General features: G+C 66.7%; 50 protein-coding genes (2 of these 50 running past the window's edge). 16 read left to right on the top strand and 34 right to left on the bottom strand.

Annotation, left to right across the window (positions count from 1 at the left end; genetic code table 11):
* From SOM18_RS05895 to SOM18_RS05835, 13 genes are all read right to left on the bottom strand, one after another.
* Nucleotides 1–1,032, bottom strand: partial view of a GH39 family glycosyl hydrolase gene (locus tag SOM18_RS05895; RefSeq protein WP_320481448.1) — the 5' portion only. Its footprint begins 519 nt before the window's first position; the window shows 1,032 of its 1,551 coding nt (coding positions 1–1,032); its start codon is at nt 1,030–1,032; the stop codon falls past the left edge of the window.
* 159 nt (nt 1,033–1,191) lie between these two features.
* Nucleotides 1,192–2,727, bottom strand: a complete 1,536-nt coding sequence (locus SOM18_RS05890) for a tryptophan halogenase family protein (protein ID WP_031440642.1) — start codon at nt 2,725–2,727, stop codon at nt 1,192–1,194.
* A complete protein-coding gene (locus SOM18_RS05885) occupies nt 2,724–4,274 on the bottom strand; it encodes a tryptophan halogenase family protein (RefSeq protein WP_192008422.1) in 1,551 nt (516 codons plus the stop codon). Before SOM18_RS05885 ends, SOM18_RS05890 begins: the two co-directional genes overlap by 4 nt.
* Nucleotides 4,275–4,329: 55 nt before the next feature.
* Nucleotides 4,330–7,488: a TonB-dependent receptor gene (locus SOM18_RS05880; RefSeq protein ID WP_031440641.1), complete on the bottom strand. Its 3,159-nt coding sequence runs from the start codon at nt 7,486–7,488 to the stop codon at nt 4,330–4,332.
* Nucleotides 7,489–7,894: 406 nt separating this feature from the next.
* On the bottom strand, nt 7,895–9,940 hold the full coding sequence (locus SOM18_RS05875; RefSeq protein ID WP_031440640.1) for a M13 family metallopeptidase: 2,046 nt from the start codon (nt 9,938–9,940) through the stop codon (nt 7,895–7,897).
* Between the two features lie 60 nt (nt 9,941–10,000).
* Complete coding sequence (locus SOM18_RS05870) at nt 10,001–11,500, bottom strand: ABC transporter permease (protein WP_052380921.1); 1,500 nt, start codon at nt 11,498–11,500, stop codon at nt 10,001–10,003.
* A complete protein-coding gene (locus SOM18_RS05865; protein ID WP_042467059.1) occupies nt 11,497–12,444 on the bottom strand; it encodes an ABC transporter ATP-binding protein in 948 nt (315 codons plus the stop codon). Before SOM18_RS05865 ends, SOM18_RS05870 begins: the two co-directional genes overlap by 4 nt.
* Nucleotides 12,445–12,461: 17 nt before the next feature.
* Complete coding sequence (locus SOM18_RS05860; protein ID WP_031393448.1) at nt 12,462–12,692, bottom strand: helix-turn-helix domain-containing protein; 231 nt, start codon at nt 12,690–12,692, stop codon at nt 12,462–12,464.
* Entirely contained in the window at nt 12,692–13,165 is a 474-nt protein-coding gene (locus SOM18_RS05855) for a DUF2975 domain-containing protein (RefSeq protein ID WP_320481447.1), read from the bottom strand. Before SOM18_RS05855 ends, SOM18_RS05860 begins: the two co-directional genes overlap by 1 nt.
* Before the next feature lie 249 nt (nt 13,166–13,414).
* On the bottom strand, nt 13,415–14,809 hold the full coding sequence (lpdA, locus tag SOM18_RS05850; RefSeq protein ID WP_031439453.1) for a dihydrolipoyl dehydrogenase: 1,395 nt from the start codon (nt 14,807–14,809) through the stop codon (nt 13,415–13,417).
* 21 nt (nt 14,810–14,830) lie between these two features.
* Nucleotides 14,831–15,172: an acyl-CoA thioesterase gene (locus SOM18_RS05845; RefSeq protein WP_042466532.1), complete on the bottom strand. Its 342-nt coding sequence runs from the start codon at nt 15,170–15,172 to the stop codon at nt 14,831–14,833.
* Nucleotides 15,173–15,216: 44 nt separating this feature from the next.
* Nucleotides 15,217–15,429 (bottom strand): hypothetical protein, encoded by a 213-nt coding sequence (locus SOM18_RS05840; RefSeq protein WP_031439454.1) that lies wholly within the window; start codon nt 15,427–15,429, stop codon nt 15,217–15,219.
* A 123-nt stretch (nt 15,430–15,552) separates the two neighbouring features.
* Nucleotides 15,553–16,920 (bottom strand): pyruvate dehydrogenase complex dihydrolipoamide acetyltransferase, encoded by a 1,368-nt coding sequence (locus SOM18_RS05835; protein WP_031439455.1) that lies wholly within the window; start codon nt 16,918–16,920, stop codon nt 15,553–15,555.
* A gap of 134 nt (nt 16,921–17,054) precedes the next feature.
* Here SOM18_RS05835 and SOM18_RS05830 point away from each other — a divergent pair, with 134 nt between their 5' ends.
* Together SOM18_RS05830 and SOM18_RS05825 are read left to right on the top strand one after the other, a co-directional pair.
* Nucleotides 17,055–17,510 (top strand): universal stress protein, encoded by a 456-nt coding sequence (locus SOM18_RS05830; RefSeq protein WP_031394497.1) that lies wholly within the window; start codon nt 17,055–17,057, stop codon nt 17,508–17,510.
* Between the two features lie 94 nt (nt 17,511–17,604).
* Nucleotides 17,605–18,888 (top strand): M20/M25/M40 family metallo-hydrolase, encoded by a 1,284-nt coding sequence (locus SOM18_RS05825; RefSeq protein ID WP_031439456.1) that lies wholly within the window; start codon nt 17,605–17,607, stop codon nt 18,886–18,888.
* A gap of 3 nt (nt 18,889–18,891) precedes the next feature.
* Here the strand turns inward: SOM18_RS05825 and SOM18_RS05820 are convergent, their stop codons facing one another.
* The 4 genes from SOM18_RS05820 to SOM18_RS05805 form a co-directional block, all read right to left on the bottom strand.
* Nucleotides 18,892–19,749: an RcnB family protein gene (locus SOM18_RS05820; protein WP_052149108.1), complete on the bottom strand. Its 858-nt coding sequence runs from the start codon at nt 19,747–19,749 to the stop codon at nt 18,892–18,894.
* A 130-nt stretch (nt 19,750–19,879) separates the two neighbouring features.
* Nucleotides 19,880–20,362, bottom strand: a complete 483-nt coding sequence (locus SOM18_RS05815) for a GAF domain-containing protein (protein WP_031439458.1) — start codon at nt 20,360–20,362, stop codon at nt 19,880–19,882.
* A gap of 19 nt (nt 20,363–20,381) precedes the next feature.
* Nucleotides 20,382–20,795: an alternative ribosome rescue aminoacyl-tRNA hydrolase ArfB gene (arfB, locus tag SOM18_RS05810; protein WP_031394492.1), complete on the bottom strand. Its 414-nt coding sequence runs from the start codon at nt 20,793–20,795 to the stop codon at nt 20,382–20,384.
* On the bottom strand, nt 20,788–21,513 hold the full coding sequence (locus SOM18_RS05805; RefSeq protein ID WP_042466529.1) for an RluA family pseudouridine synthase: 726 nt from the start codon (nt 21,511–21,513) through the stop codon (nt 20,788–20,790). Before SOM18_RS05805 ends, arfB begins: the two co-directional genes overlap by 8 nt.
* A gap of 46 nt (nt 21,514–21,559) precedes the next feature.
* Between SOM18_RS05805 and SOM18_RS05800 the strand changes: the two genes are divergently transcribed.
* Entirely contained in the window at nt 21,560–22,315 is a 756-nt protein-coding gene (locus tag SOM18_RS05800; protein ID WP_052380833.1) for a M15 family metallopeptidase, read from the top strand.
* A 32-nt stretch (nt 22,316–22,347) separates the two neighbouring features.
* Here SOM18_RS05800 and wrbA read toward each other — a convergent pair whose 3' ends face one another.
* Nucleotides 22,348–22,947, bottom strand: a complete 600-nt coding sequence (gene wrbA, locus SOM18_RS05795; RefSeq protein ID WP_031439461.1) for an NAD(P)H:quinone oxidoreductase — start codon at nt 22,945–22,947, stop codon at nt 22,348–22,350.
* Nucleotides 22,948–23,012: 65 nt separating this feature from the next.
* Nucleotides 23,013–23,732 carry a pirin family protein gene (locus tag SOM18_RS05790; RefSeq protein ID WP_031439462.1) on the bottom strand — a complete coding sequence of 240 codons (720 nt, stop codon included), beginning with the start codon at nt 23,730–23,732 and terminating at the stop codon, nt 23,013–23,015.
* A gap of 115 nt (nt 23,733–23,847) precedes the next feature.
* Between SOM18_RS05790 and SOM18_RS05785 the strand changes: the two genes are divergently transcribed.
* The 4 genes from SOM18_RS05785 to SOM18_RS05770 all read left to right on the top strand — a co-directional run bounded on the left by SOM18_RS05785 (nt 23,848) and on the right by SOM18_RS05770 (nt 27,703).
* The gene (locus tag SOM18_RS05785) at nt 23,848–24,741 is read left to right on the top strand and encodes a LysR family transcriptional regulator (protein WP_031396651.1); all 894 of its coding nucleotides are present in this window, start codon (nt 23,848–23,850) and stop codon (nt 24,739–24,741) included.
* Between the two features lie 124 nt (nt 24,742–24,865).
* Nucleotides 24,866–26,359, top strand: coding sequence for a glucose-6-phosphate dehydrogenase (gene zwf, locus SOM18_RS05780; protein ID WP_320481446.1), 1,494 nt, complete (start codon nt 24,866–24,868; stop codon nt 26,357–26,359).
* 185 nt (nt 26,360–26,544) lie between these two features.
* Complete coding sequence (ctrA, locus tag SOM18_RS05775; protein ID WP_031396653.1) at nt 26,545–27,246, top strand: response regulator transcription factor CtrA; 702 nt, start codon at nt 26,545–26,547, stop codon at nt 27,244–27,246.
* A gap of 109 nt (nt 27,247–27,355) precedes the next feature.
* Nucleotides 27,356–27,703, top strand: coding sequence for a hypothetical protein (locus tag SOM18_RS05770; protein WP_320481445.1), 348 nt, complete (start codon nt 27,356–27,358; stop codon nt 27,701–27,703).
* Nucleotides 27,704–27,716: 13 nt separating this feature from the next.
* Here SOM18_RS05770 and SOM18_RS05765 read toward each other — a convergent pair whose 3' ends face one another.
* On the bottom strand, nt 27,717–29,402 hold the full coding sequence (locus tag SOM18_RS05765) for an amidohydrolase (RefSeq protein ID WP_152555374.1): 1,686 nt from the start codon (nt 29,400–29,402) through the stop codon (nt 27,717–27,719).
* On the bottom strand, nt 29,399–30,253 hold the full coding sequence (locus SOM18_RS05760; protein ID WP_031439465.1) for an NAD(P)-dependent oxidoreductase: 855 nt from the start codon (nt 30,251–30,253) through the stop codon (nt 29,399–29,401). The genes SOM18_RS05765 and SOM18_RS05760 overlap by 4 nt, the downstream gene beginning before the upstream one ends.
* Before the next feature lie 57 nt (nt 30,254–30,310).
* Here SOM18_RS05760 and SOM18_RS05755 point away from each other — a divergent pair, with 57 nt between their 5' ends.
* Together SOM18_RS05755 and SOM18_RS05750 are read left to right on the top strand one after the other, a co-directional pair.
* Entirely contained in the window at nt 30,311–31,567 is a 1,257-nt protein-coding gene (locus SOM18_RS05755) for a threonine ammonia-lyase (protein WP_031439466.1), read from the top strand.
* A gap of 139 nt (nt 31,568–31,706) precedes the next feature.
* Nucleotides 31,707–32,492 (top strand): arginyltransferase, encoded by a 786-nt coding sequence (locus SOM18_RS05750; RefSeq protein ID WP_031439467.1) that lies wholly within the window; start codon nt 31,707–31,709, stop codon nt 32,490–32,492.
* Between the two features lie 10 nt (nt 32,493–32,502).
* On the opposite strand, the gene SOM18_RS05745 is transcribed toward SOM18_RS05750, so the two are convergent.
* The 4 genes from SOM18_RS05745 to SOM18_RS05730 form a co-directional block, all read right to left on the bottom strand.
* Nucleotides 32,503–33,315 (bottom strand): transglutaminase family protein, encoded by an 813-nt coding sequence (locus SOM18_RS05745; protein WP_031439468.1) that lies wholly within the window; start codon nt 33,313–33,315, stop codon nt 32,503–32,505.
* Nucleotides 33,315–34,250: an alpha-E domain-containing protein gene (locus tag SOM18_RS05740; RefSeq protein ID WP_031439469.1), complete on the bottom strand. Its 936-nt coding sequence runs from the start codon at nt 34,248–34,250 to the stop codon at nt 33,315–33,317. The genes SOM18_RS05745 and SOM18_RS05740 overlap by 1 nt, the downstream gene beginning before the upstream one ends.
* Entirely contained in the window at nt 34,250–35,773 is a 1,524-nt protein-coding gene (locus SOM18_RS05735; protein ID WP_192008431.1) for a circularly permuted type 2 ATP-grasp protein, read from the bottom strand. The genes SOM18_RS05740 and SOM18_RS05735 overlap by 1 nt, the downstream gene beginning before the upstream one ends.
* Nucleotides 35,774–35,844: 71 nt before the next feature.
* The gene (locus SOM18_RS05730; protein ID WP_320481443.1) at nt 35,845–37,878 is read right to left on the bottom strand and encodes a protein-disulfide reductase DsbD family protein; all 2,034 of its coding nucleotides are present in this window, start codon (nt 37,876–37,878) and stop codon (nt 35,845–35,847) included.
* A 70-nt stretch (nt 37,879–37,948) separates the two neighbouring features.
* Here SOM18_RS05730 and SOM18_RS05725 point away from each other — a divergent pair, with 70 nt between their 5' ends.
* Entirely contained in the window at nt 37,949–39,631 is a 1,683-nt protein-coding gene (locus SOM18_RS05725) for an alkaline phosphatase family protein (RefSeq protein WP_042466531.1), read from the top strand.
* A 119-nt stretch (nt 39,632–39,750) separates the two neighbouring features.
* Here the strand turns inward: SOM18_RS05725 and SOM18_RS05720 are convergent, their stop codons facing one another.
* A complete protein-coding gene (locus tag SOM18_RS05720; RefSeq protein ID WP_031439473.1) occupies nt 39,751–40,683 on the bottom strand; it encodes a hypothetical protein in 933 nt (310 codons plus the stop codon).
* Between the two features lie 237 nt (nt 40,684–40,920).
* Between SOM18_RS05720 and SOM18_RS05715 the strand changes: the two genes are divergently transcribed.
* Complete coding sequence (locus SOM18_RS05715) at nt 40,921–42,129, top strand: cation:proton antiporter (RefSeq protein ID WP_031439474.1); 1,209 nt, start codon at nt 40,921–40,923, stop codon at nt 42,127–42,129.
* Between the two features lie 57 nt (nt 42,130–42,186).
* Here SOM18_RS05715 and metH read toward each other — a convergent pair whose 3' ends face one another.
* The 4 genes from metH to SOM18_RS05695 form a co-directional block, all read right to left on the bottom strand.
* Entirely contained in the window at nt 42,187–44,814 is a 2,628-nt protein-coding gene (gene metH / locus SOM18_RS05710; protein ID WP_320481442.1) for a methionine synthase, read from the bottom strand.
* Nucleotides 44,815–44,948: 134 nt separating this feature from the next.
* Nucleotides 44,949–46,007 (bottom strand): homocysteine S-methyltransferase family protein, encoded by a 1,059-nt coding sequence (locus SOM18_RS05705; protein WP_320481441.1) that lies wholly within the window; start codon nt 46,005–46,007, stop codon nt 44,949–44,951.
* A gap of 41 nt (nt 46,008–46,048) precedes the next feature.
* A complete protein-coding gene (gene metF / locus SOM18_RS05700) occupies nt 46,049–46,993 on the bottom strand; it encodes a methylenetetrahydrofolate reductase [NAD(P)H] (protein WP_031441609.1) in 945 nt (314 codons plus the stop codon).
* Complete coding sequence (locus SOM18_RS05695) at nt 46,990–47,943, bottom strand: ArsR/SmtB family transcription factor (protein ID WP_031441608.1); 954 nt, start codon at nt 47,941–47,943, stop codon at nt 46,990–46,992. The genes metF and SOM18_RS05695 overlap by 4 nt, the downstream gene beginning before the upstream one ends.
* A 207-nt stretch (nt 47,944–48,150) precedes the next feature.
* On the opposite strand from SOM18_RS05695, the gene SOM18_RS05690 reads away from it, so the two are divergent.
* Both SOM18_RS05690 and SOM18_RS05685 read left to right on the top strand, forming a co-directional pair.
* Nucleotides 48,151–48,522 carry a hypothetical protein gene (locus tag SOM18_RS05690; protein ID WP_031396521.1) on the top strand — a complete coding sequence of 124 codons (372 nt, stop codon included), beginning with the start codon at nt 48,151–48,153 and terminating at the stop codon, nt 48,520–48,522.
* 334 nt (nt 48,523–48,856) lie between these two features.
* The gene (locus SOM18_RS05685) at nt 48,857–49,804 is read left to right on the top strand and encodes an aldo/keto reductase (RefSeq protein WP_320481440.1); all 948 of its coding nucleotides are present in this window, start codon (nt 48,857–48,859) and stop codon (nt 49,802–49,804) included.
* A gap of 38 nt (nt 49,805–49,842) precedes the next feature.
* On the opposite strand, the gene SOM18_RS05680 is transcribed toward SOM18_RS05685, so the two are convergent.
* Together SOM18_RS05680 and SOM18_RS05675 are read right to left on the bottom strand one after the other, a co-directional pair.
* A complete protein-coding gene (locus tag SOM18_RS05680) occupies nt 49,843–50,229 on the bottom strand; it encodes a response regulator (protein WP_042467600.1) in 387 nt (128 codons plus the stop codon).
* Between the two features lie 171 nt (nt 50,230–50,400).
* Nucleotides 50,401–51,786 (bottom strand): helix-turn-helix domain-containing protein, encoded by a 1,386-nt coding sequence (locus tag SOM18_RS05675; RefSeq protein WP_031441605.1) that lies wholly within the window; start codon nt 51,784–51,786, stop codon nt 50,401–50,403.
* Nucleotides 51,787–51,977: 191 nt separating this feature from the next.
* Here SOM18_RS05675 and SOM18_RS05670 point away from each other — a divergent pair, with 191 nt between their 5' ends.
* Both SOM18_RS05670 and SOM18_RS05665 read left to right on the top strand, forming a co-directional pair.
* A complete protein-coding gene (locus SOM18_RS05670; protein WP_166746134.1) occupies nt 51,978–52,136 on the top strand; it encodes a hypothetical protein in 159 nt (52 codons plus the stop codon).
* A 146-nt stretch (nt 52,137–52,282) separates the two neighbouring features.
* Nucleotides 52,283–53,245: a cation diffusion facilitator family transporter gene (locus SOM18_RS05665; protein WP_031441604.1), complete on the top strand. Its 963-nt coding sequence runs from the start codon at nt 52,283–52,285 to the stop codon at nt 53,243–53,245.
* Here SOM18_RS05665 and SOM18_RS05660 read toward each other — a convergent pair.
* Complete coding sequence (locus SOM18_RS05660) at nt 53,239–54,774, bottom strand: aminoacyl--tRNA ligase-related protein (RefSeq protein WP_031441603.1); 1,536 nt, start codon at nt 54,772–54,774, stop codon at nt 53,239–53,241. The two genes, SOM18_RS05665 and SOM18_RS05660, sit on opposite strands and share 7 nt — an antisense overlap.
* A gap of 194 nt (nt 54,775–54,968) precedes the next feature.
* Here SOM18_RS05660 and SOM18_RS05655 point away from each other — a divergent pair, with 194 nt between their 5' ends.
* On the top strand, nt 54,969–55,865 hold the full coding sequence (locus SOM18_RS05655; protein WP_031441602.1) for a DMT family transporter: 897 nt from the start codon (nt 54,969–54,971) through the stop codon (nt 55,863–55,865).
* A 180-nt stretch (nt 55,866–56,045) separates the two neighbouring features.
* Here the strand turns inward: SOM18_RS05655 and gcvPB are convergent, their stop codons facing one another.
* Nucleotides 56,046–57,001 carry the 3' portion of an aminomethyl-transferring glycine dehydrogenase subunit GcvPB gene (gene gcvPB / locus SOM18_RS05650; protein ID WP_192008437.1) on the bottom strand. 625 nt of this gene lie beyond the right edge of the window, so the window shows 956 of its 1,581 coding nt (coding positions 626–1,581); its start codon lies beyond the right edge, outside the window — the gene reads right to left on this strand; the stop codon is at nt 56,046–56,048.

Below are 57,001 nucleotides of genomic sequence, written 5' to 3'. Positions count from 1 at the left end.
GCCATGAAAGGGCGTCGGGGGCGGCCCCGGCTCCTCGAACAGGTCGGTATAGGTCCAGTAGCTCATACCCTGCGCATAGGCCCGCGACTGCTTCAGCTTGGTCAGGATGTACGGCGCGCTGATATAGCTGTCGTGGACGAAGTCGCGCGGCGTGTAGCTCGTGCTCCATTCGGTGAAGTAGAGCGGCAGCCCCGGATAGGCCGACGCCTCGATCTGCTCGCGAACGCGGCGCACGTCGCCGACCACCGCGTCGGGCGACGCCGACAGCTTGGTGTCCTGCTTGCCCTCCTCGTCGAGGAATCCGCCCTCGACGCCATAGGTGTGTGTCGTCACGAAATCGATCGGCACGGCGTTCCGCTTTGTAAAGGCGAGCAGCTCGGGCACCCAGGCCGCGCCCGCGGTCGATGGCCCGCCGACCCGCAACGCCGGATCGATCGCCTTGATCGTCCGCGCGGTGTCCGCATAGAGATCGAAATAGGCTTTCTGATCGGCCTTTTCCCAGAACCCGTCGAGATTGGGCTCGTTCCAGACCTCGAAATACCAGCGGCGAACCTCGTCGGCGCCATAACGCTGCCGAACATGGCGGACATAGGCATCGATCAGCCCGCGCCACAAAGCCGGATCGGGATGCGAGGTATTGCCCTTCCAGTAGAAGATCGTCTGCTCCGACGTCCGCATCGCATTGGGCGTGAAGCCGAGCTCGACGAAAGGCCGGATCTTCTTCGCCAGCAGCGCATCATAGAGCTGGTCGATCTTCGTCCAGTCATAGACGATCCCCGCATCCGTCTTGCGCACCGTGCCGAGGACATCGTGGAAGATGTCGTGGAAGCGGATGTAGCGGAAGCCGAGCTCGTCGACCGCGGTCTTGAGCTGCGCCTGGCTGTCGCTGCGGATCAGCGTGCCCGGGAAATCCGAGCCGATCGACAGGTCGAAGGATCGATCGACCGGATCTGCGGCCTTGGCGGCATCGATGACGACGCGGCGTTCGCCCCCACGGGCAACGGGTGCCGCTGCAGCCGGCAGAGTGCTCAACGCTACGACTATTGACGCAGCCATTCCCGCGCTCGACGCCCACCGCATACCCGCTCCCGTTCTTATACGAATTGCCATCATGGTAGCCCGATCAGGCGGAAGGGCAAGCTTTGTCCGACAAATAAGCTTTTTAGCGATCGCGGCGACGTGTAGCTCGGATCAGGCCGCGGTCCGCAGCGGTGCCGCACAATGCCGGGCGATGAAGTCGGCGTGGCGCGGCATCGCCTCGGCGGTCTTAGCGACCATCTCCCGCACATGGTCGAGGAACAGGGCGCTCTCCGCCACCGGCAGCCCTGCGGTCAGCGGATCGACCGACGCCGGCCGGATACCCTGCCCGAGCAGGACCGCGATCCAGCTGTCGGGCGTGAACAATTCGCCCTGTTCGCGGAAGATCCGCGCCCGTCCCGCCCAGAGATCGAGCTTGGCCTGCAGCGACGGCGGCAGCGTCGTGCTCTGGCAATGACGCCAGAACGCCGAATCCGTCCGCGTCGTCGCATGGTAGTGAAGGATGATGAAGTCGCGGACCTGATCATACTCCCGGAGCATCTGCCGGTTATATTCGGCGATCTCGACCGCGCTGAACCCGGTATCGGGGAACAGGCTCATCAGCCGCGCGATACCCGACTGGATCAGATGGATGCTCGTCGATTCGAGCGGCTCGAGAAAGCCGCCGGCCAGCCCGATCGCGACGCAATTCCGGTCCCACAGCCGGTCGCGCCGCCCCGCGACGAACCGCAACTGGCGCGGATCGGCGAGCGGCGGGCCGTCCAGTCCGTCCAGCAGCACCCGCAGCGCGGTCTCGTCGTCGACATGGTCGCTCGCATAAACATGGCCGTTGCCGACGCGGTGCTGGAGCGGGATCCGCCAGCGCCAGCCGGCCGCTTCCGCGGTCGCGCGCGTATGCGGGGCCGGCGCATCGCGGGGTGCACTCGGCACCGCCCAGGCGCGATCGCACGGCAACCAGTGCTGCCAGCTCGTGAACCCGACGTCCATCGCGTCGCCGAGCAGCAGCGATCGAAACCCACTGCAATCGATGAACAGGTCTCCGTTGATCGCACGCCCGTCCGCGAGCCGGACCGCTTCGATGAAGCCAGTCCCGGCCTGCCGATCGACCGCCGCCACGCGCCCCTCGATCCGCACCACACCCGCCGCCTCGGCAAGGTCGCGCAGATATCTGGCATAGAGCGCGGCATCGAAGTGGAAGGCATAGGACAGCGTCGACAGGACCGATTGCGGATTGGCCGATGGTCGCGTGAAACGCCCATTGCGCGCCGCGACCGTGGACAGGCAATAGTCGCCGATAGGCCCCGGAATACCGGGTTGCGCGAGGCCGGCCTGACGCAGCCAGAGCTGATGGAAGGCCACCCCCTCGACGTCGCGGCCATGCGTGCCGAACGGGTGGAAATACGCGTCGCCCAGCCGCCCCCAGTCGCTAAACTCGATGCCCAGCTTGAACGTCGCCCCCGTCGCGCGGACGAAGTCGTCCTCGTCGATGCCGAGCATCCGGTTATAGTCGAGCAGCGAAGGGATCGTCGCCTCGCCCACCCCGACCGTGCCGATCTCCTCAGATTCAACCAGCGTCACCGCGACGCCGCTCTCGACCAGCCGCGTCATCGCGGCGGCGGTCATCCACCCCGCCGTCCCCCCGCCGACGATGACGATCCGGGTGATGCGGGCCGGGCCGGGATCCGTCACGCCGCCGCTCGCGCACCGAAATGATGGTGCTGCGCATAGGTGAGCAGATCGCGGTTCGACGGCAGGTTGCGGACCGCATAGTCGGCCTGACGCCGGACCTCGGCAAACGCACGCCGCGCATCCTCGGCATAGCGCAGCGCGCCGGCCTTTGCGCTCAGGTCGGTTTTCCAGCCCATGCCGTACAGGACATATTGCCAGCTGGCGTCGGTGAAGATGTCGACCTGCCCGTCGATGTCGAGCTCGTTGGGTGGCCGGAACCGCCACCGGTCGAGCAGCTCGAGCAGGCTGTCGGGGACCGAGGCGTCGGCCACATTGTCGCGCCAGAACGCCGTGTCGCGCCGTTCCGAGATGCAGTAATGCAGCTTGATGAAATCGAGCGCGCGCTCGTAGCGGCGTAGCATGTTGGCGTTGAACTGGCGCGCCGACGTCTCGTAGTCGCTGCCCCAGGGAAAGAGGTTCGCGATCATCCCCGCCGAGACCTCGGCAAAGGCGATCCCCGTCGCCTCGAGCGGCTCGAAAAACCCGCTCGACAGCCCGACCGCAACGCAATTCTTGACCCAGTTGACCTCGCGGTACCCCGCATCGAACTTGAAATGGCGCACCTCGGCCTCGTCGCCGCCCGCGCCGAGATAGCCGCGCAACACGCGCTCGGCAGTCTCGTCGTCGCTATGGTCGGACGAATAGACATGCCCGATGCCACGCCTGCGATCGAGCCCGATGTCCCAGATCCAGCCCGACTCCTGCGCGGTGGAAATCGTATAGGATGCGATCGGATCGCCGGGTTTTGCATAAGGCAGCTGCGCGGCGATCGCGCGGTTGCAGAACAGCACGTCGCGGCAGGACCGGAACGGCACCTTCATCGCCTTGCCGATCAGTTCGGCACGAAAGCCCGTGCAATCAATATAGAGATCGGCGTCGAGCATCCCGTTCCGCTCGGTGCGCACCCCGCTGATCGCACCATCTTCCGCAAGCAGCACCTCGGACACGGTGTCGGTCAGATGCCAGACACCGTTCCTGACCGCATGCTCGCGCAACAGCCCGGCGAGCGCCACCGCATCGAAATGATACGCGTAGTTGAGCGGCCCGACATAATCGGGGTTGGTCGCGAGCTTGGGCGCGCGCATTGCGTCGGCGGCCTTTTTCTGCGGATTGGAAACCTCGTCCCAATTCTCCGCGCCGCCATGCCCCAGCAGCCAATAGGGCAGCAGGTCGAGCCCGTCGCTCGCATCGGCGACCTGGAACGGGTGTGAGTAATGATCGGTGCGGCCCTGTCCGGGCGCGTGGCGCCAATGGACGAACTTCGCCCCCTGCTTGAACGTCGCGCCGCATCGCCGGATCAGCTCGGCCTCGTCGATGCCGATCGTCGCCAACGTCCGCCGGATCGTCGGGAAGGTCCCTTCCCCCACGCCGAGGATGCCGATGTCCTTGGATTCGACCAGCGTGATCGAGACCCCGCCCGCCAGATCGGCGCCGAGCCGTTTCGCCAGATAACCCGCGGTCAGCCAGCCGGCGGTACCGCCGCCAACGATCAGGATCCTCTTCCGCATCACGCGCTCCGCTCCGTCCCCTGCCGACCGCGCGTCGACAGGGGACGCATCATCATCAGAAGGCGAGGTTTATGCCAGTGCTGATGCGGCGATCGGCCTGGAACCAGCTGCGCCCGACCAGCTTGCCGCCGGGATAACCACCCATCAGCGTCCGCTGCGTCGCGGCGGTCAGGTTGGTCCCCTGCACGCCGAACGAGAACTGGTCGTTCACCTTGAACCGCACACCCGCATCGACCGAGCCATAATTGCCGCCATAGATCGGCAACGCGATCTGCGTCGACGCATCTTGGCCGCCATCCTGGTTGGTCACGACGCCCGGCGCGCTGTAATACGTATATGTGCCGTTCGTGCCGTTGCTGTTCGTCGACAACAGATAGCGCGAGCGCCAGGAATAGGCGACGCGCAACGAGATCGGGTTGCGCTCGTACAGCAGCGTCGCGTTCAGATTATGCTTCGACAACCCGACCAGCGGCGCGTCGTTGCGAGCGGCGCCGGTGATGTCGCGATAGACATCGCCCGGATTGCTGCTCTTGATGAAGGTGTAGTTGCCCTCGAACCCGATCCCGGCAAGCGCACCGGGCAGCATGTCGAGGAAGAACCGGCCACCGGCCTCGACGCCCTTGACGGTCGCCGCCTTGGTCGAATTGACATAGTCGGTCGCCGACGCAGCCACATTCTCGGTCGTCCCGTCAGTGAACTGGATCGTGACCTGCCGGCTGGTCAGCGCATAGATCGGCAGGTTGGTCAGCCGCTTGTAGAACGGGGCCAGATGGAAGGACGTGCCCGCCCGGCCGTAATATTCGAGCGAGAGGTCGACATTATTCGACAGCGTCGGCTTCAGCAACGGATTGCCCGTGTCCGCGGTGAAGTTGTTGAACGTGCCGATCCCGCCGGGTGTCTGGCTGGGGGTCGTCGCCACGCCGATCGAACCCGACGCACGCAGCGCGTTGAAGCTCGGCAGATCCATCGTGATGTTGTACCCGCCGCGGACCTTGATCCGGTCGGTCGGCGAATATTCGAGATTGATCGACGGCAGCACGCGCGTGAAGTCCGCCTTGCCGCCGCGGGCGAGGAACGTGTTCGCCAGCGTCACCTGCGCGCCGTCGCGGATGAAGACGGTCCCGCCATTCTGCTGGATGAACCCGCTGCCTTCATTCTCGATATGCACGACACGCACGCCGACGTTACCGGAAATGCCGCGTGCGCCTTCCTCGGGCCCGAAGCGGAGCAGTGCATAGCCCGCGATATTCTCGGTACGGTTATTCACCTGATCGCCCGGCAGGACGAACCCGACAGGCCGGATCGCCAGCGTGCCGTCGGGGTTGAACTGGCCGCCATAGCCGGTGACCGGGAGCTGCCCCTTGGACGAGCAATTGCTATAGAGAGGGCTGGCCACGTTCGGTGTCGCGGGGTTGTTGTCGTCGTCAACGGTCGCAGGGCCGCAGAAGCCGGCGGGCGGTGCAGTCACCAGCCCGGTACGGTTTTCATTGAAGCGCGACGCCAGATCCTCCGATGCGAACATCAGGTTGCCCGGCAGCGTCGTGTTGCCACGGAAGAAGTCCTTGAATGCATGGCTGGCGACGTCGCCCGACGCTGCATTGGCATAGGTCAGCTGCGGATCGCCATTCCAGCCGCGACCCAGCGCGGTCCAGTTATAGCCGTTCGACAGATCGCGCTCGGTCCGCTTGGCATAGCGCCCGCCGACCTTGACCGACCGGAAGAAGCTGTTGTCGAACGTATATTCGGCATCGAGCTGCCCTGAATCGAGCCGCCCCTTGTTCCGTTCGTTGTGCGGCATCGACGCCGTCCAGAAATAATTGGCCGGATCGGCGAACGACGCCTGCGTCGCAGGACTGACGGTGATCTGCGGCAGGTCACCCGTCAGGTCCATGCCGAAGCTCTGGCCGAAGCCGACGTCGCGGAAGATGTCGAGACGATCATAGACCTGCCGCGAATCGACGCGCTGCAGCGATCCCTTCAGCGACACATGGCTGTCTGTGGGTGCCCAGACGAACGACAGCGAATAATCGCGCGTCCGCGTGTTGCTCTCGACGAACCCTTTGTTGCCGCTGCTGTTGACCGCCCCACCCGTCGGGGCAAACGTCGCCGTGTCGCGGTTGAACAGCGCGCTCGTCTTGGTGAGCAGGCCGTTGCTGTCGAACGAGCTGCTCGCCGGATCGACCGCCAGAGTCTGCGAATCCAGCTGCGTGCCGTAATCGCTCGACTGGCTCTTGTAGCGCGACTGGAAGAAGCTGCCGGTGAAGGTCAGCGATTCGGCCGGCTGCCACTGCGCCGCGCCATAGATGCCGTAGCGCTTGTACTGAAACGCCTCGTCGCCATAGGCGAAGCCGCTGGGGACGTACCGCTCGTTGCCATCGCTGAGCTTGGTCTTGAAATACGGGCTGACGCGGATGAACTGCGACAGCGAGCTGAACTGGCTGAACGCGACGTCGCCGAGCAGGCCGATCCGGCCGATCGGCGTATCGAACGAATCGGTGATCAGGACCGATCCCGACGGATCCGCCTTGTTCGCCATGTCGCCGAGCGCGAGTTCGCCGGTGCCAGCAATGTGGAACTTGCCGTTGAAGTCGAACGGCATCTTGGTGCGCAGATCGATCTGGCCGCCGGTGCCGCCTTCGATCAGGTCAGCCGTCGATGCCTTGTAGACGTCGACCGCCGCCATCAGTTCGGGCGTGACATCGCTCCACAGGATTGCGCGGCCGTTGTTCGCGCTGAAGATCTCGCGGCCGTTCAGGCGCGACGCGACGCCCGTCAGGCCACGGACCTGCACGCCCGACCCCTGGACCGAATAATGGTCGGGATCGCCCAGTGCGGCAAAACGGACGATCGAGACGCCCGAGACGCGCTGCAGGACTTCGGTGATCGAGTTGTCGGGCAGCTTGCCAGCATCATCGGCGACGACCGAGTCGACGATCGTCTCGCTGCGACGCTTGCGCTCGTCCGCCGCCTCGAGCGCGGCGCGACGGCCGGTGATGACGATATCACCGTCCAAGGTCGCATCGGCCGCGGGTTGCCCGACCTCCTGTCCCGGCGTCGCGGCCTGGGTCGTGTCGGGCGACACGGTCTGCGTTTCCGCCTGCGCCCATGCAGCGCTGCCCGCGCCTGCTGCCAGCAACGCCGCAAGCGACACACCGACCCGCATCGCGATCGCCACACGCCCACGTGGCCCCGAATTCAGAACGAACGCCTTCATAACCCCTCCCCATGCCGCAGCGCATCAGACGCACCACATCAGCAACGGCGCATCTGTAAACGAATGCTACCGCTACCGCCGTTAGGCTGATCTGATTTAGAAGACAATAGAGACAAAGCGAGGATGTGAGACTTAAACGAAAGCAATCAAATCATAAATTGATTTTGTTAAACCTAAGCAAACAGGCAGCTGCGAGCCGAGTTTTGCGACACGAGTGCTTACCTTTGTTGCTGAGTACCCGCCGGCCCGTCAGGCTAGCTTGGTCCCGTATCCACTGGCCTCGTCGGGCGCAACGGCATTCGGGTCGCAGCCGGGCGCTATCTCGGATAGCGATATCACGGCCGGGTCGCGCGTGGTGCGCACAAGACAATCGGGGCGTGTGGACGGCCACACGCCCCGCGAAATGTTACCAGATATGGACGCGGTCGCCGGGCGCCAGATACAGCGCGTCACCGGGTTTGACCCCGAACGCCGTATACCAGGCATCGACATTACGGACGATCCCGTTGACGCGGTAGAAGGGCGGCGAGTGCGGATCGGTGAGCAGCCGCGCGCGCGCTGCGCCCTCACGCAGCTTTGCCTGCCACGCTTGCGCATAAGCAAGGAAGAATCGCTGGTCGCCGGTCAGCCCACCGATCACGGGCGCCTTGCCATGCTCCGCCTGGTATTTCTGATAGGCGGCATAGGCCGTCTCGACCCCACCCAGATCGCCGATATTCTCGCCCAGCGTCAACGCACCCTTCACGCGGACACCCGGGATCGGTTCATAGGCGTCAAACTGCTTCGACAGCGCGGCGGTGCGCTGCGTGAAGGCGGTGCGGGCGGCCGGCGTCCACCAGTTCTCGAACTTGCCCGTCGCGCTGAACTGGCTGCCCTGGTCGTCGAAACCATGCCCCATCTCATGCCCGATGATCGCGCCGATCGCGCCGTAATTGACCGCCGCGTCCGCCTTGGGATCAAAATAGGGTGGCTGCAGGATCGCCGCGGGGAAGGTGATCTGGTTGTTGAGCGGATCGTAATAGGCGTTCACCGTCTGCGGCGTCATGCCCCACAGCGTACGATCGACGGGCTTGCCGAGCCGCGAGAGGTCGAGCTGATGCTGGAATTCGCCCGCACGCATCGCATTGCCGACCGGATCGCCCCGGACGACGTTGAGCGATGAATAGTCGATATATTTGACCGGATGGCCGATCCGCGGATCGAACGCGGCGAGCTTGGCCAGCGCCTGGGTCTTGGTCGCGCCATCCATCCAGCTGTTCGCGGTGATCCGCTCCTTGTACGCCGCGCGCAGATTGGCGATCAACTCGCCCATCTTCGCTTCGCTCTCGGGCGGGTAATGCCGCTTCACATAGACTTCGCCGACGGCTTCACCCATCGTGCCGTTGACCAGCGCGATGCCGCGCTTCCACCGCGCGCGTTGCTCCGGCTGATCGGCCAGCGTCTTGCCGTAGAAATCGAACGTCGCCTGATCGAACGCCTTGGGCAGCGCACCGGCGCTTGCGGAGGCGAGGCGAAACTTCATCCAGTCCTGCCACGTCGACACGGGCGTCGCGGCAAAGATCTTGCCAAGCTCGGTCAGCGCGGTCGAGTTGGTCATGTAGACAACCGGGAATTGCGCATAGCCCGCGGTCGACAGCAACAGCGGCCAGTCGAAATCGGGCGCCAGCGCCTTGCGGCCCGCCGCATCCATCGGCTTCAGCATCGCCTGCAGGTCGCGCGACTGGACCGGCGACCACTGGACCTTGGCCATCGCGGTTTCGAGCGCGACGATCCGGTCCGCCCTGGCCGACGCATCCGCCACGCCGGACAGCGTCAGCATCTTCTCGACATAGGCGCGATACGCCGTGCGGAAGGTGTCGTACTTGGCGCCCTGCTCGAGATAATAATCCCGGCCGCCCATGCCGAGCGACCCCTGCCCTGCGGCCACCGCGTAGCGCTTCGGATCGGCGGGATCGGGCAGCTGACCGACCTCGACCGGCGACGCATAGCCGACCGTCGAGAACAAGGTCTGGAGCTTCTGCTTGTCGGTCGCGGCGTCGATCTTCGCGAAATAGGGCTTGAGCGGTGCGGCGCCGGCGCGCTCGATCGCGGCCTCGTCCATGAAGCTCGCATAGAGATCGCCGAACTGCTTGGCCCCGGCGCCGACCGCGGCGGGGTCGCGCGCGGCATCGTCGAGGATCGCGCGGACCTGCTGCTCGGCCTGATCCGCCAGGATCACGCTGCCGCCCGCGGACGTGCGATCCGGCGCAATGGTGGTGCGCTTGTCCCAGGCGCCATTGGCGTGCGTCCAGAAATCGTCACCAGGCTTCACGGCCTTGTCGGCAGCGGTCAGGTCGATCCCGAAGCTGCCATAGCGTGCGCCGGCCGGTGTGCCGGTCTGGGCCAGACCAGGTGCGGACAGGGCAAGCAGCGCCACCCCCAGCGACAGACGCGAAATACGATTGAACGGCATCATAGCTCCTCCAGAAAACCGGGGTTGGATCCCCGAAATGATATGAACGGTACGCATGCGTCAGGCGGGCGTACGCTGCATCAACCGGGCCAGTGCGGCGAGGTTGGGCTTCTGCCCCGCATTGAGCAGGCTGGCGCGAAATACGCGCGCGAGCAAGACGAACTCGATGCCGATGAACACCGCCAGCAGCGCGCCGCTGCCGACGATCTCCATGGTCGAAACCCCGCTGCCGAGCCGCGCCAGCATCGTGAACGGCGTGTAGATCGGGATCCAGGTCAGTATTTTGATCGCGGTCGCGCCGCTGTTCGACAGGACGCCTTGCGCGACGACCGTGAACGGCATCGCGATGACCAGCAGCACGGGCGTCAGATAGCTCTGCGCATCACGCATCGAATCGCTCATCGCGCCGATCGCCAGCAGGATCATCGACACCATCAGATAGCCTGCGAGGAAGAAATACAGCATCACCAGGATGATCCAGGGCGAGGCGAGCGGCGCGAGTGCGACGTGCAGGAACGCGCCCACCGCCCCTTGCGTCGCCACCGCGGCACCGGTCGCGCAAAGCCCCCAGACCAGGACCATCGTCAGCCCGACCGCGACCGTCCCCGCGAGCTTGCCATAGAGCAGCTCGTCGGGGCTGATGCAGGCGAGCACCGTCTCGATCAGCTTGTTCGACCGCTCCTCGACCAGCCCCTGCAGGATCCAGTTGCCCGACAACAGCAGCGACATCAGCAGGATATAGGCGCTGAGCAACGGCACCACCGATCGCACCAGCATCCGTTCGCGCCCGCCCCCAGGCGCCGGGGTCGAGACCGCGATCGCCGGGACCAGACTGGTCGCGGTGCGCGCCTGATCGCGCGCGAACCCGGTCGACTCGAGATAGGCGGTACGCAGGTCCTGCGTGAGCACGGTCTGCAACGGCTGGACGAAATTCGCGCCAGGCTGCTCGCTCGACCAGAGCCGCACATCGGCGGTCTGCACGCCGAAGCCGCGCGGGATATAGACTGCATAGTCGAGCGGCTTGGCCGTCTTGTTGCCGAATTCGCCCGGCTGGAGCAGCGGCTTCAGCTGCGCATCGAGCGCGCCGGGCGCCGCGCGCGCAATTGCAGGCGGCGTTGGCAGGACCACGAAATCGGCCTCGGGCGCGTCGAACTTCGGCGTTTCCGAGGTCGTCGCCGGCCGCATCGCCGCCAGCGCGGCAGGCAGGCCGCCGGCCTTCACGAACGTCGCGACGTCGGCATCACCGAACAACCGGTCATGCTGCGCCCACAGCGCGCCCGGATCGGCGCGGTCGAGCCCGTAGCGCTGTGCGTAGCGCGACAGTGCGGTCAGGACCCGCCGCTGGTGATCGGTATCGAGCCGTGCGCGGATCGCCGCCGCGGCACGGCCATCGGCATCGATCAGCATGACGCGCTGGGTCTTTTCGGACTGGGTCAGACGGCTCGCGATCGGCCCGACCGCCAGCGCCAGCGGCAGGATCAGCAGCGTCAGCCAGAAGCTGCGCATGCCCGTGATCTGTCGGAACTCGCGCATCGCGACGAGAAGGATATTGTGGGTCATGCTGCATGCTCCGCCATAGCCGGGTCGGCAGGCCCGGCTGGAGGGGTGCCGACAAGATGGAGAAAGACGTCGTGCAGGCTGACGCGGTGCTGGTCGAACCGCCGCAGCGTCACGCCTTGCTCGGTCAGGCATTGCAGCACGTCGGCAGGATCGATCCCCTCGGCCAGCGTCACGTCATAGTCGCGCCAGCCCTGTGCGTCGGCCGCGCCGGGCTCCGCGCGCTCGACGCCGGGACACCGCATCGGCGTATCGCGCGCGACGATCGTCAGGCGGGCCGGCAACCTCCCGCGGGCCTCTGCCTGCGTACCCTCGAACACCTTGCGCCCTTGCGACAGCAGCAACAGCCGGTCGCACAGCCGCTCGGCATGCTGCATCACATGCGTCGAGAACACCACGGTCGCCCCGCCCCTCGCGGCCTCCAGGATCTCATGTTCCAGCAGCCCCTGGTTCACCGGGTCGAGGCCGGAAAAGGGTTCGTCGAGCAGCAGCAGTTTCGGGCCGTTGACCAGCGTCGCAGCGAGCTGGACCTTCTGCGCCATACCCTTGGACAGCTTGTCGATCTGCATCTTGGCGGATGCCGCAAGGCCGAACCGGTCGAGCAGCGCATGGCCCTTCGCGCGCGCCGCGGCCGCCGACATGCCCTTCAGCCGCCCGAAATAGGTGACGGTGTCGATCGCGGTCATCCCGCGGTACAGCCCGCGCTCCTCGGGCATGAAGCCCAGATCGGCGGCATTCTCGCGCCCGGGCGGACAGCCGAGTACCGAGATCCGTCCCGCCGTCGGCCGCACGATGTCGAGCACCATCCGCAGCGACGTCGTCTTGCCCGCGCCATTCCCGCCGAGAAAGCCGAAGATCTCCCCCGGCCGTACCGCAAAACTCAGCGCGTCAACCGCGGTCCGCTCGCCGAACCGTTTCGTCACCCCGTCCAGAACCAGTGCGTCCATCGGACCATCCCCCCCGTTTAAATTCCGTCTTCGCCCCGTTCATCCTCGTCGACGACCCGCAGCAGGTCGCCCGGCTGGCAGTCGAGCACGCGGCAGATCGCCTCCAGCGTCGTGAAGCGGATCGCCTTGGCCTTCCCCGTCTTCAGGATCGACAGATTGGCGAGCGTGATGCCGACCGCCTCCGACAACTCGGTCAGCGTCATCCGCCGCGCATGCAGCATGGCGTCCAGGCTGACCGCGACCGGCATCAGACCGTCATCGCCAGGTCGTCGCGCATCCGCGCGCCGATCCGGAAGACGCGCGCAAGCACGAAGATCATCACGACCGCGATCCACCCGCCCAGCGACGGCGTCCATGAGGTCACGTCGAGCTTGAGCAGCGAGATCCAGCGGACCACGCCGCCAAAGGCGAGATCGAGGCATTGCAGCGCCAGCAGCGCCCAGCCAATCCGCGCGAGCCGCGTGGCATTGTCGTCGACGAACGGATCCCCCGCCTCGACCGTCGCGACGATGCGGAGCAGATTCGAGAAGATCGGATGCAGCGCGACGCCGCCGGCAATGCCGACGAACAGCATCATGCGGATCGCCAGCACCGCTTGGTCCAGATCGAGCATCCCGCCGTATTTATGCGTCAGCCGCGCGCTCAGCATGCCCTGCATCGGCCAGGACAGCAGCAACGCCAGCGCGAACACCGCGGCGCAGACGATATTAAGGACGAGCATCAGCCGAAGCAGCCCCGTCGCCCCCCAAAGAACCCGATCCCTCCTCATCGCCGCCCCCGCCTGCATATTGCAAAACGATATGGGGCCTATCGATAAACGGCAAGTCGATTCATTGGTCCATTTTGGTCGGGACGCTTATCCCCTCGTGGCGACGGCAAAACGGCGCACGATCGGTCTGATCGCGCGCCGCATCGTAAACGGTGCCGCCACCGGCCGCGCCGAAGCGCGGGTGACGTCACGCGGTCGGGCTCAGTAGTGGATCGAGCGGCCGTAGGCGCCGAGCACGCTCTCGTGCATCATCTCGCTGAGCGTCGGGTGCGCGAACACGGTTTCCATCAGCTCGGCCTCGGTCGTCTCGAGCTGGCGTGCGACGACATAGCCCTGGATCAGCTCGGTGACTTCCGCGCCGACCATGTGCGCGCCGAGCAGCTCGCCGGTCTTCGCGTCGAACACCGTTTTCACGAAACCCTCGGCCTCGCCGAGCGCGATCGCCTTGCCGTTGCCGATGAACGGGAATTTGCCGACCTTTAACTCATAGCCGGCTTCCTTGGCCTTCGCCTCGGTCATGCCGACGCTCGCGACCTGCGGGCGCGAATAGGTGCAGCCGGGGATGTTGGCCTTGTCCATCTGGTGCGGCGAACCGCCGGCGATCTTCTCGACCGCGATAATGCCCTCATGGCTAGCCTTGTGCGCGAGCCACGGCGCGCCGGTGACGTCGCCGATCGCCCAGATGCCGTCGACATTGGTGCGGCCATAGCCGTCGGTCTTGATGTGCCCGCGGTCGGTCTCGACGCCGAGCGCTTCCAGCCCGATATTCTCGGTGTTGGGGACGATGCCGATCGCGACGATCGCGTGGCTGAACGTCTCCTCGACGACCTTGCCGTCCTTGTGTTTGATCTTCGCGGTGACGCCGCCGCCCGATGGCGCGAGGCCTTCGAGGCCGGTGCCGGTCAGGAGCTTTATCCCCTGCTTGGTCAGCGCCTTGTTCATGAACGCGGAGACCTCCTCGTCCTCGACCGGCAGGATCCGCGGGAGCATCTCGACGATCGTCACGTCGGCGCCCATGTCGTTGTAGAAGCTGGCGAACTCGACACCAATCGCGCCCGATCCGATGACCAGCAGCTTGGTTGGCATCTCGGTTGGCACCATCGCGTGGCGATAGGTCCAGATCGTCTTCCCGTCGGCCTTCGCGAACGGCAGGTCGCGCGCACGGGCGCCGGTGGCGACGATGATGTTCTTGGCTGCGAGCTCGACGGTCTTGTCGCCCTGCTTGACGCTCAGCTTACCCTTTGCGGTCACGGTGCCGACGCCTTCGACGACGGTCACCTTGTTCTTCTTCATCAGGCCCTTCACGCCCGCATTCAGCTGGCCCGCGACCTTGCGGCTGCGGTCGACGACCTTGGCGAGGTCGAAGCCGACATTGTCCGCCTTCAGGCCATAGCTCTCGGCATTCTGCATATAGTGATAGATTTCCGACGTGCGCAGCAGCGCCTTGGTCGGGATGCAGCCCCAGTTGAGGCAGATGCCGCCCAGGCGCTCGCGCTCGACGATCGCGACCTTGAGGCCGAGCTGGCTCGCGCGGATTGCCGCGACATAGCCGCCGGGGCCCGAACCAAGGATGACCAGATCATAGGTGTCAGCCACGTGGAGAGTCCTTCAAGTGAATCAGTTGGAAGCGGGCGGCACGGGCCGCGGTTTGCGGTCGTCGCCGACCGCGACGAAGATGAAGCGCGCCTGTGTCACCTTGCAGCTATCGTTGCTGTGCCGCGCGCGGCGCCATGCCTCGACCTCGATCGTCATCGACGTGCGGCCGACCGCGATCAGCTCGGCATAGACCGACACCTCGTCGCCGACGACGACGGGCATGTGGAATTTCATGGCGTCCGCCGCAATGGTCACCGCACGCCCGCCGCTGCGGCGCGAGGCGACCGAACCGGCGGCCAGATCCATCTGCCCCATCAGCCATCCGCCGAAGATGTCGCCGTAAGGGTTGGCATCCGCAGGCATCGCGGTGACGCGGATCGTCGGCGCCTTGTCGGGGGGCAGGTCGGTCACGCGTGGCTCCTGCTGCTCTGTCGGTCGAGGATGCGGGCCTGCCGCAGCGGCCCGATTCCCATGATCACGGTCACGACCATCGCCGCCGCCCCGCACCACCAGATCACGTCCTGCCCGAGCGGATAGGACCAGGCCGCCGCCCAGGTGATCGCGACCGCGACGCCGAGCCCGACGAGGATATGCAGGATCTCGATGAGCGTCCTGGTCATGACGAAACAGCACCGCCCACCACATCCGTTCGCCCTGAGCGAAGTCGAAGGGCACGCGCAGGGGGTGCTTCGACTTCGCTCAGCACGAACGGCGTGGGGGAGGCGGAGTCCATGTCTTTCGAATTACGCCAGCATGCCCAGCGGGTTCTCGACCAGATGCTTGAACGCCTTCATGAACTGCGCACCGTCCGCGCCGTCGATCGCGCGGTGGTCGAAGCTACCGGTCGCCGACATCACGGTCGCCACGGTGAGCTCGTCGCCGATCACGTACGGACGCTTCTCGCCTGCACCGATCGCGAGGATCATCGCCTGGGGCGGGTTGATGACCGCGTCGAACTGCGTGATGCCGAACATGCCCATGTTGCTGATCGAGGCGGTGCCGCCCTGATATTCCTCGGGCTTCAGCTTGCCGTCGCGTGCGCGGGCGGCGAGGTCCTTCATCTGCGTCGAGATCGACGACAGCGAGGCGGTGTCCGCACCGACGATGATCGGCGTGATCAGACCCGACGGCGTGCTGACCGCAACCGAGATGTCGGCGCGCTGGAAGCTGATCAGCTGGTCGGGCGTGAACATCACGTTGCAGGTCGGGACCTGCATCAGCGCGACGGCCTGCGCCTTGATCAGCAGATCGTTGACCGACAGCTTCACGCCGCGCGCTTCGAGGCTCTTGTTCAGCTCGCCGCGCAGCTTGAGCAGCGCGTCGAGACGCACGTCCACGGTCAGGTAGATGTGCGGAACGGTCTGCTTCGATTCGGTCAGGCGGCGCGCGATCGTCTTGCGCACGTTGCTGAGCTTGGTCGACTCGTGCGGGATATCCGGCACGACCGCGGGCTTGGCTGCGGGTGCTGGCGCGGCAGCGGAGGCGGCCGGTGCGGCGGCTTCGGTCGCGGCGGCAGGTGCGGCCCCGGGCTTCGCGCTGTCGACATCAGCCTTGACGATGCGACCCTTCGGCCCCGAACCCGACACCGAACCAAGGTCGATCCCCTTGTCGGCGGCGAGGCGGCGGGCGAGCGGGCTCGCCTTCACACGATCACCGCTGGCGGGCTTCGAATCGGGCTTGGACTCGGATGCGGCGCCCGCATCGGCGGGACGACCATGATCCTCGGCCGACGTCTCGGTCCGGGCGACGGGCTTGGCCTCGCTGCCGGTGTCGTTGGGATCCTTGGGATCGGGCTTGGCCTCCGATTCCTTGGCCGCGGGGACGGGCGTCTCGCTCTTGGTCGGCGCGGACACCGAGGACGCATCCTCGCCTTCCTCGGCCAGGATCGCGATGACGGTGCCGACCTTCACATTGTCGGTCGCCTCGGCCACCAGGATCTTGGCGATCACGCCTTCGTCGACCGCTTCGAATTCCATCGTCGCTTTGTCGGTCTCGATCTCGGCCATGATGTCGCCGGACTTCACCGTATCGCCTTCCTTCACCAGCCATTTGGCGAGGGTGCCCTCCTCCATGGTCGGCGACAGGGCAGGCATTTTGATCTCGATCGACATGGAGGTCCCCAGGGCGTTACGTAACGGCATGCCTACTCGCGCCCCCGCCCGTCCGGGTCAACCCCGCGAAGCCGCCTTCCCCTTGCGCGAACCGCATCTGCACGGCACCTAAGCCCGATAAACAGGGGAATATGATGCGTGTCTATCTGGTGGTCATCGACGAGTCGCCCGAGGCCGGTATCGCGTTGCGCTTCGCGGCGCGACGCGCGGTGAAGACCGGCGGCGGCGTCGAGATCCTCACGCTGATTCCGCCGCAGGAATTCATCGCGTTCGGCGGTGTCCAGGCGACGATCGAGGAGGAGGCGCGGCTCCACGCCGAGGGCCTCGTCGCGGCTGCGGCGGGCACGCTGATTGAGGAATCGGATCTGCGCCCGTCGATCACCGTGCGCGAGGGCGAAGGCCCCAAGATCATCCGCGAGATGATCGCTGCCAACCCCAATATTGCCGCGCTGGTGCTCGGCGCCGCGGCGAGCGGTGCGCCGGGTGCGCTGATCGCGCATTTTTCCGGCACCGATGCGGGTGCGCTGCCCGTGCCGGTCATGATCATCCCGGGGTCGCTGACCAGCGAGGCGATCGACCGGCTCAGCTGACGGCGGCGGGAGATGACGGCGGCAAAGGGCTAAACCAAGCGAATCCAACACTCCCCGCTTGAGCTCCCCGGCCGAAGCCGCCACGGTGACGCCGATGCCGATCCTCGCCCTCCCGCTGCTCGCCGCAGCCGCCGCCGCGCTTCCCGCGCCCTCCGCCACCCGCCTCAAGGCCGATGTGACCGCGATGGTCGGGTTCGGCACGCGCCACACCGCATCGACCACCACCGATCCGAAGCGCGGCATCGGCGCCGCACGCAGCTGGGCTGCGGCGCGCTTCGCCGAGATCGGCCGCGCCTGTGGCGGCTGCGTCACGGTCGAGCGGATCGGCCGCACCGTGTCGGGTCCGCGCGCACCGACCGGCGTCTATGTCGAGGACGTGCTGGGCATCCAGAAGGGGCGCGACCCGAATCGCGTCGTGATCGTCGGCGCGCATATCGACAGCCGTGTGACCGACGTCATGAACGTGACGAGCGACGCGCCCGGCGCGAACGACAATGCGTCGGGCGTCGCGCTGGTGCTCGAAGCCGCCCGCGCGCTGTCAAAGCGGCAGTTCGACGCGACCATCGTCTATGCGGTCTTTTCGGGTGAGGAACAGGGGCTGTGGGGCGCCGAGCTGCTCGCCGACACCGCCAAGGCGCGCGGCTGGACCGTCACCGCGATGCTCAACAACGACATTGTCGGCAACACGATCGGCCAGGGCGGCGTCCGCATGGCGTCGAGCGTCCGCGTCTTTTCCGAAGGCATTCGCGCATCCGAAGACCTTGCCGCGCAGATCGGTCGTCGCGCCGAGGGTGGCGAGGACGATGGCCCCAGCCGCGCGCTCGCCAAGACGATCGACGGCGTCGCGGGCACGATTCCCGGCGGGCTCGACGTGATGCTCGACCGTCGCCCCGACCGGTTCGGCCGCGGCGGCGATCACGAACCCTTTCTGAAGCTCGGCTATCCCGCGGTGCGCTTCTCGGTCGCGGCGGAGAATTGGGATCGCCAGCACCAGGACCTGCGCACCGAAAACGGCGTCGACTATGGCGACACGATCGCCGGGATGGACTTCCCCTATCTGGCCAAGGTGACCGCGATCAACATCGCCACGCTCGCCCGCCTCGCCGCCGCGCCCGCGGCACCGGGTGACGTATCGATCGCCGGTGCCCTGTCGCGCGACACCCAGGTCAAATGGGCCGCGGTTCCGGGTGCGGCAGGCTACCGCGTCCGCTGGCGGCGCAACGACACGCAGGACTGGAAGGACGTGCGCGACGTCACCGGCACCGAGACGCTGCTCGCCCAGACCCCCGTCGACGACCATTTCGTCGGCGTGTCCGCACTCGGCGCGGATGGCAGCGAGAGCGTCGTCAGCTTCGCGGGCCGCGAACGCCGCCGCTGAGCGCTAGCGCGCCGACCCCAGGGTGCCGCCCCGCGTCCGGCCCGGTCCACGACGCGGGGTCGTCCGCCGGTAGGTCACGGGTTCGGTGATATATTCGGTCGTCGTCGTGGTCGTCGTGACCGGCACCGACTGGACGGTGACCGTCGTCGTCCCGTCGCCGGCATAGGCTGTGCCGCCGGGATAGCCGCCGCCGGTGGTCGTCACGGTGGTCATCCCGTCGGGCGACACCCATGTCCCGCCACGCTGCTGCACGGGCGGCAATGGCTGGTCGCGATAGGCGGCCCCCGCAAAGTCCGGCGCCGCTTCGACGCGGGTCGTCACATAGGTCCGCCGCGTTACCGGCCGCGGCTGGCGGCGGGCATAGACCCGGTCGTCCGCCCGCCCGTCGAAGCTTTGCACGTCATAGCGCGGGGCGGCATCGCCTCCATTCGCGCCGTCCCATTCGACCCCGGTACGCGTATCGAAGATCGATCCCCGCGCATCGATCAGCACCGCGTCGTCGAAATAGCGCGTCCAGCGATAGCCCGGCGGCGGCGGTGCCAACCCATAGTCGCGCCAGTCGACGATCCCGAACCGGGGCGCGATCCAATAGGCCGGCAGCGCCCAACCCCGGTACGGCCGACGATAACCGCTCCAGCCGCCCGGCGCGTTCGCCCCGGCCGACCAGCCACCATCGACGCTGCTGCCCCGGCGCGCGTCGCTGGACGCGGCGGGCTCCGGGTTTACGCTGACCGCGCTGCGGGCAGGAACGGAATAGGTCGCACCGGGCCGCGATGCCCCGTCCGGACGCCGCTGCGCCTCGGCCGTCGTGCCCGCCACCGCCATGATCAGTGCGAGACCGACGATCACCTTCATGCGCATGACATCTTCTCCCCTGACGCACGACACGCTCCAGGGCCGCGTCCTATGCTGACGCAGTGCGTACCAAAGCCGCCCCAGCGCGGCCAGCCGCAACCCGGTCCCGATTCGGAGCAGGCGTCAGGTCCGGGGGTCAGCCGATCCGTGACGCCAGCAACGCGACCAGCGCCTCGCACCCGGCCGCATCCTCGGCATCGAACCGTGCCGGCTCGGGGCTGTCGAGATCGAGCACGCCGATCAACCGGCCGTCGCTGACGACCGGCACGACGAGCTCGGACCGGCTCGCCGCGTCGCAGGCGATATGCCCGGGAAACGCATGGACGTCCTCGACCAGCTGCGTCGTCCGCTCCGCCGCCGCAGTGCCGCACACGCCCTTGCCCATCGCGATCCGGATACAGGCGACCTTGCCCTGGAACGGCCCCAGGACCAGCTCGCCCTCGACCGCACGATAGAAGCCCGCCCAGTTGAGATCGGGTAGATATTCCCAGACCAGCGCGGCCGCATTCGCCATGTTCGCGATCGGATCGCGCTCGTCCACGGTCAGCGCGTCGAGCGCCGCGAGCAGGTCGCGGTACAGATCGGCCTTCGAACCGCCGGAAATATCGAACTGGTACATCGTCGCCTCTTGTCTGCAGTTAGTCTTCGCGAACCCGCCCGCGCCCGGCCTTGACCGAACTGCGGACCTTCTTCGTATCCACCCGCCGTGCCTTGGCGGCCCTGGACGGCTTGGTCTTGACCCGGTGCGCGTCGCGGTGCTGCGCCTGCGCGATCAGTTCGAGCACGCGGTCGCGCGCATCGGCGCGATTGGCCTCCTGCGTGCGAAACCGACGCGCTGTGATGACAAGCACCCCCGCCGCGGTCATCCGGCTGCCCGCGACCAGCTTCAGCCGGCGATAGGTTTCGGGGTGCAGGCCCAGCGCGAATATGTCGACGCGCAACTGGCACGCGGTCGCCACCTTGTTGACGTTCTGCCCGCCCGGCCCCGAGGCCGCGAGGAACTTCTCCTCGATCGCCCCCTCAAGCAGGGAGGCGTCGATCACGTCAGCCATTATCGGGTTCGGGACGCGGATCCGGCGCGGACGCGTCCTGCGGGGACGGCGTCGCCTCGACGCCCGGTTCCTCGCCGAAGCCCGCGGTCGCGAACCGTTCTGGCAGCGGCGCGATACCGACGACATCGGCCTTGCCCGGCCGCGGCACGACCAGCCGCTGCGCGTGGAGCATCATCCCCAGGCGATCCTTCTGGCCATAGACCGGATCCCCGACGACCGCTGCGCCGAGGCCCAGCGCGGCATGGACACGGATCTGATGCGTCCGCCCGGTCTGGGGGATGAATTCGACCAGCGAACGTCCGTCGCGGGTTGCGAGCACCCGCCAGCCGGTCCGCGCCGCCTTGCCCTTGGCGTCCTCGACCATCCGCCAGCCTTCTTCGGCGCTGCTGATCTTGCCGAGCGGCATGTCGATCGTCCCGGTCTCTTCGGCGGGGACGCCGTCGAGCACCGCGAGATAGCGCTTCGAGACCAGGCCCTGCTCGAACGCCTGCTGCAACCGCGCATGCGCCTTGGGATTGCGCGACAGCAACAGGCAGCCGCTCGTGTCGCGATCGAGACGGTGCACCGGCATCGGCCAGCGCTGGAATCCGAATTTGAGACTTTCGAGATGATTCTCGAGGCTCAGCGAGCCGTCACGAGGAGGATCGACCGGCAGCCCAGCGGGCTTGTCGATGATCAGGGCCTCGCCGTCGAGGAAAAGTACGCGTTCACCATGCATGTGCCGCCCTTGCCAGCATCTGCGCCCGCATGCCAGAGCCCGCACGATGTTGCGTAGCCCCCTAATTCTTTCATTGCTGCTGATCCCGGCCGCCGCCAATGCGCAACTCTGTGCCGGACAGAGCGCGGCGATCGCCGCCGATGGTCGCGCGTTCGGGCATCTGCCTTACGGCGACGCCGCCCCGTCCGAACTGGTCGCCGCTCCGTCCGACTTCGGCGTCCGCCAGACCTGCGTGGTCCGCCGCGACATGCTGCCCGACCTTCTCCGCCTGCTCGCTGCGGCCAAATCGGACCCGGCGGTGATGGGGGAATTACGCGGCCTGTCGTGCCAGCGTTCGATCGCGCAGCAGCGCAGCGTGTTCTGCCGCGAGTCGGGGACATCGGCGGCCGAGCGGGCAATCTCGGTCGCGCCGCCGGGCTATAGCGAACATTCGACCGGCTATGTCGTCGACTTCGCCATCCGGCCCGCCAATGGCTGTCGCGATGCCGAGGCATGCATGGCGGCGACACCCGCCGCGCGCTGGCTGCGCGCGAACGCGACGCGGTTCGGATTCGAACAATCCTTCCCCGGCGGGAACAAGCAGAACGTCAAATGGGAGCCCTGGCACTGGCGCTGGGTCGGCGCGACCACCGCTGCACCCGGCGCGGCAAAGGCGCGGTTCGTGTTCGCCAGGGCGCGGCGGCTCTATCCCGCCGACCCGGCGATCCTGCCGCCCGCGCCCCCGCCCGTCGTCGCACCCGCGGTGCCGGCCGCGCCCGTCCCGGCGCTTCCGTCCGAAAAGGGCAAACGCCGCAAGCGCTGACCCCCCCGGTCGCCCGGAGGGATCGTTCGCTCTTACTTCAGCTTCGCGGCCGTCTCGGCGATCCGCTTGCCCTGGTAGCGTGCACCGTCGAGTTCGACGCTGCTCGGCATCCGGCTGCCATCGCCATCGGAAATCGTCGTCGCGCCGTAGGGCGAGCCGCCCTTGACCGCGTCGACGCCCATCTGCCCCTGGAAGCCATAGTCCAGACCGACGATCGTCATGCCGTGATGGAGCAGGTTGGTCAGGATCGAGAACAGCGTCGTCTCCTGCCCGCCATGCTGGCTCGCGGTCGAGGTGAACGCACCGCCGACCTTGCCGACCAGCGCGCCGGAGAACCACAGGCCGCCGGTCGTATCCCAGAAGGACGCCATCTGCGCGGGCATCCGCCCGAACCGGGTCGGCGCACCGACGATGATCGCGTCATAGTCCTTCAGTGCATCGGGGCCCTCGATCTCGGCATGCGCGCTGTCGGTCTTGAAATGCGCCGACTCGACGACCGCCTGCGGTGCGGTCTCGGCGACCCGGCGGATGTCGACTTCCGCGCCGCCCGCGCGCGCGCCTTCGGCGACGGCATCCGCCATCTGCTCGATATGGCCGTAGGACGAATAATAGAGAACCAGAACCTTGGTCATGTCAGTCTCCTCAAAGGCAGACCATCCCGGCACAGGCCGGAATGGTCATAGGATCATCGGTAAGATTACTCGGAGTCCACCAGAACGATCTCGGCCTCGTCGAGTGCCGTGATCCGCACCGTCCGGCCGCCCGAAAGTGCCGCACCGTCGCGTGTGTTGATGGTCTCGTCGTCGATCGTGATCGCGCCGGTCGCGGGGACAAGATAGGCGTGACGCCCCTCGCCCACAGCATAGTCGACGCTGTCGCCCGCCTTCAGCGTCGCGGCCAGCACCCGGGCGTTCGCCCGGATCGGCAGCGCGTCGCCGTCATCGGCAAAGCCGCTTGCCAGCGTCACGAACTGCCCCGAGCGCTCGCCCTTGGGGAACGGCTTTGCACCCCAGCTCGGCGAACCACCCTTGCGGCTGGGCTCGATCCAGATCTGGAAGATCGTCGTCGTCTCGGGCTCCAGATTATATTCGGCATGGCGCACGCCCGAACCGGCACTCATCACCTGGACGTCGCCAGCCTCGGTGCGGCCCTTGTTGCCGAGCGAGTCCTGATGCGTGATCGCACCGCTGCGGACATAGGTGATGATCTCCATGTCCTGATGCGGATGCGGCGGAAAGCCCGAATTGGCGGCGATCTGATCGTCGTTCCAGACGCGGATCGCGCCCCAGCCCATCCGGGCGGGGTCATAATAGCTCGCGAACGAGAAATGATGCCGCGCATTCAGCCAGCCATGATCGGCATGGCCCAGGCTGTCGAAGGGGCGGCGGTCTACGGTGTTGAGAGTCGTGGTCGTCATGAGAGGTCTCCACTTGTTGCCACCAAGATAGACACTCGCATCGCACCGTAAATAGAAACGCTGGAAACCGATCGTTTCGATTGCTAGCAAACGTGACCGCTGCGGAGAGTGAATGATGCGCCTTCCCGACCTCGAAGCCTGGGCGATCTTTGCCAGCGTCGTCGAACATCGCTCGTTCAGCGCCGCCGCCGACGCGATCGGACTGAGCAAGGCGACCGTATCGAAGGCGATCACGCGGCTCGAGGCGCATCTCGGCCAGTCGCTGTTTCATCGCACCTCGCGCCGGCTCGCGCTGACCGAGGCGGGCAAGCCGCTTGCCGAGCACGCCGCGCGGATCCTGGGCGAAGCGCGGCTTGCGGAAGAGTCGGCGAACGATGCCGCAAGCGCGCCGACGGGGCGCGTACGGCTGGCGGCGCCGATGAGCTTCGGCATCACCAATGTCGCGCCGCTGCTGGCCGAGTTTCTGGCCGCGCATCCCGGCATCGAGATCGACCTGCATCTGTCTGACGCGCGAGTCGACATCGTCGCGGAAGGGTTCGACGTGGCGTTGCGGATCGCCGAGCTGCCCGACAGTTCGCTGCGCGCGCGACGGCTGTGCAGCATCCAGGCGCACACCGTCGCCGCGCCTGCCTATCTGGCGGCGCACGGAACGCCGACGCATCCCGCGCAGCTCGGCGAACACCGCCTGATTGGCTATTCGAACGTCGTCGGGCCCTGGCGGTTTCAGCGCCCCGGCGAAAGCGACGTTTCGGTGCGGTTGCAGGGTCAGCTCACCGCCAATAGCGGCGAGGCGGTCGTCCCGGCGCTCGTCGCCGGTCTCGGCATCGCGCGGCTGCCCCATTTCATCATCGAGGCGCAGCTCGCGTCCGGTGCGCTGGTAACGCTGCTCGACGACTGGGCGCCCGCACCGATCGGCCTCCACCTGCTGACCCCGCCCAGCCCGCTCCGCCCGGCCCGGGTCGAGGCGCTCATCGCGTTCCTCGGCGCACGGCTTCGCGACCCCGGCTGAACCGCGCTGGCTGGACCCCGACGGAACCCCTACGGAACAATGCTCGCCGCCAGGCTATTGCTGTGAGTCACCACGGAAGGATGTCGATGCTCCCCTACCAGACCGCGCCCCGGGCCCACCGCGCATGACCGGCGCGATCCATCCCGCCCCGCCGACCACGCTCGTCATCTTCGGTGCGATGGGCGACCTGACCCGCCGATTGCTGATGCCCGCGCTGACCAACATGACCCGGCTGGGCATGATCGGTGACGATTTTTCGGTCCTCGGGATCGGTATCGAACCCGGCGACGACGACACGCTGCGCACCGCGCTCGCCACCTTTCGCGCCAGCGCTACCACGGCGCATGCCTCGCCCGAGCAGGAGGCCGCCTGGGACCGGTTGCAGGCGCGCGTCCAGTATATGCAAGGCGATTTCACACAGGACGACGTCTATGCACGGCTGAGAGACCGGCTATCGGGCAACGCCGCCTTCTATCTCGCCGTGCCCGCGCGATTCTTCGGCGACATCGTCGATCGGCTCGCGGCCAACGGGCTGACGCATGAAAGCAAATCCGCGTTTCGCCGGATCGCGATCGAGAAGCCGTTCGGCCACGACCTCGCTTCCGCGCAGGCGCTGAACGCGCGCATCCTGTCGCACGTCGCCGAGACACAGATCTACCGGATCGACCATTTCCTCGGCAAGGAAACCGTCCAGAACATCATGACCGCGCGCTTTGCGAACATGATGATCGAACGGGTCTGGAATGCCGACTGTATCGCGCATGTCCAGATCACCGCCGCCGAGACTGTCGACGTCGGCACGCGCGGTGCGTTCTACGACGCGACGGGCGCATTGCGCGACATGGTCCCTAACCATCTGTTCCAGTTGCTGGCGATGGTCGCGATGGAGCCCCCTGCGAGTTTCGACGCGGAGGCCATCCGCAACGAAAAGGGCAAGGTGCTGAAAGCCGTTCGGGCTTATTCGCCCGCCAAGGCACGTCGCAACGGCGTCCGCGGCGCCTATGGTGCGGGGACGATCGGCGAGCGCGCCGTCCCCGCCTTCACGGCATCGCCCGACATTGTCCCCGACAGCACCACCGAGACCTATGTCGCGCTGAAGCTGATGGTCGACACGTGGCGCTGGGCGGGCGTGCCCTTCTACCTTCGCACCGGCAAGGCAATGGAGATACGCGATACCGAGGTCGTGATCACCTTCAAGCCCGTGCCGTTCGCACAGTTTCACGCGACCGCCGCCGAGAAGCTGCCGCCCAACCGCCTGATCATCCAGATCCAGCCCGATGAGGGGCTCAGCATGGATATCAATATCAAGCGCCCCGGGCTCGAGGTCGACACCGCGCCGATCGCGCTCGATTTCCGCTACGCCGACTCGTTCGATATCGGCGCGATGACCGGGTATGAGTCGCTGATCCACGATCTGTTCGCTGGCGACCAGACGCTGTTCCAGCGCGCCGACGCGATCGAGGCGGGATGGGCCGCGGTCCAGCCGTTTCTCGACGCATGGGCAAGCGAAGGCGCACCCGACACTTACGCCGCGGGTACGACAGGACCGGCGGCGGCAGACGAACTGCTCGCGCGCGACGGGTTTGCTTGGCACACGCTCGACCCGGCGAAGACGTGAGCCCGCGCCGCGACTCGGTTGCCGGGCTCTGATCACGGAGTTTTGGTCGGTTCCGTACCAAGAGTTCGTATAACGCTCTCATTTAAGACGGAATTAACCTTTTGCTTTCAGATGTTCTTTGGTTAATGAATCAACGGCGGATCGCTTAGCAGGGGCTGGCGTTTTCGCTAAACGGGGGACAACCCATGCGCGTGCTGCTGATCGAGGATGAGCCTACCACCGCCAAGGCCATTGAGCTTATGCTCACGACCGAGGGCTTCAACGTGTACATCACCGATCTGGGCGAAGAGGGCCTCGATCTTGGCAAGCTGTATGATTACGACATCATCCTGCTCGATCTGAACTTGCCCGACATGCACGGCTATGATGTCCTGAAGCGTCTTCGTGTTGCGCGTGTTGCGACGCCGGTGTTGATCCTGTCGGGCGTCAACGAAATGGACTCCAAGGTTCGCAGCTTCGGGTTCGGCGCGGACGATTACGTCACCAAGCCGTTCCACCGCGAGGAACTCGTCGCGCGGATCCATGCCGTTGTGCGCCGCTCGAAGGGCCATTCGCAGTCGGTCATCCGCACTGGCAAGCTCGCCGTGAACCTCGATGCCAAGACGGTCGAGGTCGATGGCAGCCGCGTTCACCTGACCGGCAAGGAATATGCGATGCTCGAGCTGCTCTCGCTGCGCAAGGGCACCACGCTGACCAAGGAAATGTTCCTCAACCACCTCTATGGCGGGATGGACGAACCTGAACTCAAGATCATCGACGTCTTCATCTGCAAGCTGCGGAAGAAGCTCAGCCTGGCGTGCGATGGCGAAAACTACATCGAGACCGTCTGGGGCCGCGGCTATGTCCTGCGCGAACCCGATGAGATGGTCGAAGCGCAAGTCGCCTGATCTGCTCGGCTGCGCGACCCAAAGTCCAAGGTCGCGCCGCTTCACTCCACAGGTTTAGGCTTGCAACCTTGCCTGATGGTGTCAGTTTAGTCTTCATCGGAGGTGTTCCATGAAAACTATCCTGCTCGCGGTCGGACTGATTGCCTGTTCTGCGGCCGCTTCTGCGCAACTTGGCGTCCCTGGCCCTAGCGGCTTGATAGGTACCAGCGCGCCGTTTCCCGGAAATCCCGGCTGGACGCCGCGCACGAACATTTCGCCCCCGTCGATCACGCCGACGATGCAACGCGAGCGCGAGGCGCGGTTGCGGCTCGTCCTGGCGACCTTCCCCGACCTGCCGACCACTCTCGCAGCGGCACCGCCCCGCCAGCGGGCTGCGCTCTACGCGAAGGCCGAACACAAGGCGGTCTGGGCGCGGATCAACGCGCGCGCATCGAAGGACGCCAGCGGCGACCTTTGAGGCTACCGGCCGGCTATTTCCGAACCCAGACCTTCTCGCCCCCGACCCAGGTCTCGGCAACCTTAATCGCACGCAGTTCGGTCGGTGAAGCGATCATCGGATCGCGGTCGACGACGATGAAGTCCGCGCGCTGCCCGGCGGCGAGCGCGCCGAACTTCGTCTCGGCAAACCCTGCATAGGCGGCGGCACCGGTCATCGCCCACCACGCCTGTTCGCGCGAGATAAGTTCCTGCGGCTGCCACCCGCCCTGCGGCTGGCCGTTGGCATCCTGCCGGGTGAACGCCGCGGCCCAGGTGGCGAACGGATCGGGCTTCTCGACCGGGAAATCGGTACCAAAGGCAAGCTTCGATCCGTTCGCCAGCATCGACTTCCAGGCATAGGCGCCGGTCAGCCGACTCGGCCCGAGCCGCGCCTCCGCCATCGTCCGGTCGCTGGTCTGGTGCGTCGGCTGCATCGACGCGATCGTGCCGAACTTGCCGAAGCGCGGCAGGTCGGTGGGATCGACGATCTGCGCATGCTCGACACGCCAGCGCCGGTCGCCCTTGTAGGTCTCGCTCTCGACCTGGATCGCGTCGAGCACCTGCTGGTCCGCACGGTCGCCGATCGCATGCACCGCGACCTGAAACCCGTCCATCGCCGCGCGGCTCATCTGGTTCTGGAGCTGCGCATCGGTCAGGAAGCCCAGCCCGGTCTGCCCCGGCGCATCGGCATAAGGCTTCAGCAGCCAGGCGCCACGCGATCCGAGTGCGCCATCGGCATAGAGCTTCACCCCGCCCATCCGCAGATGGTCGTCATACAGCCACGGCGTCGGCCCCTTGCCGCCGATCCGCCCCGCGGTCTCGACGCCCAGCGCATAGCTCATGATCCGGACGCGCAACCCGCCGATATCCGCCATCCGGCGATAGGTCAGCCAGTCGTCGAGCGTGGTGCCCATGTCGGCGACCGCGGTGACGCCGTACCCCAGCAGGATCCGCTGGGCGGTCAGGAAGGCCGCATCGCGCTCCTTGGGCAAAGGCTGCGGCACGACCTTCTCGACCAGCGATTGCGCGGCATCGACGAACACGCCCGACGGCGCGCCGCCGCTCTTTTCTATGCGCCCCCCCGCCGGGGCGACCGTGGCGCCGGTGATTCCCGCCTCGCGCATCGCGACACTGTTCGCCCAGCCGGCATGGCCGTCCGCGCGCGACAGCCAGATCGGATGGCCGCCCGACACCGAATCGAGATCCGCAGCGGTCGGAAACCGCCCCAGCCCCCAGGCTTCCTGGTTCCAGCCGCGGCCGAGCACCCATTTGCGATCGGGATTGGCCGCGACATAGGCGGCGATCCGCGACTTTGCGTCGTCGAGCGAGGTCGCTGCCGACAGGTCGAGCGACAGCGCGCCGAAGCCGAGCTCGATCACATGGCCATGCGCATCGACGAAGCCGGGCAGCACGGTCTTGCCGCCCATGTCGGTACGCCAGTCATAGAGCGGCTTGCCCGCGTTCTTCTTCAATTCCTTGCGGCTGAGCTTGGGGGGCTCCTCCCCCGGCGGCACCAGCCGGGTGACGCGGCCGTCCTTGTCGACCAGGATCGCCTTGAACCGGACGATCTTGCCGCCCTCGGTGATGGTCAGGCCGTTGACGTTGTCGACGATCCCGTCGGCCAGCGCCGGGGTGGCGAACAGCGACAGGGCGGCACTTGCGAACAGGACAGGCTTCACTTCGGCAATCTCCGCACCAACGCACTCGTATCCTGCCGCGCGCCGCCCATGGCCTGCACATCGGCATAGAATTGATCGACCAGCGCCGCGACCGGCAGGACCGCGCCGTTGCGCCGCGCCTCGTCGAGCGCGAGCCCCAGATCCTTGCGCATCCAGTCGACCGCAAAGCCGAAGTCGAAGTCTTCCTTCGCCATCGTCGGCCAGCGATTGACCATCTGCCAGCTCTGCGCCGCGCCGCCCGAAATTGCCTCGAACACCTTGTCGAGGTCGAGCCCGGCATTCTGCGCGAAGCGGATTGATTCGGACACGCCCTGGATCACCCCGGCGATCGCGATCTGGTTGCACATCTTGGTCGTCTGGCCCGCGCCCGCGTCACCGACATGGACGATCCGCGCAGCATAGGCCTGCATATACGGCTCGGCCTTCGCCATGGCGTCGGCGGAACCGCCGCACATGATCGACAATTTGCCGTTCTCGGCACCCGCCTGCCCGCCCGACACCGGCGCATCGACGACGAGCGCGCGCGCCTCCGCCAGCCGCCGCGCGATCGCGGCGGAGACGGTCGTATGGTCGACGAACACCGCATCGTCGCGCATCGCCGCGAACGCGCCGTCCTCACCCAATGTTACCGCGGCAAGATCATCGTCATTGCCGACACAGGTGAACACCGCATCCGCATCGCGCGCCGCCAAAGCAGGCGTGTCCGCGACCGTTCCACCGTATTTATCGGCCCATGCCAAAGCCTTGGCCTGGGAGCGGTTATAAACGGTGACGTCGTGCCCTGCCGCGGCGAGATGCCCCGCCATCGGCGCGCCCATCACGCCAGTCCCGATGAATGCCAGTTTTGCCATGGATCAAGCGCATAAGCGGTGTTTCCCCTGCGCGCCAGATGGTCTAGCGCAACGCCTATGGCTACCCTCGCTGCCGTAGCGGCACCCACCCTTCCCGTGTCCATCGACGACGTCCGCGCCGCGCATGACCGGATCCGCGCCTCGATCGTCCGCACGCCGACGCTGATCAGCCGCACGCTGAGCCAGATGACCGGCGCGACCGTCTATCTGAAGTTCGAGAATCTTCAGTTCACCGCGGCCTACAAGGAACGCGGCGCGCTCAACACGCTGTTGCAGCTGTCGCCCGAAGCGTGCGCAAAGGGCGTGATCGCCGCGTCGGCGGGCAATCACGCACAGGGTCTCGCCTATCACGCCAACCGGCTCGGCATCCCCGCGACGATCGTGATGCCGACCAACACCCCGACCGTGAAGGTCACGCAGACCGAAGGGCACGGCGCCAAGGTCGTGCTGTACGGCGACACCTTCGATGCCGCTTATGCGCATGCCCGCATCCTCGAGGGCGAATGCGGCTTCACCTTCGTCCATCCGTTCGACGACGCCCGGGTCATCGCCGGCCAGGGCACGACCGCGATCGAGATGCTCGAGGACGTGCCCGAGATCGACATGATGGTCGTCCCGATCGGCGGCGGCGGTCTGATCTCGGGCGTCGCGACCGTGACGCGGGCGAACGTGGCGCAGGGCGGTCATGCGATCGAGGTCGTCGGCGTCGAGGCCGAGCTGTTCCCGTCGATGTACAACCGCATCAACGGGACGACGATGCCCTGCGCCGGAGACACGCTGGCCGAGGGGATCGCGGTCAAGGAGCCCGGCGGCATCACCTCCAAGATGGTCGCCGAACTCGTCGACGACATCGTCCTGGTCAGCGAGCGCAGCCTGGAGATGGCGGTCAGCCTGCTGCTCCAGATCGAGAAGACGGTCGTCGAGGGTGCCGGTGCCGCCGGCCTCGCCGCGCTGCTCCAGCATCCCGAGCGCTTCAAGGGGCGGACCGTCGGGATCATCCTGTGCGGCGGCAATATCGACACGCGATTGCTCGCCAACGTCCTGCTGCGTGATCTCGCACGCTCGGGCCGGCTCGCACGGCTGCGCATCCGCCTGCAGGACCAGCCCGGCGCGCTGTACAACGTCGCCCGGATCTTCGATCAGGAGCGGGTGAACATCATCGAGGTGTATCATCAGCGCGTCTTTACGACGCTGCCGGCAAAGGGGCTGATCACAGATATCGAATGCGAGGCCCGCGATCGCGCGCATCTCGATCGGCTGGTCACCGCGCTGAAGGCGGCGGGCTATGAGACGAGCACGGTCGAACTGGCCTGATCCCCGGCCAACGCCGCCCGGCGCCGACGGGAATTTCTTTTACCACCGCGGGCCGCCCCACTTTCCAGCGGCCCGCACAGGAATCATATACCGCCCGCGCCTTGAGAGCGCATGGAAGCCGAGAGAGGGGCACTTCGCGATGACTGCGCCTTTTCGGTTTCCCCGGTTCTTCGTGACCAGCCCCGGCCCCTGCCCCTATCTGCCCGATCGGGAGGAGCGGAAGGTGTTCACCGAACTGAACGGGCCGCATGCGGTCGAACTCAACGACGCGCTGAGCCGGATCGGGTTTCGACGGAGCCAGGGCGTCGCCTATCGGCCGAGTTGCACCGGCTGCAGCGCCTGTGTGTCGGTCCGTGTCGTGACGCCGGAATTCACGCCCAATGCGACGCAGCGCAAATTGCTCAAGCGCCACGGCGACATCACCGCAACCGTCTGTCGCGCATGGGCGACCGACGAACAGTTCCAGCTGTTGCGCCGCTATCTGTCGGCACGTCACCCGGACGGCGGCATGGCCGGGATGGATGAGGACGATTATGCCGACATGGTCGAGCATTCGCCCGTCGACTCGCTGATCGTCGAGTATCGCGAACCGGGCATCGGCAGTGCCCCGGGCCGGCTGGTCGGCGCCTGCCTCACCGATCGCCAGGCCGACGGACTGTCGATGATCTACAGCTTCTTCGCAGCGGACGACGCATCGCGGCCGGGCTTCGGCAACTACATCATCATCGACCACATTCTGCGCGCACGCGGTGCGGGGCTACCCTATGTCTATCTGGGCTATTGGGTGAAGGGATCGGGCCGGATGGAATACAAGATCCGGTACCGCCCGATCGAGGCGCTCGGCCCGGGCGGATGGAGCCGCCTGAGTGAGGAGGACCTGTTGGCGGCCGCCCCCGGGCAGGGCCCCGGGCAGCGCGAGGACTAGTCGCCGACGGTCACTGACCATCCCGCGACACGACGACATCGACCTCCAGCCGCTCGCCGCCCTCGCCGAGCCGCGATCCTGCCACCGGCGCGGCCCCTGCAGCATCGAGCGCGACCGCGACCCGGACGTGATGCTCTTCGGGACAGTCGCCGGTGAACGGGTCGAAACCGATCCAGCCCAGCCCGTCAACATGCGCCTCGGCCCAGCCATGCGGCGTCGGACGGTGATCGTCGTCGCGTTCGGTCAGCAGATAGCCCGACACATAACGCGCCGGCGCCCCCAGCGAACGCGCAGCGACGATGAACATCTGCGCGAAGTCCCGAGAGGTGGCGCTGTCGAGCCGGAACGCCGCCGCCGCGCCGAGGTTTGGCGCGGGACGGCCGGGATTGGCGGCAAAGCGTTCGTGCAACGCCTCGTTCACCCGGTGCAGCGCCCCGATCCGGCCTTGGGCGGGGGTCGCGACGCGTGCGGCGAAATCGGCAATGGCCTTGTCCTGTGCGGTGGTCTCGGTGGGCCGGAGGAACAACGCCGGCGGCAATACTTCATAAGCGCCGTGGACGACGCCGTCGGAATGGCTGGTCAGCACCTCGCCCGTGACGTCGATCTCGATCCCGTCGATCGGGCCGTCGATGTAGAGCATCGTGATGGCATTGCCGAACCCGTCGCGCCCCTGCCGCAGCCGGGCATCGCAGTCGATGTCGATCCGCCACTGCGCGACCGTCTGGTCATGCGTGTTCTGCGGGGTCATGCGGAGCATCTGGACGAGCCGGCTCTGCGGCTCGGTGAAGCGATAGATCGTGCGGTGATCGACCGACAACCGCATCAAAGGAACTTGAACTGCCGGCCGATCGCGCCGTGGAGCAGCGCATTCTCCTGGATGAAGGCCTGCAGATACTGGTGCAGGCCCGATGCGATCACCTCGCCGGATCGGGTTCGCCCCAGCCGCGAGGCGCGCAGCCGCGCCATCCGGTCCGCCTCGCCGTGCTGGCCGGTACGTTTCGCAAGCAGATTGAGCACGTCCACCGTCTCCTCGACCGAGGCTGCAAGACTACGCGGCAACTCCGCGCGCGCCAGCAACAAATCGATCACGTCGGCCGGCCGAAGGCCGTCATTGTACATCCAGCGATAGGCGGTCACCGCCGACACGGTCTGCAGGATGGTCGTCCACTGGTCACGATCGATCGCGCCGCCCAGCTTCTGTCCCTCCGGCAGCAGGATATGATATTTGACGTCGAGCAGCCGCGCGGTGTTGTCCGCGCGCTCGACCGCCTGGCCGAGCCGGATGAACCAGGTCGTCTGGTTGCGCAGCATGCGGTGGATCGCACCCTCGAACCCGCGCGTCTCGGTCTTGACCGCCTCGACCAGGTTGAGCTGCGCGGTCGTGCTGCCGGGGGTCGCGCGGTTTTCGAACAACAGCCACGCACGGTTGATCGCGGTCCATGATTCCCGCGTCAGCGCGGTCCGCACCGCCTTGGCATTGTTACGCGCCATGTCGAGGCAACGGACGATCGATCCCGGATGGCTGGCGTCGAGCGTCAGAAAGCGCACCACGTCGCGCTGCCCGACCGGCACCCCGGTCTTGGCAAAGGCCTCGTCGGTCTCGGTGACCGCCAGCGCCGATGCCCAGGCCGCCTCGCCCGCAGGCTGCGACGACAGCACGTCGAGGCGCACCGTCGCCTCGACCAACCGCGCGATGAAATCGGCACGTTCGAAATAGCGTCCCAGCCAATAGAGGGACGAGGCGGTCCTCGACAGCATCAGGACTGTGCCTCCGGCCCGGGCATGCCTTCGCCGAGGGTCTGCGTCATCCCGCCCAGCGTCTGCGTCATGCCGCCCCCCCCCATGCGCTGCGATTGATCCGCCATCAGGACGAAGCTGTCCTTCGTGCCGCCACCCTGGCTTGAATTCACAACCAACGATCCCTGCTTCAGCGCGACGCGGGTCAGCCCGCCAGGCACGACCTGGACGCCCTTCGACCCGGTCAGCACAAACGGCCGGAAATCGACATGCCGCGGGCACAGCCCGGATTCGGCCATCGTCGGTACGGTCGACAGCGCGAGCGTCGGTTGCGCGATATAGCGATGCGGCTCGGCGATCAGCGCGGCACGGAAATCCTCGATCTCCTGCTTCGTCGCGGTCGGGCCGACCAGCATGCCATAGCCGCCCGAACCGTCGACCAGCTTGACGACGACGTCCTCAAGATTGTCGAGGACATATTTCAGCGCCTGGGGCTCGCGGCACCGCCACGTCTCGACATTGGGCAACTTGCACTCGCCGCCTGAATAGAATTTCACGATGTCGGGCATGTAGCTGTAGATCGCCTTGTCGTCGGCGATGCCGTTGCCCGGCGCGTTGATGATCGCGACATTGCCCGCGGCATAGGCCGCGATCAGCCCCGGCACGCCGAGCGCGCTGTCGGGACGGAAGACCAGCGGGTCGAGATAATCGTCGTCGATCCGGCGATAGATCACGTCGACCTTCACGCGCCCCGCGATCGTCCGCATCCATACGACATCGTCGTCGACCACCAGATCGGCCGCCTCGACCAGCTCGACGCCCATCGTATCGGCGAGGAAGCTGTGCTCGTAATAGGCCGAGTTATAATGCCCCGGCGTCAGCACGACGCAGGTCGGTGCGCTGACGCCGTGCGGCGCAACCGACTTCATCGTCTCAAGCAGCCGGTCGGGATAGCTGTCGACCGCCGCGACGCGAAACTCGCGGAACAGCTCGGGGCAGAGCCGCAGCATCGCCTCGCGATTCTCGAGCATGTAGCTGACCCCCGAGGGCGTCCGCGCATTGTCCTCGAGCACGAAAAAGTCGTCGGGTCCGGTGCGTACCAGATCGATCCCGCAGATATGCGCCCAGACCCCGTGCGGCGGGCGCATCCCGGCGATTTCGGGACGGAACTGCGCATTGCCCATGACGAGATCCTCGGGGAGGATCCCTTCCTTCAGGATGCGGCGTTCGCCATAGATATCCTCGAGGAACGCATTGATCGCCTCGACACGCTGGACGAGCCCTTCGGAAAGCCGCGTCCATTCGTCATGCAGGAAGACCCGCGGGACGATGTCGAACGGAATGATCCGCTCGGCCGCCTCGTTCTCGCCATAGACGGCAAAGGTAATGCCGAGCTGCCGAAACGTCGTTTCAGCCGCCTGCTGGCGACGCCGCAACTCGGCGTCGGGCGTCTCCTCGATCCAGCGGCCCAAGGCGGCAAGTTCGGGACGGACACGGGTATCGCCCGGTGCCCCCATGATTTCGTCGAACGCTTGTTTCCCCATCGAAATGGTAAATTCCCCATCAAGCGTTGCGGTTCCATGCTGCAACGCTTCACCGCGCTGCACAAGCCGGATTAGACGCCCAGCCCCGCCAGCAGCGCCGGGGTGAGGACCTGCGGCAGGACGGTCGGCTCGGCCGCCCCCGGCGCATAATAGAGATAGAGCGGCACGCCGGCACGGTTATGCGCCTCGATGAAGCGGCCCATGACCGGGTCGCCATCGGTCCAGTCGCCGATCAGCACCGCGACCTTGTTCTTGGCGAACGCGTCGCGGACCGTCGCGGTCTCGATCGCCGCCTTCTCGTTGACCTTGCATGTCAGGCACCAGTCGGCGGTGAAATAGACGAACACGCCGCGCTTCTCGGCGCGCAGCGCGGCAAGCTTCGCCTCGCTGAACGCCTCGTCGCCGGCGACCGCCGTCCTGGCCGAGGCCGGCGGCGCGCGGGCGATGACGACCGCGCTGCCGACGAACACGACCGCCAGTGCGGCAAGGGTCGCCGCGCCGAACGCCTTGCCCTTGCGCTGCCGCGTGCCGCCAACCCACAGCACCGCCCCGATCGCCAGCACTGCGACGAGCGCGAGAGTCAGGCTGTCGACGCCGGTCTGGCGGCCCAGCACCCAGGCGAGTGCGATCGCGGTCAGGAACATCGGCACCGACAGGACATGCCGGAACGTCTCCATCCACGCGCCGGGCTTGGGCAGCCAGCGCCGCCACGCCGGCACGAAGCCGATCGCGAGGAACGGCAGCGACAGCCCGAGTCCCAGCCCGGCGAACACCGCCATCGCCGCGGGCCAGGGCAGCACGAGCGCAGCGCCCAGCGCTGCACCCATGAACGGCCCGGTGCACGGCGTCGCGATGAATGCGGCCAGCGCGCCGGTCGCAAACGCACCGCTCGCACCGCTCTCGCCCGCGAACCGCGGCGTCGGCACCTCGAACAGCCCGGCCAGGTTGAACGCGATCGCGGTGCTCAGCAGCAGCAGCACGATGATCGCCGCGGGATGCTGCAACTGGAACGCCCAGCCGACCGCAGACCCGCCCGCACGCAGCGCGAGGATCGCAGCGCCAAGGCCAAGGCACACCAGCACGACGCCCGCGGTATAGGCCAAGGCCTCGTGCCGCGCCTCACGTTCGCTGGCGCCACCGCGCGCGAGGCTGAGCGCCTTCAGGCTCAGGATCGGGAAGACGCAGGGCATGATGTTGAGGATCAGCCCGCCGAGCACCGCGCCCGCAAACGCCGCCAGTGCGGTCGCCCACAGCCCGCCCGCATTATCCGATGGCCCCGCCGCAACGACCCCCGGCGCGGCGCTGACCGCGAGCCCCTGCGAGTCGCCGATCCGCAGCACACCCTCGATCGGCGCATTGGCCTTGCCATTGGCCGCCAGTCGCGTCGCGATCGTCAGCGTATCGCCCGACCGCGTCACGGTCTGGCGCGCGCCATTGTCGATCACGCCGGTGGTGAGCGGGAAGAAATAGGCATCCTGCGCCCTGGCCCCGGCCGGGAACGGCACCGCGACGCGCAGCACGCCCTGGTCGACCGCATAGGTCGCGCCCGCATCGAGCGGCTTGGGGATCGCCCGCCGCCAGCCGGCAAAGGCGCTTGCTTGCGACGCCGCGCCGTCGCCGATCGTCAGGTCGAGCGACAGCGCCTGCTCCTCGGGCACGCAGATCGTCGCCGAACAGACAAGATAAGACGTCTTCAGCCGGATCGGCAGCTTGGCGCCCGCCGCCAGCCCCGCCGGCACCTGGATCGTCACGAGCGGCGCATAGGGCGCCTCGTAGACATAGTTCATCAGCCCCGCGATGAGCAGCGTCGTCGGGACGGGCCATTCGGGCTGCCCCGCCGTCACTCCGCGCGGCAGCGTCCAGTCCAACGTCGCGGAAAACCCCGCATCGCCCGGATTGGCCCAATAGCCATGCCAGCCCGTATCGGGAGTCGTTGCGATCGCGATGGTCAGCGGTGCGCCCGCTTTCGGATGGTCGCTTTCAGCAACGAGGCGCATACTCAGATGCCGGCTCGAGCCGTCGAGCGGGTCCGCCAGCGCCGGCGTCGCCACGAGGCTGCACAGCGCGAGCAGCATCGTCATCAGGACGCAACGTGAACTGCGCATGGCCATCCTTGTTTCGTTCATCGGCCACAGCCATAGCGAGGACGACACCGCATTACATCCGAAAGCAGTCATGCTGCTGCTCGTCAAAGGACTGTCCGTGAAAGCACTTATCGCCGCGTTGCTCCTGGCCCCGGCCGCGTCCGTGACCGCGTCCGCGCAGACCGCTCCGGCCCCAGCCCCGGCCCCGGCGGTTGCGGCACCGACGCCCGCCACGCCGCCCAAGCTGATCGTGGCGATCTCGGTCGACCAGTTCGCCGCCGACCTGTTCCAGCAATATCGCAACCACTTCACCGGCGGCTTCACCCGCCTGCTGAACGGCGTGGTGTTTCCGAGCGGCTATCAGAGCCATGCCGCGACCGAGACCTGCCCCGGCCACTCGACCATCCTGACTGGCATGCGGCCTGCGCATACCGGGATCATCGCGAACAACTGGGTCGACCAGCGCGCCGACCGCCCCGACAAGATCGTCTATTGCTCGGAGGACGAGCGTGTCACCGGCAGCACGCATGACAGCTACACCGTGTCCGACATGCATCTGAAGGTGCCGACGCTCGGCGAGATGATGAAGGCGCGCGATCCCCGCACCCGCTCGGTCTCGGTCGCGGGCAAGGATCGCGCGGCGGTGATGATGGGTGGCCACAAGGTCGACGAGCTCTGGTGGTGGGACGGCAAGACCTATGTCTCCTATGCGGGCCGCGCGGTACCGCCGGCGGTGCAGCGCACGCGCACCGCGGTCGCCGGGCTGATCGCGCTGCCCCAGGCCGCGCTGCCGCTGCCCGGCTATTGCACGGGCGTGAACCACCCGATCGTGATCGCGGGCAAGACGTACGGCCAGGGCCGCTTCGAGCGCGAGGCGGGCGACGCCAAGGGCTTCCGCGTGTCGCCCGCGTCCGATGCCGCGGTGTTCGCGATGGCGGCGGCGCTGGTGCAGGACATGAAGCTCGGCCAAGGGCCACAGACCGACATCATCGACATCGGCGCGTCGGCGACCGATTATATCGGCCACACCTACGGCACGCAGGGTTCCGAGATGTGCATCCAGATGGCCGAGCTCGACAAGACGCTCGGCGGCTTCTTCGCGGTGCTGGACGAGACCGGCGTGGATTACGAGGTCGTGCTGACCGCGGATCACGGCGCGCACGATGCGACCGAGCGGCAGCAGCAGCGCGCGATGCCGATGGAGGCGCATATGGACGAGAATGTGCTCGCCAAGCAGGTCGGCACCGCGATCGCCAAGGATCTGGGCCTGCCCGGCAGCGTCCTGCTCGGGACCGAGGGCGACGTCTATATCGACGATGCGCTGCCCGCCAAGACGCGCGCCAAGGTGCTGACCGAGGCGCTACGCCGCTACCGCGCGCTGCCGCAGGTGGCCGCCGCCTTCTCGGCCGCCGAGATCATGGCTACGCCGATGGCGACCACCCCGCCCGAGACCTGGACGCTGATCGAACGCGCGCGCGCCTCCTATGCCGAGGGCCGCTCGGGTCAGTTCGTCACACTCCTGAAGCCACGCGTGACGACGATCGTGTCGCCCGCCGGCGGCTATGTCGAAACACACGGCAGCCCGTGGGACTATGATCGCCGCGTGCCGATCCTGTTCTGGCGCAAGGGGATCGCCGGGTTCGAACAGCCGCTGTCGGTGGAAACCGTCGACATCGTCCCGACGCTCGCCGCAACGATCGGCCTGCCGGTATCGGGACTCGACGGCCGCTGCCTCGACCTCGACGCGGGCGCGGCGAGCACCTGCCCGGGCTGAGGAGCCCCGTCGGACCGCTTGGACCCTGTCCTCCCGCCGCCCGTCATCCCGGCGAAAGCTGGGACGACGGGGTCTTGAGCGGCGGCGGTACGCCCCCCCGCTTCCCCCGCAGCCTCGACTTAGCGCGTCTCGAACGCCCGCAACCCCGGGCCCAGCCGGTTCGCCCCCAGCGCCAGCCGGTCATGGCTGTAATCCGCCAGGAATGCGGGACTGGTCGCATCGCCCGGTGCCAGCCGCGCGTCATTGTCCTCGACGCGCAACCCGGTCGAGCGATAGGTCTTCGCTTCCGCCGCGACGACGATCAGCCCGGTGTGGTTCTCCTTCTGCCGCCCCTGCACGAAGGTGTTGCGCGCGATCAGCCCGGTCGCGCCTTCGGGCAGGTCGATCATGTAATTGGTCTTCCGCCCCGCGCTGTCGTCGAAGCTGTTGTCGGTGATCGAGACGGTCGGCACGCGCAGTTTGACGTAATGCCCGCCGGTCCCGCGCTCGAACCGCGAGCGGGTGATCGTCACGCTGCCCTGGTTCGCCAGATACACGGCATGCGAGCAGCTCGGCGACTGGTCGCACTGGCCTAGCCCCGAAAAGGTCGACCGGTCGATCGTGATCCGCTGCTCGCTTGGCTCGCCGCCGAGGATGCCTTCCTGGCTGTCGAGGAACATCGCGTTGACGACATTGAGGTCCCCCATCTCGGTGCGGATCCCCGCGCCATTGCCGTCGGGGACGCTGTAGCCGCGAAAGACCAGGCCATCGACGACCGATCCCTGCCCGCGCAGCACCAGTGCCGCCTTCTCCTCACAAGCCACGCCTTCGAAGATCGCGGTGCCCGGCTCCACCGCCTTGAAGGTGATCCGCCCGCCCGCCTGCACCGCGCATTGCCGGTAGGTGCCGGGCGCGATCAGGATCGTCGCGGTGCCGAGCCGGATCGATGAGACCGCCTCCTGCAGCGTCGCAAAGCCCTGCCCGTCGACGGTGAAGGGCGACGCGCGCCGCACCGGCGCTTGGGCCGAGGCGGACGCAGCAACCAGCACGAGCAATAAGAGCGATCGGTTCAAGCAGGGCACTCCCTCATCGGCCAGCCACGATTGCGCCGCCACGCCCCGTGCTTAGCGCGGATGCGCCCCGGCTGCCGATAGCGGGGGCCCGCCCCGCGTCCCGCAATGGCGCAGCCTGCAAACGGATCGACACCGGTTCGACCGTAGCGAAGCATATTGCCGCCGCCTGCCCGGCCGCATACCACCCCGCAGCATAAAGCCGGCGGGGGGGCCCCGACCGCGCGAGAGGGGGAATGCATGCACGCCATGACACCGACGGAGGTCTTCCTCCTTGCGATGCTCATCATCTTCAGCGTCCCCTATCTGGTCTGGCGGCTGGGCCGGACCGATTACTGGGCACCGCTGGTCGTTGTGCAGATCTTCGGCGGCATCCTGCTCGGACCGGGCGTGCTCGGCGCGCTCTTCCCCGATTATTATGCGACGATCTTCACGCCTGCGACAATCGGCTCGCTGAACGGCGTCGCGTGGTGGGCGGTGATGATGTTCGTGTGGGTCGCTGGCATCGAACTCGATCTCGGCGCGGCGTGGCGACATCGCGGCGAGACCGCGGTCACCGCCGGCCTCGCTCTCGCGGTGCCGCTCGCGACCGGCAGCATCGCCGCCGCGCTGATGCTGCGCTATCCGGGCTGGGCAGGCGTGTCGGGCGCGCGGTGGCAGGTCGTTCTGGGCATCGGCATGGCGTGCGCGGTCACCGCGCTGCCGATCCTCGTGCTGTTCCTTGAAAAGCTCGAGGTCCTGCGTGAGCCGATCGGCCAGCGCATCCTGCGCTATGCCAGCCTCGACGATATCGCGATCTGGGGCGTGCTCGCGCTGATCCTGCTCGATTGGGAGCGCGTAGGCCGGCAGGCCGGCTTCCTGGTCGGCTTCGCGGTCGCCACCCTGCTGATCCGCCGACTGATGGCGCGGATCCCGGAGCGCGATCGCTGGTATGTCAGCCTGATCTGGCTCGCCGGCTGCGGGTTCGCCGCGGACTGGGCGGGGCTGCATTTCATGGTCGGCGCGTTCCTGTCGGGCGCGGTGCTCGACGCGAAATGGTTCGACCAGGTCCGAATGGACGACTTCCGCCGCTTCGTGCTGCTCGCGGTGATGCCGGTGTTCTTCCTGTCGACCGGCCTGAAGACGCAGTGGGCGGTCGGCGGGATCGCGGTGTTCGCCGCCGCGGCCTTGCTGCTGTTCGCCTCGGTCGGCGGCAAGCTGGCGGGCGTCCACGCCGCCGGGCGGATCCTCAAATGGCGCCCGGGGGAGGCGTCCGCGATCGGCTGGCTGCTTCAGACCAAGGCGCTGATCATGATCATCTTCGTCAACATCCTGCTCGACAAGGCGATCATCACCAACGAAACCTTCACCGCGCTGCTGCTGATGGCGCTGGCCAGCACGATGCTGACCGTGCCGATGGTCGCACCGAAATTGAAGAAGCTGGCATCGTTGGTCGGGCGTAGCGCCTGACAGCCATAAGCATGGCGCCACCCCGGCGAAGGCCGGGGTGACGTCACGGTTCGGGGTTCAGTCCAGGTTCGGCCGCAGCCAGCGCTCCGCGATCGGCAGGTCGACGCCGCGGCGCGCCGCATAGTCTTCCAGCTGGTCGCGGCCGACGCGGGCGACACCAAAATACTCCGCCTGCGGGTGGCCGAAATAGAAGCCCGAGACGGCCGCGGTCGGGAACATCGCGAAGCTCTCGGTCAGTTCGAGCCCGGTCGCGGTCTCGGCATCGAGCAGGTCGAACAGGATCGGCTTCAGGCTGTGATCGGGGCATGCGGGATAGCCCGGCGCAGGGCGGATGCCGCGATACTGTTCCTTGATCAGCGCATCGTTGGTCAGCTGTTCCTCGGGTGCATAGCCCCACAGCTCCTGACGGACATGCTTGTGCAGCCGTTCGGCGAACGCCTCGGCAAAGCGATCGGCGAGCGCCTTCAGCAGGATATCGTTGTAATCGTCATGCCCGGCCTTGAAGCGCGCGATATGCTCGTCGATCCCGTGAATGCCGACTGCGAACCCACCGAACCAGTCGCCCGCAGGATCGACGAAATCGGCGAGGCACATGTTCGCGCGCCCCTCGCGCTTCGAAATCTGCTGGCGCAGCATCGGCAGGCGCACGTCCTCGTGCGGCATGTCGTGGCCGCGCGTGTGCGAGACGACCACATCGTCCCCCTCGCGCCGCGCCGGCCACAGCCCCACGACCCCGCGCGGCGTCAGCCATTTTTCCGCGACGATCGTGTCGAGCATCGCCTGCGCGTCCGCATAGAGCGAACTCGCGCTCTCGCCGACGACCTCGTCGGTCAGGATCGCCGGGAAGTTGCCCGCCAGCTCCCAGGCGCGGAAGAACGGCGTCCAGTCGATATAGTCGCGCAGGTCGGTCAGGTCCCAGTCCGCGAACACATGGACGCCGGGCTTCGCGGGCGCCCCGGGCTTCAACGCAAAGTCCGCGACGAACCCGCGCTCGCGCGCCGTCTCGATCGGGATAAGCTCGCTCTGGCCCTTGTTGGCCCGCGCCACCCTCACCGCTTCATATTCGTCCGCGGTCTTGGTCACGAACTCGTCGCGGATCGTGTCGCTGACGAGCGTCGACGCGACACCCACCGCGCGGCTCGCATCGAGCACGTGGACGACCGGGCCGTCATAGGCGGGCGCGATGCGCAGCGCGGTGTGGACCTTCGAGGTGGTCGCACCACCGATCAGCAGCGGCATCGTCATGCCCGCGCGTTTCATCTCCTCGGCGACGGTCACCATCTCGTCGAGGCTCGGGGTGATGAGGCCCGACAACCCAATCATGTCCGCGTCATTCTCGTTCGCCGCTTCGAGGATCTTCGACCACGGGACCATCACGCCCAGATCGACCACGTCGAAGCCGTTGCACTGGAGCACCACGCCGACGATGTTCTTGCCGATGTCATGCACGTCGCCCTTGACGGTCGCCATGATGATCTTGCCCTTGCCGCGCGCGCCGGGCTCCTTGGCTGCCTCGATGTAAGGCAGCAAATGCGCGACCGCTTTCTTCATCACGCGCGCCGATTTCACGACCTGCGGCAGGAACATCTTGCCGCTGCCGAACAGGTCACCCACGACGTTCATGCCGTCCATCAGCGGGCCCTCGATCACCTCGATCGGGCGACCGCCATTGCCGTCGATGATCTGGCGCGCTTCCTCGGTATCCTCGACGACGTGCAGATCGATGCCCTTGACCAGCGCATATTCGAGCCGCTTGTTGACGTCGAGTGAACGCCATTCCGCCGCCGCTTTCTCCGCGACGACATCGGTGCCGCGATACCGCTCGGCGAGCTGGACGAGCCGCTCACCCGCCTCTGGATCCTTGTTGAGCACCACGTCCTCGACCGCCTGCCGCAGTTCGGGGTCGATATCGTCATAGATGTCGAGCTGGCCCGCGTTGACGATTGCCATGTCCATGCCCGCGGGGATCGCATAATAGAGGAACACGCTGTGCATCGCGCGGCGGACCGGCTCGTTGCCGCGGAACGAGAAGCTGAAGTTCGACAGTCCGCCCGAGATATGGACGTGCGGGCAGCGCGCCTTGATCTCGCGGCACGCCTCGATGAAGTCGACGCCGTAATTGTCATGCTCCTCGATCCCCGTCGCGACTGCGAAGACGTTGGGGTCGAAGATGATGTCCTCGGGCGGAAAGCCGATGCCGACGAGCAGCTTGTAGGCGCGCTCGCAGATCTCGACCTTGCGGTCCTTGGTGTCAGCCTGCCCGACCTCGTCGAACGCCATCACGACCACCGCGGCGCCATAGGCCATGCACTTGCGCGCTTGGGCAAGGAACTGCTCCTCGCCCTCCTTCATGCTGATCGAATTGACGATCGGCTTGCCCGAAACGCACTTCAGTCCCGCCTCGATCACGCTCCATTTCGAGCTGTCGACCATGAACGGGATGCGCGCGATGTCGGGTTCGGCGGCGATCAGCTTGAGGAACGTCGTCATCGCGTGGTGCGCGTCGAGCAACCCCTCGTCCATGTTGACGTCGAGCACCTGCGCGCCGCTCTCGACCTGCTGGCGCGCGACCTCGACCGCGGCGGGATAGTCGCCCGCCATGATCAGCTTCTTGAAGCGGGCCGAGCCGGTGACGTTGGTTCGCTCGCCGATGTTGACGAAGGACGTGGAGGAGGGAGTGGTCATCGGTTCATTTCTTCCCCCCCTCCCGCAAGCGGGAGGGGGTCGGGGGGTGGGCGCCCGCCATCCGCGGGCCTAGTCGTTGGGGGCGAGCGCGAGCCCACCCCCTGCCCCCTCCCGCCTGCGGGAGGGGGAGAAAGTCAGGCCGCCATCGTGAACGGTTCAAGCCCGGCGAGCTTGGTCCGCACCTCGGGCCGCGAGACCGCGCGCGGTTCGAGCCCGCGCACACCGTCCGCCATCGCCTTGATATGCGCAGGGGTCGAGCCACAGCAGCCGCCGAGCACGTTGACCTGCTTGGCCACCGCCCATTCGCCGACCAGCCCGGCGGTCGTCGCCGGCATCTCGTCATATTCGCCGAGTTCGTTGGGCAGCCCGGCGTTCGGGTAGATCATGATCAGCGTGTCGGCGATGCCGGACAGGGTCTTCACATGCGGCCGCAGCTGCTCCGCACCGAACGAGCAGTTGAGCCCGATCGTGATCGGCTTGGCATGGCGCACCGCATGCCAGAACGCCTCGACCGTATGCCCCGACAGGTTGCGCCCCGACAGGTCGGTCAGCGTCATCGACAGCATGATCGGCACGTCGCGCCCGAGATCGTCGCCCGCCTCGATCGCGGCCATGATCCCGGCCTTGGCGTTGAGCGTATCGAACACCGTCTCGATCAGGATGAAGTCGACGCCGACCCCCTCGCCGCCTTCGAGCAACGCGTCGATCTGTTCGCGGTAGACGCCCTTCAGGTAATCGAAATCGATCTCGCGATAGCCGGGATCGTTGACGTCGGGGGACAGCGACAGCGTCTTGTTCGTCGGCCCGATCGCGCCGGCCACGAACCGCGGCCGGCCGTCCGTCGCCTCATATTCGGTCGCAAGCGCCCGTGCGATCTTCGCGCTTTCGACGTTGATCGCGCGGACCAGATGCTCGGCGCCGTAATCCGCCTGGCTGATGATGTTCGCGCTGAACGTATTGGTCGACACAATGTCCGACCCCGCGTCGAGATATTCGCGCGTGATCGTCTGGGGCACGTCCGGCCTGGTGATCGCCAGAATGTCGTTGTTGCCCTTCTGGTCGTGGCTGAGCCCGAGGTCGCCCGCATAGGCCGCCTCGTCGAGCTTCCAGTTCTGGATCTCGGTGCCGAATGCGCCGTCGGTGATCAGGATGCGCTTGGCGGCTTCCGCGTTGAAACGTTCACGTGGTGTCATCGATTGGACTCCCCCCTCCCGCCTGCGGGAGGGGTGATGAATTATGCCGCGGCGACCTTTTCGCTCGGCTTCGCGCGGACGCCGAGCATGTGACAGATAGCATAGGCGAGTTCGGCGCGGTTGAGCGTGTAGAAGTGGAAATCCTTCACGCCCCCCGCATAGAGCCGCCGGCACATCTCGGCCGCGATCGTCGCCGCGACCAGCTGTCGGGCCGCCGGATGATCGTCGAGCCCCTCGAACAGCCGGTCCATCCAGGCCGGAATCTCCGCCCCGCACGCGTTCGCGAACTTGCGCGTCTGCGCGACGTTCGAGACCGGCAGGATACCGGGCAGGATCTGCGCGGTGATTCCCGCTGCGGCCACCCGGTCGCGGAACCGGAAATAGGCTTCCGGCGAGAAGAAGAACTGCGTGATCGCCCGCGTCGCGCCCGCATCGAGCTTGCGCTTCAGGTTGTCGAGATCGACGTCATGCCCGCCGGATTCGGGGTGGCATTCGGGATAGGCCGCGACCGAAATCTCGAACGGATGCAGCCGTGCCAGTCCGGCGACCAGCGCGGCCGCATTCTCATACCCGCCGGGATGCGCCTGATAGGGCTGACCCAGCGTCGGCATGTCGCCGCGCAGGGCGACGATGTGCCGTACGCCGGCTGCCCAATATTCCTCGGCGACCTGGTCGATCTCGGCCTTGGTCGCCTCGACGCAGGTCAGGTGTGCGGCGGCGTTCATCGACGTTTCGCGCTGGATCCGCGCGACGGTCGCGTGCGTCCGCTCGCGCGTCGACCCGCCCGCGCCATAGGTCACCGACACGAAATCGGGACCGAGCGGCTCCAGCGTGCGGATCGCGTCCCACAGCTGGGCGTCCATCTTCTCGCTCTTGGGCGGGAAGAACTCGAAGCTGATCCCCACGTCGCCCGCGAGGTCGGCAAAGAGCGGTTCTTCGAGCGCACGACGCGCCTCGGCCAGTTGGGGAATAGTGATTGTCGTCATGCCGCCTTCACCTCACGCAAACTCAGGCCAATTCTGCGGCCGAGCCATAATTTCACCGTCAGCTCACCGCCCTCGAGCGTCTCGACCCGCGCGGTCTGCAAACCGGCCGCATCGAACCAAGCCGTCATCTGATCGTCGGCAAAGCCGAGACGCGTATGCGCATCGCTCAGCCGCAATTCCTCGCGGTCGTGGCTCGCGAAATCCGCGATCAGCAACCGCCCGCCCGGTGCCAACACGCGTGCCGCCTCGCGGACCGCGGCGCCCGGCTGCTGCGCGAAATGGAGCACGTGATGCAGGATCGCGACGTCCGCCGCCCCGTCGTCGAGCGGCAGCGCGTACAGATCCGCCTGCCGCAATTCGGCATGCGCCATGTCGTGCAGCTTGGCGCGCGCCAGACGCAGCATTTCCGAGCTGCGATCGATCCCCAGCGCCAGTCGGGCATGTCCACCGAACAGCTCGAGCATCCGACCCGTCCCCGTGCCGATGTCGATCAGCGTACCGACCCGCGCATCGCCGAGCATCGCCGCCATCGCCGCCTCGACCTCGCTTTCGGCGACGTGCAGCGAACGGATCGCATCCCACTCGTCGGCATGCCCCTCGAACCACGCCGCCGCGCTCGCGGCCCGGTCCGCGCGCACCGCAGCAAGCCGCGCCGCGTCGGCAACCGCCCAGTGATCGGGTTCTGCCTTAGCCCAGCTATCGAGAGCGGCAGCGACCGGGTCGACGACATCGCTGCGCCCCACGCCGACGAATACCCAGCTACCCTCCTTGCGACGCTCCGCCAGACCGGCATCGCACAGGATCTTCACATGGCGCGACACGCGTGGCTGGCTCTGCCCGAGCACCTGTGCGAGTTCGCCGACTGAGAGCTCCATGCGGCGCAAAAGCGCGAGAATGCGCAATCGGGTCGCATCCGCCATCGCACGGAAGATTTCGAGCGCCATCGTCATGGGAAGTCATATAAAGAATTCTTTATATGAGGTCAACGCAGGCCGTAGCGTGTCGTTAGAGGAACGCTGGCCCCAGGCACGTCCCGACGTCGACGGATCGGAAACGCTTGGTCCGCGTTCGAACACGCGATGAACTGGAAAGCGTCCGGCTCACAAGCGTCAGGTCCACCCGGATCGACGCCGAATTTGATGATGGGAGTGTTATTCATGAAGAAGTTTCTGATCCCCGCGCTGGTCCTGACGGCCGGCCTCGCAGCGTGCAGCAACAATGCGCAGAACGAGACCGCGGAAGCGGCGAACGCCATCGCGGCCGACGCAAGCGCGACGACCCAGAACGCGGTTGCCGATGTCGATGCCGCCAGCGATCGTGCGCTCGGCTCGGCTGAGGCGTCGCTCGACAATGCCGGTGCGCGCATGGACAACGCCGCTGACCGTCTCGACGCCAGCGCCGATCGCGCGGGCGAGCGCGCAGAGGCCAATGCCGACCGTGCGGGTGCCGCGATCAACAACAGCGCCGACCGCGCAGCAGACGCGACGGGTAACGCACTGACCCGCGCCGGCAACGCGATCAAGGACTAATCCCCGTCACGGATCGCCCCGCACCGCGTCGTCCGACCGCGATCCGGTCGATGGTCCTGCGCTCCCGGCCTGTCTGGTCCGGACGAGGACTATCAACGGGGCTCCCGTCTGGCGGCCGGCTCGGGGCGGTTCTGTCGCTCGCCCTGCTGGGCGCCTGTTCCCAGGCTCCGGAACACCCCGGCGCGGTCACGCGGGACGAGGCAGCGCAACTCAACGATGCCGCGACCATGCTCGACGCGAACAGCATGCGCCCCGACGGCCTACCCCCTGTTGGCAACTCGACGGCCAACGGCACGACACCGTCCCCTTCCTCTTCGCAAAGCGACCAGCCTCAATGATGAATCGCCGCCTCGGCTCGACCGATCTCAAGATCGCCCCCCTCGTTCTCGGGGGGAATGTGTTCGGATGGACAGCGGACAAGACCGCCAGCTTTGCGGTCCTCGACGCGTTCGTCGCGGGTGGCGGGACGATGATCGACACTGCCGACATGTATTCGTCATGGGTAGACGGCCATGAGGGTGGCGAATCCGAAACGATGATCGGCGACTGGCTGCGGACTAGCGGCAGGCGCGATGACGTACTGATCGCGACCAAGGTCGGCATGTTGCCGGGTGAAGGTGGCGAAAAGCTCCAGCCGGCGCGTATCGCGGCAGCGGCCGAAGCATCGCTCAAGCGTCTCGGCACGGATCGCATCGATCTCTATTACGCGCATCAGGATGACGACACGGTGCCGCAGGAGGCTGTCCTCGAGGCCTTCGGCAAGCTCGTCGATGCCGGAAAGGTGCGCGTCATCGGCGCGTCGAACTTCCACGCCGCACGCCTGAAATCCGCGGTGGATGCCGCAAAGGCCAGCGACCTGCCGCGCTATCATGTCCTCCAACCCGAATATAATCTCGTCAGCCGCGACAAGTTCGAAGGCGAATTGCAGGACTATTGCGTGACCGAAAATATTGGCGTTCTTCCCTATTACGGTCTCGCGTCAGGCTTCCTCACCGGCAAATACCGCACGCCCGACGATCTGGGCGCAAGCGTTCGCGGCGGTGGCATGCGCGACCTCCTCGACGGAAAGGGGAAGGCAGTCCTCGAGGCGATGGATGCGGTCGTCTCTGACACGGCCGCCAGCCACGCGCAGGTCGCGCTCGCGTGGCTCCTGGCACAGCCCGGGATCACCGCACCGATTGCGAGTGCGACCAGCGCGCGTCAGATCGAGGATCTTCTGCCCGCCATGACGCTTGAGCTATCTGACGAGCACCTTTCGGCGTTGACGCTGGCGGGGGCGTGATGCGTCCCGCGCCCGGGTGACCGGGCGCGATCTATGCCTCAGCGAAAATGGTTCACCAGGTTCGAATAGTCGTAGGGTTTCTGAAAGAAGGCGACGCCGTCGGGCAGACCTGCGGCTTTGCTCGGCCGCTGGCCGGACGTGACGACGACCTGGATCTGCGGCCAGCGCCGGCAGATGATCGTTGCGAGGGCCAGTCCGTCCATCGAGCCCGGCATGTCGATATCGGTAAATACCGCGGCGACATCGTCACGCGACGTCAAAATCGCCATCGCCTCGTCCGCATCGCCTGCGACGAGCGTCGACAGTCCGGCATCCTCGATCCGCGCCGTTGCGGTGATTTGAACAAGCAGATGATCTTCGACGATCAGAACGATCCCCGCAGCGGGACGTCTGATCAATGGCGGTGCGAACAATGGAAACCCCATACACAAATTCAGGGTCGGCTCACGATCGGTCCGCCTGAGGCAGGTCGGGACGCGTGAGGCGCGAACCCGCTATAAACGGTCGGCGGCGAATTCGGACGCATCGCCGACGCCGATTTTCGTTGCATCACATGCGTCCTGTCGCATTCCTGGCGCGTCCAGCCTTATCGGCGTTCAGTCGCCGACGAACGTCAGTGCCGAGGTGCGACGCTCGCGTTCGTTGACGATCAACGCGCGGCCTGCGGGGGCTGCGGAACGCTGCGGGCAATCCGCGCGGAAGCATCCGCGACAGCCGATGCCGATCGGCATAGCCGCGCCCGTCAGATCGATACCGCTCGCAGCGACCAGCCCGCGCGCGAGTGCCGCCTCGACCCCCAATCCAATCGCAAACTCCGCGCGTACCGCTCCGAAGCGGCGCCCCTGCGGACGCACCGTCCGCGCCATCGTCAGCCAGCGCGCACCGTCTTCCATCTCGACCAGCTGCACCACCAGGTCCCCCGGACGATCGAACGCGTGATGGAGTTGCCACAGCGGGCACCGGCCCTCTGCCTCGACCAGTGCCGCGCCGCTCGCGCCAGGATAGCGCTTGGATGCCTGCCCGGCGCGGTCGATCCGGATCATGAAGAAGGGAAGCCCCCGCGCGCCTACCCGCTGCAACGTCGTCAGCCGGTGCGCGACCTGTTCGAACCCTGCGCCAAACCGTCGCTGCAGCAGTTCGATATCGTAGCCGGTCGCCTCGCACCCGCGCAGGAACCGCGCATAGGGCATCATCACCGCCGCCGCGAAATAGCTGAGCAGATGGCGCCGATACAGCCGTTCGGCAGCGCGGTCGGTGAAGCCTGCGGCCTTGGCCAGCGCATCGACCTCCGCCTGCGCCTCGATCTGGCCAAGCTGGAACGCGACCGCGAACGTCCGTGAGGCGGGATCGAGCACCTCGCTCAGTTGCAGCTGCCGGGCATGGAGATCGAGCCGCCGCAACGTGTCGGGCAGCACGTCGGCAGGCAGGACGCGGATCGTGATGCCGTGTTTGGCGCGCAGACGCTCGGTGATCGCCCCGTAAAGGTCGCCGGCACCCAGCCGCAGCTCGTCCGCCAGCGCTTCGGCGGCGGCGTCGAGATCGGCAAAGTGATTCCGCCACCGCTCGATCTCGCGGCGCACCAGCGCGACCGGGTCGTCGGATGGCGCAATCGCACCATCCCCCTCCCCCATCCGGTCGAACACGCGGGCAAAGGCCTCGGCACCACCGGGCGCGCTGGCCAGCCATTCCTCGACCTCGTTGCGGTCGATCGCCAGGTCGGCGAACATGGGGTGCGCCAGACGGCGGCGGATCGCCTCCGAACCGCCGCCCGGTTCGGCCGCTGCCAGCATCCGTGGATCGAAATCGAAGCTTTCCGCCAGTTTGATCAATAGCGTTGCGGAGATCGGCCGCTGGTTGCGCTCGACCAGATTAAGGTAGCTGGGGCTGATCGAGAGCATCTCCGCCATCGCTGCCTGGGTCAGTCCGGCACCGCGTCGCAGCCGCCTGATCGCGTGCCCTGCCAGTAATTTGCGCTCGGCCATTCCGCCTCCCCGTCCTTGTCACGATAGTTACAGAGAGACAGGGTCCGCGCAACGCCCAACGACAGCACAACCCGGCCAGGCTGCCGCTCACGCTTCCAAACCCCGCAATTCTCAGGCTTTATGATGCCATCGCCGCCCCGGTTGCTCGAGTTTGTAAACGGGGAGACACATTCGCCATGAAGGAGATGGGCATGACGACCGAACCAATGCGCGCCCGCGCCGTTTTCTCGACCGCAGATTTCGAATTGCTCAAGGAAGCGATTGGCGAATTGATCACCAAGGTCTCGGTCGACGACGTCAAATTGAGCCGCCTCAGCGCGCTGTATCACCGGCTCGGCCGACTCGGCTGACCGCCACCGTTCGACGTGGATTTCGCCAATAGGCGCGCGCGTCGGTTTGATTATTTTCCTGGGGAGGAAAAGGGCCCATTGGTGCACAGGCATCGATGGGCTTTTCCGCGTCTGGCCGACGCCACCGTCCTCGCCTAGGAGGCGGTATGGCCGATGGAATTCTCAACAAGATCAAGGACGATATCGTCCTTTACGGTGCGCTTGCCGCCAATCTCGGCATTGCCGTCGCAAAGTTCGTCGCCGCGGGGCTGACCGGATCGTCGTCGATGCTGACCGAGGGTGTCCATTCGCTGGTCGACAGCGGCAATCAGGTCCTGCTGCTGTATGGCCAATCGCGGGCGAAGCAGCCGGCGGATGCGGCCCACCCGTTCGGCTATGGCCGCGAGCTCTATTTCTGGGCGTTCGTCGTCGCGATCCTCATCTTCGCGGTGGGCGCGGGCGTGTCGATCTATGAAGGGTATCGGCACATGCTGCGGCCTGAGCCGCTCTCCGACCCTCTCATCGCCTATATCGTTCTGGGCGTCGCTGTCCTGCTCGAGGGTACGAGCTGGACGATCGCGGTCCGGGAATTCGCCAAGTCCAAGGGGGATTCGGGCTGGTGGACCGCGATCCATCGCTCGAAGGACCCGGCAGGCTTCATCGTCCTGTTCGAGGATTCGGCGGCGCTGGCGGGGCTGATGATCGCCGGGCTCGGCATCTGGGCCAGCCACGCCTTTGCCGACCCCCGGATCGACGGCGTCGCGTCGATCCTGATCGGCCTGATCCTCGCGCTCGTCGCGGTGATCCTCGCCCGCGAATCGAAGGGGTTGCTGATCGGCGAACGTGCGGACTCCGCCGTGATTGCGACGATTCGCGGCATCGTCGCGGCGCACCCTGGAATCGCCGCGGTGAACCATGTCCGGACGATCCACACCGCACCCGACAGCATCTTCGCCGCGATCAGCGCGGACTTTGTCGACACGCTGACGATGGGCGAAGGCGAGACGATGATCGAGGCGATGGAAGGCGAGCTCCGCGCTGTGGTGCCGATGCTCGCCTCGATCTATATCCGTCCCGAAAAGCGTGAGGACGCCGTCGTGGTTCACGAGGGCGTCCCGGAGGATCAATAGGCGCGTGCGATCAGGATACGCTCGACCGCGGGCTGACCGGTGAAGATGCAGGCGCCATCGTCGCATCCGGTCTGGCCGATCGGCGCGTTGCGGATCGTCAGCTTGAGCGCCTTCAACCGCTCGACAACCGAGTCGAGCGCCGCGCCCGTCGGCTTCGCCCAGCGCACATCGACCCAGCCCGGGTTCTTCACGCCGTCGGCAAAGTGAGTCTCGAGCGCCGCAAAGTCGTCGATCGGCACGATGTTGGCGCGCAGCCGCTCCACCGACTCGACGTGCAACGCCCCCTGCACGTCCGCCAGCATGCCCGACACCGCTTCGACAAAGGCATCGCGCGAGGTGGTGACGCTGTCGAGCTTGCCGTCCTCGCGGTAGAGCCGGTCGCGGCGGATGACCGAGACGTTGCCGCCCGCCATGTCGCGGCCGCCGACCTCGATCACGATCGGTGCGCCCTTCTTGACCCAGCCCCAGCGCTTGGTCGCCGCCTTGGCGGGTTTCCGATCGAGCAGCGCACGGACCGGCTCGCCGAGCGCGGACTGCTTGGCGAGTTCGGCCTGAAGCGACTTGCAATAGTCGACGATCGCCGCGTCGTCGGGATTGTCGCGCAGCATCGGCACGATCACCACCTGCCACGGCGCGATCATCGGCGGCACGCGCAGGCCGTCGTCGTCGCCGTGAACCATGATGACGCCGCCGATCATCCGCGTCGACACGCCCCAGCTGGTTGTGTTGGCCAGCTCAAACTCGCCAGCTGCGTTCTGGAAGCGGATGTTCTGCGCCGAGGCGAAATTGGTGCCGAGGAAATGCGAGGTGCCCGCCTGGAGCGCCTTGCCGTCCTGCATCATCGCCTCGATCGAATAGGTCGCGACCGCGCCCGGGAAGCGCTCATTCTCGGGCTTCTCGCCCGCGATCACGTGGAGGCCGAGGCACTCTTCGGCGAAGTCGCGGTAGACTTCGAGCATCTTGAGCGTCTCGTCGCGCGCCTCGTCGACGGTTGCGTGCGCGGTATGCCCCTCCTGCCAGAGGAACTCGCTGGTGCGCAGGAACATGCGCGTGCGCATTTCCCAGCGGACGACATTGGCCCACTGGTTGATCAGCACGGGCAGGTCGCGCCACGACTGGACCCAGCGCGCGAACGCGGCGCCGATGACCATCTCCGACGTAGGGCGCACGACCAGCGGCTCCTCGAGCTTGGCGTCGGGATCGGGCACGAGCCGGCCATAGCCGTCGGCCTTCAGCCGGTGATGCGTGACGACCGCCATTTCCTTGGCGAATCCGTCGACATGCTCGGCCTCCTTCTCGAAATAGGAGAGCGGGATGAAGAGCGGGAAATAGCAATTTTCATGCCCCGTCGCCTTGATACGGTCGTCGAGCAGTCGCTGGATCCGCTCCCAGATGCCATAGCCCCAGGGGCGGATGACCATGCAGCCGCGGACGCCGGATTCCTCGGCGAGGTCGGCCTCGGTGATGACGGCCTGGTACCAGGCGGAGAAATCCGCCTCTCGGGTGACGGGGAGTGCGCGCTTTATCATGGCGTCGCGGATAGCGGGTGCGACTGGGTTCGTCACTATGCGTTGCGGCGTGGATCCCACGCTCCGCCGTCATCCTGACGAAAGTCAGGATCCAAGATACCACCCGTAGCGCTTCTGGCTCTGGATCCTGACTTTCGTCAGGATGACGGATGTTTCGGGTGGGATCGCGGGCGCGGTTTGCGTAGGTGCAGGCCATGCCCTCGGACCGCATCCTTCCCGCCATCGGCATGCGGTTGCTGTCGGTCGTGATCTTCGCGCTGATGAACACCGCGATCAAGCTGGCCGAACGCCACGGCGCGAGCGTGTCGGAGATCCTGTTCTTCCGCCAGTTCGGCGCGTGCCTGCTGGTGTCCGGGGTGATCCTCGCCGGGCCTGGCCTGCCCTCGATCGCGACCAAGCGCCTGCCCGCGCACGTCATCCGCGCGGTCGTCGGGCTGTCGGCGATGGCGTTCACCTTCAACGGGATCGTCGCGCTGCCGCTGGCGGAAGCGACGACGATCGGCTTCACCGTGCCGATCTTCGCCACGATCCTTGGCGCGCTGGTCCTGCGCGAGCCGACCGGCTGGCATCGCTGGGCGGCGGTGGCGGCGGGGTTTGCGGGCGTGCTGATCGTCGCGCAGCCCGGTAGCGGCGATCATTTTCCGTTATGGGGTGCGGGCTGTGCGCTGGCGGGCGCGTTCGGGACGGCAAGCGTGTCGATCCTGCTCCGGCAGATCGGCAAGACCGAGAGCGCGCTGACGACGGTGTTCTGGTTCTCCGCGCTGTCGCTGGTGCCGCTGTCGGTGATCTACGCGCGCGCAGCGGAGTCGCATGATCTCGTGACCTGGGCCTGCCTTGCGAGCGTCGGGGTCTTCGGCGGCCTCGCGCAGATCGCGATGACGACCTCGTTGCGGCTCGGGCCGGTGTCGGTGGTGGTGCCGATGGATTATTCGAGCCTGTTATGGGCGACATTGCTCGGCTGGCTGGTGTTCGACACGCTGCCCGCCGAGGCGACCTGGTTCGGCGCCCCCGTCATCGTCGCGAGCGGCCTCTACATCGTCTGGCGCGAACATGTCCGCCGGCAGGACGAAACCGATCGCGCGATCGCCTGAACTGACGTGATCTCCGTCATCCTGACGAAAGTCAGGACCCAGAGTCACAAACGGTAGCGCTCGGTTACCCTGGGTCCTGACTTTCGTCAGGATGACGGGAGCGGATGGGATGACGGAGCGCGTAGGGCGCGCTCCGTCTCCGCCATGTTTCGGAAAGCCGGGGTGTCGCTGGCTCGGGGCCTACTCCGCCGCCTGCGCAAGCGGCACGGGATCCTTCCAGACCAGCACGGGCTTGCGCGCCGCGAGCGTCTCGTCGAGGCGCGCGCGGGGGGCGAAGTGCGGCGCGGTCTTGAGGCTGGGGTCGCCCGCCTTGGCGCGTTCGGCGACCGAGCGCAGCGCGGCGATGAACTGGTCGAGCGCCGCCTTCGACTCGGTCTCGGTCGGCTCGACCAGCATCGCGCCGTGGACGACGAGCGGGAAGTACATCGTCATCGGGTGGAAGCCCTCGTCGATCAGCCCCTTGGCGACGTCGATCGTCGAGAAGCCCTCGGCGAGCCCCGAGTCTGAGAACAGCGCCTCGTGCATGCACGGACCCGATGGGCCGAACGGCGCGTCGAGCGTGTCGTCGAGGCTGCGCAGGATGTAGTTCGCGTTGAGCACCGCATCCTCCGACACCTGGCGCAGACCGTCGGCGCCGTGGCTGAGGATGTAGGTCAGCGCGCGCGTGAACATGCCCATCTGGCCGTGGAACGCGACCATGCGGCCGAAGCTGCCGGCATGGTGTTCGCCTGCGGTTTCCTCCTCGACGAGGACGAAGGTCTCGCCCTGCTTTTCGACGAAGGGCAGCGGGGCATAGGGCGTGAGCGCCGCCGAGAACACCACCGGACCCGAGCCCGGACCGCCGCCGCCATGCGGGGTCGAGAAGGTCTTGTGAAGGTTGATGTGCATCGCATCGATGCCGAGATCGCCCGGGCGAACGCGACCGACGATCGCGTTGAAGTTCGCACCGTCGCAATAGACGAAGCCGCCCGCCGCATGCACCGCGTCTGAAATCTCGCGCATGTCACGCTCGAACAGCCCGCAGGTGTTGGGGTTGGTGATCATCACGCCCGCGACGTCGGGGCCGAGCCGGGCCTTCAGCGCTTCGGTGTCGACGCGACCCTCGGCGGTGGCGGGGATATCCTCGACGCCATAGC

Origin of the sequence: Sphingomonas sp. CFBP9019, from assembly GCF_034045155.1 — a bacterium.
Taxonomy (GTDB): domain Bacteria; phylum Pseudomonadota; class Alphaproteobacteria; order Sphingomonadales; family Sphingomonadaceae; genus Sphingomonas; species Sphingomonas aerolata.
This window is presented reverse-complemented; position numbering and strand designations above follow the sequence as displayed.

What these genes read in the sequence shown, in the direction of transcription:
- ctrA (WP_031396653.1), top strand. Translation starts at nt 26,545, where the DNA reads ATGCGCGTGCTGCTGATCGAGGATGAGCCTACCACCGCCAAGGCCATT.
- SOM18_RS05800 (WP_052380833.1), top strand. Translation starts at nt 21,560, where the DNA reads ATGTTGCGTAGCCCCCTAATTCTTTCATTGCTGCTGATCCCGGCCGCC.
- SOM18_RS05805 (WP_042466529.1), bottom strand. Translation starts at nt 21,513, where the DNA reads ATGCATGGTGAACGCGTACTTTTCCTCGACGGCGAGGCCCTGATCATC.
- SOM18_RS05785 (WP_031396651.1), top strand. Translation starts at nt 23,848, where the DNA reads ATGCGCCTTCCCGACCTCGAAGCCTGGGCGATCTTTGCCAGCGTCGTC.
- SOM18_RS05815 (WP_031439458.1), bottom strand. Translation starts at nt 20,362, where the DNA reads ATGTACCAGTTCGATATTTCCGGCGGTTCGAAGGCCGATCTGTACCGC.
- SOM18_RS05845 (WP_042466532.1), bottom strand. Translation starts at nt 15,172, where the DNA reads ATGCCTGCGGATGCCAACCCTTACGGCGACATCTTCGGCGGATGGCTG.
- SOM18_RS05655 (WP_031441602.1), top strand. Translation starts at nt 54,969, where the DNA reads ATGCCCTCGGACCGCATCCTTCCCGCCATCGGCATGCGGTTGCTGTCG.
- wrbA (WP_031439461.1), bottom strand. Translation starts at nt 22,947, where the DNA reads ATGACCAAGGTTCTGGTTCTCTATTATTCGTCCTACGGCCATATCGAG.
- SOM18_RS05870 (WP_052380921.1), bottom strand. Translation starts at nt 11,500, where the DNA reads ATGACCCACAATATCCTTCTCGTCGCGATGCGCGAGTTCCGACAGATC.
- SOM18_RS05730 (WP_320481443.1), bottom strand. Translation starts at nt 37,878, where the DNA reads ATGCGCAGTTCACGTTGCGTCCTGATGACGATGCTGCTCGCGCTGTGC.
- SOM18_RS05675 (WP_031441605.1), bottom strand. Translation starts at nt 51,786, where the DNA reads ATGGCCGAGCGCAAATTACTGGCAGGGCACGCGATCAGGCGGCTGCGA.
- SOM18_RS05755 (WP_031439466.1), top strand. Translation starts at nt 30,311, where the DNA reads ATGGCTACCCTCGCTGCCGTAGCGGCACCCACCCTTCCCGTGTCCATC.
- SOM18_RS05660 (WP_031441603.1), bottom strand. Translation starts at nt 54,774, where the DNA reads ATGATAAAGCGCGCACTCCCCGTCACCCGAGAGGCGGATTTCTCCGCC.
- SOM18_RS05835 (WP_031439455.1), bottom strand. Translation starts at nt 16,920, where the DNA reads ATGTCGATCGAGATCAAAATGCCTGCCCTGTCGCCGACCATGGAGGAG.
- SOM18_RS05790 (WP_031439462.1), bottom strand. Translation starts at nt 23,732, where the DNA reads ATGACGACCACGACTCTCAACACCGTAGACCGCCGCCCCTTCGACAGC.
- zwf (WP_320481446.1), top strand. Translation starts at nt 24,866, where the DNA reads ATGACCGGCGCGATCCATCCCGCCCCGCCGACCACGCTCGTCATCTTC.
- metH (WP_320481442.1), bottom strand. Translation starts at nt 44,814, where the DNA reads ATGACCACTCCCTCCTCCACGTCCTTCGTCAACATCGGCGAGCGAACC.
- SOM18_RS05875 (WP_031440640.1), bottom strand. Translation starts at nt 9,940, where the DNA reads ATGCCGTTCAATCGTATTTCGCGTCTGTCGCTGGGGGTGGCGCTGCTT.
- SOM18_RS05695 (WP_031441608.1), bottom strand. Translation starts at nt 47,943, where the DNA reads ATGACGATGGCGCTCGAAATCTTCCGTGCGATGGCGGATGCGACCCGA.
- SOM18_RS05745 (WP_031439468.1), bottom strand. Translation starts at nt 33,315, where the DNA reads ATGCGGTTGTCGGTCGATCACCGCACGATCTATCGCTTCACCGAGCCG.
- SOM18_RS05740 (WP_031439469.1), bottom strand. Translation starts at nt 34,250, where the DNA reads ATGCTGTCGAGGACCGCCTCGTCCCTCTATTGGCTGGGACGCTATTTC.
- SOM18_RS05825 (WP_031439456.1), top strand. Translation starts at nt 17,605, where the DNA reads ATGCCGATCCTCGCCCTCCCGCTGCTCGCCGCAGCCGCCGCCGCGCTT.
- SOM18_RS05760 (WP_031439465.1), bottom strand. Translation starts at nt 30,253, where the DNA reads ATGGCAAAACTGGCATTCATCGGGACTGGCGTGATGGGCGCGCCGATG.
- SOM18_RS05665 (WP_031441604.1), top strand. Translation starts at nt 52,283, where the DNA reads ATGGCCGATGGAATTCTCAACAAGATCAAGGACGATATCGTCCTTTAC.
- SOM18_RS05830 (WP_031394497.1), top strand. Translation starts at nt 17,055, where the DNA reads ATGCGTGTCTATCTGGTGGTCATCGACGAGTCGCCCGAGGCCGGTATC.
- SOM18_RS05865 (WP_042467059.1), bottom strand. Translation starts at nt 12,444, where the DNA reads ATGGACGCACTGGTTCTGGACGGGGTGACGAAACGGTTCGGCGAGCGG.
- SOM18_RS05680 (WP_042467600.1), bottom strand. Translation starts at nt 50,229, where the DNA reads ATGGGGTTTCCATTGTTCGCACCGCCATTGATCAGACGTCCCGCTGCG.
- SOM18_RS05860 (WP_031393448.1), bottom strand. Translation starts at nt 12,692, where the DNA reads ATGCCGGTCGCGGTCAGCCTGGACGCCATGCTGCATGCGCGGCGGATG.
- SOM18_RS05880 (WP_031440641.1), bottom strand. Translation starts at nt 7,488, where the DNA reads ATGAAGGCGTTCGTTCTGAATTCGGGGCCACGTGGGCGTGTGGCGATC.
- SOM18_RS05855 (WP_320481447.1), bottom strand. Translation starts at nt 13,165, where the DNA reads ATGCTCGTCCTTAATATCGTCTGCGCCGCGGTGTTCGCGCTGGCGTTG.
- SOM18_RS05715 (WP_031439474.1), top strand. Translation starts at nt 40,921, where the DNA reads ATGCACGCCATGACACCGACGGAGGTCTTCCTCCTTGCGATGCTCATC.
- SOM18_RS05670 (WP_166746134.1), top strand. Translation starts at nt 51,978, where the DNA reads ATGACGACCGAACCAATGCGCGCCCGCGCCGTTTTCTCGACCGCAGAT.
- SOM18_RS05820 (WP_052149108.1), bottom strand. Translation starts at nt 19,749, where the DNA reads ATGCGCATGAAGGTGATCGTCGGTCTCGCACTGATCATGGCGGTGGCG.
- SOM18_RS05685 (WP_320481440.1), top strand. Translation starts at nt 48,857, where the DNA reads ATGATGAATCGCCGCCTCGGCTCGACCGATCTCAAGATCGCCCCCCTC.
- SOM18_RS05770 (WP_320481445.1), top strand. Translation starts at nt 27,356, where the DNA reads ATGAAAACTATCCTGCTCGCGGTCGGACTGATTGCCTGTTCTGCGGCC.
- arfB (WP_031394492.1), bottom strand. Translation starts at nt 20,795, where the DNA reads ATGGCTGACGTGATCGACGCCTCCCTGCTTGAGGGGGCGATCGAGGAG.
- SOM18_RS05885 (WP_192008422.1), bottom strand. Translation starts at nt 4,274, where the DNA reads ATGCGGAAGAGGATCCTGATCGTTGGCGGCGGTACCGCCGGCTGGCTG.
- SOM18_RS05735 (WP_192008431.1), bottom strand. Translation starts at nt 35,773, where the DNA reads ATGGGGAAACAAGCGTTCGACGAAATCATGGGGGCACCGGGCGATACC.
- SOM18_RS05725 (WP_042466531.1), top strand. Translation starts at nt 37,949, where the DNA reads ATGCTGCTGCTCGTCAAAGGACTGTCCGTGAAAGCACTTATCGCCGCG.
- SOM18_RS05840 (WP_031439454.1), bottom strand. Translation starts at nt 15,429, where the DNA reads ATGACCAGGACGCTCATCGAGATCCTGCATATCCTCGTCGGGCTCGGC.
- SOM18_RS05690 (WP_031396521.1), top strand. Translation starts at nt 48,151, where the DNA reads ATGAAGAAGTTTCTGATCCCCGCGCTGGTCCTGACGGCCGGCCTCGCA.
- SOM18_RS05705 (WP_320481441.1), bottom strand. Translation starts at nt 46,007, where the DNA reads ATGACACCACGTGAACGTTTCAACGCGGAAGCCGCCAAGCGCATCCTG.
- metF (WP_031441609.1), bottom strand. Translation starts at nt 46,993, where the DNA reads ATGACGACAATCACTATTCCCCAACTGGCCGAGGCGCGTCGTGCGCTC.
- SOM18_RS05750 (WP_031439467.1), top strand. Translation starts at nt 31,707, where the DNA reads ATGACTGCGCCTTTTCGGTTTCCCCGGTTCTTCGTGACCAGCCCCGGC.